Annotated in this window: 51 protein-coding genes and 1 riboswitch (1 of these 52 running past the window's edge); of the genes, 29 read left to right on the top strand and 22 right to left on the bottom strand. The window is 61.0% G+C overall.

All coding sequences use genetic code 11. The features are described 5' to 3' along the window. The 4 genes from HX899_RS09370 to cydX all read left to right on the top strand — a co-directional run. Positions 1-765, top strand: the final stretch of a protein-coding gene (locus HX899_RS09370; RefSeq protein ID WP_181292305.1) for an amino acid ABC transporter ATP-binding/permease protein. 927 nt of this gene lie to the left of the window's left edge; the window shows 765 of its 1,692 coding nt (coding positions 928-1,692); its start codon lies beyond the left edge, outside the window; the stop codon is at positions 763-765. 74 nt (positions 766-839) lie between these two features. Further along, complete coding sequence (locus tag HX899_RS09365) at positions 840-2,420, top strand: cytochrome ubiquinol oxidase subunit I (RefSeq protein ID WP_181292304.1); 1,581 nt, start codon at positions 840-842, stop codon at positions 2,418-2,420. Between the two features lie 6 nt (positions 2,421-2,426). After that, positions 2,427-3,581 (top strand): cytochrome d ubiquinol oxidase subunit II, encoded by a 1,155-nt coding sequence (gene cydB, locus HX899_RS09360; protein WP_138389972.1) that lies wholly within the window; start codon positions 2,427-2,429, stop codon positions 3,579-3,581. A 99-nt stretch (positions 3,582-3,680) separates the two neighbouring features. After that, positions 3,681-3,803 (top strand): cytochrome bd-I oxidase subunit CydX, encoded by a 123-nt coding sequence (gene cydX, locus HX899_RS09355; protein WP_181292303.1) that lies wholly within the window; start codon positions 3,681-3,683, stop codon positions 3,801-3,803. A gap of 43 nt (positions 3,804-3,846) precedes the next feature. Here cydX and HX899_RS09350 read toward each other — a convergent pair whose 3' ends face one another. The 5 genes from HX899_RS09350 to HX899_RS09330 form a co-directional block, all read right to left on the bottom strand. Beyond that, entirely contained in the window at positions 3,847-5,850 is a 2,004-nt protein-coding gene (locus tag HX899_RS09350) for an aldo/keto reductase (protein WP_181292302.1), read from the bottom strand. 39 nt (positions 5,851-5,889) lie between these two features. After that, a complete protein-coding gene (locus HX899_RS09345; RefSeq protein WP_181292301.1) occupies positions 5,890-6,972 on the bottom strand; it encodes an ABC transporter ATP-binding protein in 1,083 nt (360 codons plus the stop codon). Positions 6,973-6,996: 24 nt separating this feature from the next. Beyond that, positions 6,997-7,833: a carbohydrate ABC transporter permease gene (locus HX899_RS09340; protein ID WP_130704935.1), complete on the bottom strand. Its 837-nt coding sequence runs from the start codon at positions 7,831-7,833 to the stop codon at positions 6,997-6,999. Further along, the gene (locus HX899_RS09335) at positions 7,830-8,690 is read right to left on the bottom strand and encodes a carbohydrate ABC transporter permease (protein ID WP_138333982.1); all 861 of its coding nucleotides are present in this window, start codon (positions 8,688-8,690) and stop codon (positions 7,830-7,832) included. Before HX899_RS09335 ends, HX899_RS09340 begins: the two co-directional genes overlap by 4 nt. An 89-nt stretch (positions 8,691-8,779) precedes the next feature. Then, a complete protein-coding gene (locus HX899_RS09330) occupies positions 8,780-10,054 on the bottom strand; it encodes an extracellular solute-binding protein (RefSeq protein WP_138333980.1) in 1,275 nt (424 codons plus the stop codon). Positions 10,055-10,140: 86 nt separating this feature from the next. On the opposite strand from HX899_RS09330, the gene HX899_RS09325 reads away from it, so the two are divergent. The 8 genes from HX899_RS09325 (at position 10,141) to atzF (ending at position 21,069) form a co-directional block, all read left to right on the top strand. After that, positions 10,141-11,058, top strand: a complete 918-nt coding sequence (locus HX899_RS09325) for a helix-turn-helix domain-containing protein (protein WP_138333978.1) — start codon at positions 10,141-10,143, stop codon at positions 11,056-11,058. A 212-nt stretch (positions 11,059-11,270) separates the two neighbouring features. Continuing rightward, positions 11,271-11,379: riboswitch (guanidine-I (ykkC/yxkD leader) on the top strand. A 74-nt stretch (positions 11,380-11,453) separates the two neighbouring features. Beyond that, on the top strand, positions 11,454-12,527 hold the full coding sequence (locus tag HX899_RS09320; RefSeq protein ID WP_181292300.1) for a putative urea ABC transporter substrate-binding protein: 1,074 nt from the start codon (positions 11,454-11,456) through the stop codon (positions 12,525-12,527). Between the two features lie 65 nt (positions 12,528-12,592). Then, complete coding sequence (locus tag HX899_RS09315) at positions 12,593-13,411, top strand: ABC transporter permease (protein WP_181292299.1); 819 nt, start codon at positions 12,593-12,595, stop codon at positions 13,409-13,411. Beyond that, positions 13,408-14,238, top strand: coding sequence for an ABC transporter ATP-binding protein (locus HX899_RS09310; protein ID WP_181292298.1), 831 nt, complete (start codon positions 13,408-13,410; stop codon positions 14,236-14,238). Before HX899_RS09315 ends, HX899_RS09310 begins: the two co-directional genes overlap by 4 nt. After that, positions 14,235-15,056, top strand: coding sequence for an urea amidolyase associated protein UAAP1 (locus HX899_RS09305; protein WP_181292297.1), 822 nt, complete (start codon positions 14,235-14,237; stop codon positions 15,054-15,056). Before HX899_RS09310 ends, HX899_RS09305 begins: the two co-directional genes overlap by 4 nt. A gap of 12 nt (positions 15,057-15,068) precedes the next feature. After that, the gene (locus HX899_RS09300; RefSeq protein ID WP_181292296.1) at positions 15,069-15,719 is read left to right on the top strand and encodes an urea amidolyase associated protein UAAP2; all 651 of its coding nucleotides are present in this window, start codon (positions 15,069-15,071) and stop codon (positions 15,717-15,719) included. Between the two features lie 3 nt (positions 15,720-15,722). After that, positions 15,723-19,262, top strand: coding sequence for an urea carboxylase (gene uca / locus HX899_RS09295; RefSeq protein WP_181292295.1), 3,540 nt, complete (start codon positions 15,723-15,725; stop codon positions 19,260-19,262). A gap of 1 nt (position 19,263) precedes the next feature. Further along, positions 19,264-21,069, top strand: a complete 1,806-nt coding sequence (atzF, locus tag HX899_RS09290; protein WP_181292294.1) for an allophanate hydrolase — start codon at positions 19,264-19,266, stop codon at positions 21,067-21,069. 98 nt (positions 21,070-21,167) lie between these two features. On the opposite strand, the gene HX899_RS09285 is transcribed toward atzF, so the two are convergent. The 3 genes from HX899_RS09285 to HX899_RS09275 are packed head-to-tail and all read right to left on the bottom strand — an operon-like array spanning position 21,168 to position 23,715. Next, positions 21,168-21,578: a VOC family protein gene (locus tag HX899_RS09285; RefSeq protein ID WP_062941837.1), complete on the bottom strand. Its 411-nt coding sequence runs from the start codon at positions 21,576-21,578 to the stop codon at positions 21,168-21,170. Positions 21,579-21,596: 18 nt separating this feature from the next. Beyond that, complete coding sequence (locus HX899_RS09280) at positions 21,597-22,694, bottom strand: Gfo/Idh/MocA family protein (RefSeq protein WP_181292293.1); 1,098 nt, start codon at positions 22,692-22,694, stop codon at positions 21,597-21,599. Between the two features lie 10 nt (positions 22,695-22,704). Next, on the bottom strand, positions 22,705-23,715 hold the full coding sequence (locus tag HX899_RS09275; protein ID WP_180196256.1) for a Gfo/Idh/MocA family protein: 1,011 nt from the start codon (positions 23,713-23,715) through the stop codon (positions 22,705-22,707). A 368-nt stretch (positions 23,716-24,083) separates the two neighbouring features. Between HX899_RS09275 and HX899_RS09270 the strand changes: the two genes are divergently transcribed. Further along, positions 24,084-25,244: a fumarylacetoacetate hydrolase family protein gene (locus tag HX899_RS09270; protein ID WP_138333956.1), complete on the top strand. Its 1,161-nt coding sequence runs from the start codon at positions 24,084-24,086 to the stop codon at positions 25,242-25,244. A 1-nt stretch (position 25,245) separates the two neighbouring features. Here the strand turns inward: HX899_RS09270 and scpA are convergent, their stop codons facing one another. After that, entirely contained in the window at positions 25,246-27,384 is a 2,139-nt protein-coding gene (gene scpA / locus HX899_RS09265; RefSeq protein ID WP_181292292.1) for a methylmalonyl-CoA mutase, read from the bottom strand. Positions 27,385-27,617: 233 nt separating this feature from the next. Between scpA and HX899_RS09260 the strand changes: the two genes are divergently transcribed. Further along, positions 27,618-28,976 (top strand): LLM class flavin-dependent oxidoreductase, encoded by a 1,359-nt coding sequence (locus tag HX899_RS09260; RefSeq protein ID WP_138333952.1) that lies wholly within the window; start codon positions 27,618-27,620, stop codon positions 28,974-28,976. A gap of 1 nt (position 28,977) precedes the next feature. Here the strand turns inward: HX899_RS09260 and HX899_RS09255 are convergent, their stop codons facing one another. From HX899_RS09255 to HX899_RS09235, 5 genes are all read right to left on the bottom strand, one after another. Continuing rightward, positions 28,978-29,631, bottom strand: a complete 654-nt coding sequence (locus tag HX899_RS09255; RefSeq protein ID WP_138333950.1) for a methionine ABC transporter permease — start codon at positions 29,629-29,631, stop codon at positions 28,978-28,980. Then, positions 29,612-30,700, bottom strand: a complete 1,089-nt coding sequence (locus tag HX899_RS09250; RefSeq protein ID WP_138333948.1) for a methionine ABC transporter ATP-binding protein — start codon at positions 30,698-30,700, stop codon at positions 29,612-29,614. Before HX899_RS09250 ends, HX899_RS09255 begins: the two co-directional genes overlap by 20 nt. An 89-nt stretch (positions 30,701-30,789) precedes the next feature. After that, a complete protein-coding gene (locus tag HX899_RS09245; protein ID WP_138333947.1) occupies positions 30,790-31,629 on the bottom strand; it encodes a MetQ/NlpA family lipoprotein in 840 nt (279 codons plus the stop codon). A gap of 244 nt (positions 31,630-31,873) precedes the next feature. Further along, a complete protein-coding gene (gene msuE, locus HX899_RS09240; RefSeq protein WP_138333945.1) occupies positions 31,874-32,434 on the bottom strand; it encodes an FMN reductase in 561 nt (186 codons plus the stop codon). Between the two features lie 220 nt (positions 32,435-32,654). Then, on the bottom strand, positions 32,655-33,857 hold the full coding sequence (locus HX899_RS09235) for an MFS transporter (RefSeq protein WP_138333943.1): 1,203 nt from the start codon (positions 33,855-33,857) through the stop codon (positions 32,655-32,657). Positions 33,858-34,215: 358 nt separating this feature from the next. Between HX899_RS09235 and HX899_RS09230 the strand changes: the two genes are divergently transcribed. The 6 genes from HX899_RS09230 (at position 34,216) to HX899_RS09205 (ending at position 41,992) form a co-directional block, all read left to right on the top strand. Continuing rightward, complete coding sequence (locus tag HX899_RS09230; protein ID WP_062941828.1) at positions 34,216-34,674, top strand: helix-turn-helix domain-containing protein; 459 nt, start codon at positions 34,216-34,218, stop codon at positions 34,672-34,674. A gap of 571 nt (positions 34,675-35,245) precedes the next feature. Further along, positions 35,246-36,460 carry a plasmid partitioning protein RepA gene (gene repA, locus HX899_RS09225; protein ID WP_062941826.1) on the top strand — a complete coding sequence of 405 codons (1,215 nt, stop codon included), beginning with the start codon at positions 35,246-35,248 and terminating at the stop codon, positions 36,458-36,460. 42 nt (positions 36,461-36,502) lie between these two features. Continuing rightward, complete coding sequence (repB, locus tag HX899_RS09220) at positions 36,503-37,555, top strand: plasmid partitioning protein RepB (RefSeq protein WP_181292291.1); 1,053 nt, start codon at positions 36,503-36,505, stop codon at positions 37,553-37,555. 149 nt (positions 37,556-37,704) lie between these two features. Further along, on the top strand, positions 37,705-38,997 hold the full coding sequence (gene repC / locus HX899_RS09215) for a plasmid replication protein RepC (protein ID WP_181292290.1): 1,293 nt from the start codon (positions 37,705-37,707) through the stop codon (positions 38,995-38,997). Between the two features lie 289 nt (positions 38,998-39,286). After that, positions 39,287-39,853, top strand: a complete 567-nt coding sequence (locus tag HX899_RS09210) for a sugar transferase (RefSeq protein ID WP_062941905.1) — start codon at positions 39,287-39,289, stop codon at positions 39,851-39,853. Positions 39,854-39,976: 123 nt separating this feature from the next. After that, the gene (locus HX899_RS09205; protein WP_129416949.1) at positions 39,977-41,992 is read left to right on the top strand and encodes a nucleoside-diphosphate sugar epimerase/dehydratase; all 2,016 of its coding nucleotides are present in this window, start codon (positions 39,977-39,979) and stop codon (positions 41,990-41,992) included. A 28-nt stretch (positions 41,993-42,020) separates the two neighbouring features. Here HX899_RS09205 and HX899_RS09200 read toward each other — a convergent pair whose 3' ends face one another. From HX899_RS09200 to HX899_RS09190, 3 genes are all read right to left on the bottom strand, one after another. Further along, the gene (locus HX899_RS09200) at positions 42,021-43,295 is read right to left on the bottom strand and encodes an O-antigen ligase family protein (protein WP_181292289.1); all 1,275 of its coding nucleotides are present in this window, start codon (positions 43,293-43,295) and stop codon (positions 42,021-42,023) included. Positions 43,296-43,617: 322 nt separating this feature from the next. Further along, positions 43,618-43,869, bottom strand: a complete 252-nt coding sequence (locus HX899_RS09195) for a hypothetical protein (RefSeq protein WP_181292288.1) — start codon at positions 43,867-43,869, stop codon at positions 43,618-43,620. Between the two features lie 56 nt (positions 43,870-43,925). Beyond that, complete coding sequence (locus tag HX899_RS09190; protein ID WP_181292360.1) at positions 43,926-44,330, bottom strand: DUF2934 domain-containing protein; 405 nt, start codon at positions 44,328-44,330, stop codon at positions 43,926-43,928. Positions 44,331-44,632: 302 nt separating this feature from the next. On the opposite strand from HX899_RS09190, the gene HX899_RS09185 reads away from it, so the two are divergent. Together HX899_RS09185 and uxuA are read left to right on the top strand one after the other, a co-directional pair. Continuing rightward, positions 44,633-45,355: a GntR family transcriptional regulator gene (locus tag HX899_RS09185; protein ID WP_181292287.1), complete on the top strand. Its 723-nt coding sequence runs from the start codon at positions 44,633-44,635 to the stop codon at positions 45,353-45,355. Positions 45,356-45,399: 44 nt separating this feature from the next. Continuing rightward, positions 45,400-46,587, top strand: coding sequence for a mannonate dehydratase (uxuA, locus tag HX899_RS09180; protein WP_181292286.1), 1,188 nt, complete (start codon positions 45,400-45,402; stop codon positions 46,585-46,587). An 82-nt stretch (positions 46,588-46,669) separates the two neighbouring features. Here uxuA and HX899_RS09175 read toward each other — a convergent pair whose 3' ends face one another. After that, positions 46,670-47,317: a TetR/AcrR family transcriptional regulator gene (locus tag HX899_RS09175; protein ID WP_181292285.1), complete on the bottom strand. Its 648-nt coding sequence runs from the start codon at positions 47,315-47,317 to the stop codon at positions 46,670-46,672. Between the two features lie 135 nt (positions 47,318-47,452). Between HX899_RS09175 and HX899_RS09170 the strand changes: the two genes are divergently transcribed. Next, positions 47,453-48,637: an HlyD family secretion protein gene (locus HX899_RS09170; RefSeq protein ID WP_181292284.1), complete on the top strand. Its 1,185-nt coding sequence runs from the start codon at positions 47,453-47,455 to the stop codon at positions 48,635-48,637. Positions 48,638-48,663: 26 nt separating this feature from the next. Then, entirely contained in the window at positions 48,664-50,253 is a 1,590-nt protein-coding gene (locus HX899_RS09165) for a DHA2 family efflux MFS transporter permease subunit (protein WP_181292283.1), read from the top strand. A 48-nt stretch (positions 50,254-50,301) separates the two neighbouring features. Here HX899_RS09165 and HX899_RS09160 read toward each other — a convergent pair whose 3' ends face one another. Both HX899_RS09160 and HX899_RS09155 read right to left on the bottom strand, forming a co-directional pair. Then, positions 50,302-51,171 (bottom strand): aldose 1-epimerase family protein, encoded by an 870-nt coding sequence (locus HX899_RS09160; RefSeq protein WP_181292282.1) that lies wholly within the window; start codon positions 51,169-51,171, stop codon positions 50,302-50,304. 104 nt (positions 51,172-51,275) lie between these two features. After that, positions 51,276-51,605, bottom strand: coding sequence for a DUF6665 family protein (locus tag HX899_RS09155; protein WP_138389998.1), 330 nt, complete (start codon positions 51,603-51,605; stop codon positions 51,276-51,278). Between the two features lie 201 nt (positions 51,606-51,806). Here HX899_RS09155 and abc-f point away from each other — a divergent pair, with 201 nt between their 5' ends. The 4 genes from abc-f (at position 51,807) to HX899_RS09135 (ending at position 54,859) form a co-directional block, all read left to right on the top strand. Further along, positions 51,807-53,429 (top strand): ribosomal protection-like ABC-F family protein, encoded by a 1,623-nt coding sequence (gene abc-f / locus HX899_RS09150; protein WP_181292281.1) that lies wholly within the window; start codon positions 51,807-51,809, stop codon positions 53,427-53,429. A 101-nt stretch (positions 53,430-53,530) separates the two neighbouring features. Continuing rightward, entirely contained in the window at positions 53,531-53,923 is a 393-nt protein-coding gene (locus tag HX899_RS09145; RefSeq protein WP_181292280.1) for a VOC family protein, read from the top strand. A gap of 81 nt (positions 53,924-54,004) precedes the next feature. Beyond that, entirely contained in the window at positions 54,005-54,595 is a 591-nt protein-coding gene (locus HX899_RS09140) for a hypothetical protein (RefSeq protein ID WP_138334288.1), read from the top strand. 99 nt (positions 54,596-54,694) lie between these two features. After that, positions 54,695-54,859, top strand: a complete 165-nt coding sequence (locus tag HX899_RS09135; protein WP_003549551.1) for a DUF1328 domain-containing protein — start codon at positions 54,695-54,697, stop codon at positions 54,857-54,859. A gap of 82 nt (positions 54,860-54,941) precedes the next feature. Here the strand turns inward: HX899_RS09135 and HX899_RS09130 are convergent, their stop codons facing one another. Continuing rightward, positions 54,942-55,301, bottom strand: a complete 360-nt coding sequence (locus HX899_RS09130) for an EF-hand domain-containing protein (protein ID WP_181292279.1) — start codon at positions 55,299-55,301, stop codon at positions 54,942-54,944. A gap of 20 nt (positions 55,302-55,321) precedes the next feature. Further along, complete coding sequence (locus HX899_RS09125) at positions 55,322-55,570, bottom strand: membrane protein (protein ID WP_003552191.1); 249 nt, start codon at positions 55,568-55,570, stop codon at positions 55,322-55,324. A 585-nt stretch (positions 55,571-56,155) separates the two neighbouring features. Between HX899_RS09125 and HX899_RS09120 the strand changes: the two genes are divergently transcribed. Continuing rightward, positions 56,156-56,634 (top strand): DUF992 domain-containing protein (locus tag HX899_RS09120; RefSeq protein ID WP_181292359.1); only part of this gene is annotated, 479 nt, incomplete at its 3' end.

Below are 56,634 nucleotides of genomic sequence, written 5' to 3'. Positions count from 1 at the left end.
GAAGTTGGCAGGACATTGCTTGCGGCAAGGCGTATCGCACCGCGGCTTGCCGCAGTCGCAGCACAAGAACCCCTAGCGGCGGCGCTGCCGGGATATGCTTTCTCTCTAGCGAAGGTTTCCGCCTTTCATGAAAATTCCAATGTGCCGGCGCTCCAAGGCATCGAACTCGCGCTTCAGCGGGGTGAACGACTGGCCGTCATCGGCAGCAGCGGCGCCGGCAAATCGAGCCTGCTCGCTCTGCTTTCCGGTGAATTGCCGGCGCGGACGGGAAGCGTTGCCGCGGCAGGAGCAACGCTGCTGACGCAACGGACGGAGCTCTTCGAGGACAGCCTGCGCGGCAACCTCTGTCTCGCGAACCCCGATGCGAGCGAGGGCCGCCTTCGCGAAGCGCTCGCCGCCGCCGGCCTGCTTGCCGATGTCGAGGCCATGCCGCGGGGGATCGATACGCCGCTCGGCGAAGGCGGGCTCGGTCTTTCCGGTGGCCAGTCGCGCCGGCTGGCACTGGCCAGGCTCTTCCTCCGCGACACACCACTCTGGCTGCTCGATGAGCCGACAGAGGGCCTTGACGGCGTCACCGCCCGAGACGTGCTCAGCCGTCTGTCAGCCATGGCGGCGGGCCGCTCGTTGGTGATCGCCACGCATATCCGCCGGGAGGCATCAATCGCCGACCGCATCGCCGTCATTGAAGGCGGCCGCATCACAGAAGTTTCGCGCCGCGGAGAGGCGGCGTTCGAAAAGGCACTCGACCGGCTTCGGCCGGACTGAGCGAGACTGCATGCCCTCACGCGCCGTCGGCGCTGAGGAACGCCTGTACCCCGTGGGACCGTGGGAGAAAGACAATGGAACTAGATATCGTCGCGTTATCGCGCTTCCAATTCGCACTGACGGCGCTTTACCACTTCCTGTTCGTGCCCTTGACGCTCGGCTTGTCCGTGCTCTTGGCGATCATGGAAACCGTCTATGTCATGACCGGCCGGCAGATCTGGCGGCAGATGACCAAATTCTGGGGCACGCTGTTCGGCATCAACTTCGTGCTCGGCGTCGCCACCGGCATCGTCATGGAATTCCAGTTCGGCATGAACTGGAGCTATTACAGCTATTATGTCGGCGACATCTTCGGCGCGCCGCTGGCGATCGAAGGTCTGATGGCCTTCTTCCTGGAGGCGACCTTCGTCGGGCTGTTCTTCTTCGGCTGGGACAAGCTGTCGAAGGTCGGCCATCTCGTCGCCACCTGGGCGGTGGCACTCGGCTCGAATTTTTCCGCGCTCTGGATCCTGATCGCCAATGGCTGGATGCAGAACCCGGTGGGATCGGCGCTCAATCCGCAGACGATGCGCATGGAGATCACAAGCTTCTTCGACGTGGTCTTCAATCCGGTGGCCCAGGCGAAATTCGTCCACACTGTGTCGGCCGGTTACGTCTGCGCCTCGATCTTCGTGCTCGGCGTTTCCGCCTGGTATATCCTCAAGGGCCGGCATATCGAGCTTGCGAAGCGCTCGATGACGGTCGCGGCCTCCTTCGGCCTCGCCTCGGCACTCTCCGTCGTCGTGCTCGGCGACGAAAGCGGTTATCTCGCGACCGAGAACCAGAAGATGAAGCTCGCGGCAATCGAGGGCATGTGGAAGACGGAACCCGCTCCGGCGGCCTTCACCGCCTTCGGTTTCCCCGACCAGGAGGCGCGCGAGACGCATTTTGCCGTACACATTCCCTGGGTCATGGGTCTGATCGGCACGCGGTCGCTGACGACCGAAATCCCCGGCATCGACAAGCTCGAACAGCAGGCCGAAACCCGGATCCGCGACGGTATCAAGGCTTACGACGCGCTGATGCAGATCCGCGCAGTACCGGCACAGGGTCAGGTTGCGCAGGAAGTGCGCACCTCCTTCGAGGATCTCGGCCATGATCTCGGTTACGCTCTTCTTCTGAAGCGCTATGTCGACGATCCGCGCCAGGCGACCGAGGAGCAGATCGTTCAGGCTGCGCGTGATACCATCCCGCACGTGCCGACGCTCTTCTGGTCCTTCCGCATCATGGTCGGCCTCGGTATCTTCTTCATCCTGCTGACCGCCACCTTCTTCTGGCTGTCGGCGCGCCGCCATCTCGACAAGTACCCGCTGCTTTTAAGGATTGCCGTGATTGCCATTCCCCTGCCCTGGGTTGCCATCGAACTCGGCTGGGTCGTCGCCGAGTTCGGCCGCCAGCCCTGGGTGATCGAAGGCGTGCTGCCGACGGCAGCCGCCGTCTCCAGCCTCGGCGCCGGCACTGTGCTTCTGACCATTATCGGTTTTGGCGCACTTTATACCGTTCTGATCGTCATCGAGATGGGCCTGATGATCAAGGCGATCAAGCAAGGACCGGAGCCGGACGACGAGCCGGAAGCGATTCTGATTTCCGAAACCCTCGTCCCGGCCGCGGAGTGACTTGCCATGATCCTTCACCAACTCATCGACTATGAAACCCTGCGTCTCATCTGGTGGCTACTGCTCGGCGTCCTGCTGATCGCCTTTGCGACGACGGGCGGCTTCGATCTCGGCGTCGGCACGCTTTTGCCTTTCGTCGCCCGGACCGATACGGAACGGCGCGTGGCGATCAACACCGTCGGCGCCACCTGGGAGGGTAATCAGGTCTGGCTGATCCTCGGCGGCGGCGCCATCTTCGCCGCCTGGCCGCCGCTTTATGCGGTCTCCTTCTCGGGCTTCTATCTGGCGATGTTCGCGATCCTCTTCGCGCTCATCCTGCGTCCGGTCGGCTTCAAATACCGGTCGAAGCGGGAAAGCGCCAGTTGGCGGAGCGGCTGGGACTGGGCGCTGTTCGTTGGCGGTTTCGTGCCGTCGCTGATCTTCGGCGTTGCCGTCGGCAATGTGCTGCAGGGCGTGCCCTTCCGTTTTGCCGACGATATGCGGATCTTCTACGAGGGCTCGTTCTTCGCCCTGCTCAACCCCTATGCGCTGCTCTGCGGCCTGCTTTCCCTAGCCATGCTGACGATGCATGGTGCGGCATGGCTGGTGTTGAAGTCGAGTGGCCCGGTGGCCGAACGTGCCAGACGCTATGGCAGCATCGCCGCCCTTGCCGTTATTCTGCTTTTCGCACTCGGCGGTCTCTTCCTGTGGATCGGCGTCGGTGGCTATCGCATCACCAGCGATATCAGCCCGATCGGCCCCTCCAATCCGCTGTTGAAGACCGTGGCGCTGGAGAAAGGCGCGTGGCTTACCAATTATGCCGCCCATTCGTGGATGATCATCGCGCCGGTCCTCGGCTTCGTCGGCGCGGCACTGGCCTTCATTGCCATGCGGGCAAGGCGCGAGGTCATGACGCTGCTCTTCAGCAAGGTCGCGATCTTTGGCATCATCTCGACAGTCGGCCTATCGATGTTCCCGTTCATCCTGCCCTCCTCGCTCGATCCGCGATCGAGCCTGACGGTCTGGGATGCATCCTCCAGCCACATGACGCTGTTCATCATGCTGGTCGTGACGGTGATCTTCCTGCCGATCATCTTCGCCTACACAGCCTGGGTCTACAAGGTTCTGTGGGGCAAGGTCGATGAGAAGTCCATCACCGATGAAAATAGCCACGCTTACTAGAGCGACTCAGTAGAACCGCTCTAACCTTTTGTTTTTACGCAATTCCGGACGGGAAACCGCTTCGCACTTTTCCTGGAATTGCTCTGAGGGAGACCAACGATGTGGTATTTTGCATGGATCCTCGGCCTGCCGCTCGCCGCCGCCTTCGCCGTCCTCAACGCCATGTGGTATGAGCTGATGGACGACGTGGCCAGGAAGAAAGCTTCCGAGCCGCGCAAGTAGAAAAGCAAAGGGCGCGGTTCAAACCGCGCCCTTTGCTGTTGCTTCAGCCTTCCAGCCACTTCACCTGATCGGGTGTGAGCTTGATGTCGAGCGCCGAGAGACTGTCTTCCAACTCGGCGACGGTGCGCGGCCCGATCAGTGGAATGACCGGAAAAGGCTGGGCGATCACATAGGCGAGTGCGATGTGGATCGGATTGCGCCCGAGTTTGTTGGCAAGCTCGATAGCGCGGTCGCGGCGTCCGAAATTGCGCTCGGAATACCAAACCCGGACGATCTCCTCGTCGTCCCGCTTGTCGCGGCCGGCGCGGTCGGTAAAGAAGCCGCGGCCCTGGCTCGACCAGGCGAAGTTCGGGATCTGCTTCTCGTTCAGCCATTTCTTCCAGTCGTCATCGGAAGCGGCAACGCAGCCGGCCCAGATCGGATCGAGCATCTCGGCGAGCGAGAAGTTGTTGGAAAGTGCTGCCGGCGCCGTCTTGCCGGTCTTTTCGGCATAGGCGATCGCCTCGTCGAAGCGCGCCCGCGTCCAGTTCGAGCCACCGAATATGCCGCGGATGCGTCCGCGTTTGACCTCGGCATCCATGGCGTCGACGAATTCACCGACGGGCACGTCGGTATTGTCGCGATGCATGAAGTAGATGTCGACATAGTCGGTCTTCAGCCGGGCAAGCGACTGGTCGAGCTGCTTTGCGATCATATCGGGATAGCAGAGCGGCGAATGGGCGCCCTTGCCGATCAGCACGATCTCCTCGCGCGGCACGTTGCGGCTCGTGTGCCAGTCGCCGAAGATCGCCTCCGTCTTGCCGCCGCCATAGACATAGGCCGTGTCGAAGGCGTTGCCGCCGGCTTCGTAAAAGGCGTCGAGCGTCAGCGAGGCGGAGGCAAAATTCGGGAAGAACTCGAAGCCCAGCGTCACCACCGAGGCGGGCTTGGAAATGCCGGGAATCTGACGCTGCGGAACGCTGTTGCCGCGCGCGACCGTGCCGCCGGCAATGTTTACCGTGCGCTTGCTGGCTTTTTCCACGCCGTATTCAAGACCGACCGAGGCGCGCCACTGGTCGAGTACACGCAGGTTTCCGATCGAATCCGCCCAGCTCATGCCGGGAGAGCTGAATTCGGTCTTGCCGGCGTGGATGGCATCGCCCGCCGCATCCGCCTCGAAGGAATAGAGCCAGCGATCCTCCCTGAGTTCGACGGTCTCCTGCTTGCCGCCCTTGAAGATCTCGATCTTGCCGACGCCGCCCTTGTGGCCGGAGGCGAACCAGAAGTCCTGGACCTCGATCCGGCCTTCCGAGCCGATGATGCGCAGCACATTGTCCTGCTGCGCCATGATCGAGCAGGAGACTTCGGCGATGATCTCGTTCGGGAACTTGAGGACGGCAGATGCCCATTCATCGACACCGCTCTCTCCGAGATGGGCGACGCCCGAGACCTTCTCCGGTTCGAGGAAGGCCTTGCCCTCTGCGGCGCCTGATATCAGTCTGGCCATCGAGACCGGATAACCGCCGACATCGAGAATGCCGCCGCCGGCGGTATCGTTGGCGAAAAGCCGGTGTTCCGGCTTGTAGCTGCCCATGTTGAAGCCGAAGCTTGAGCGGATGATGCGAACGGTGCCGATGACGCCGCTTTTGACGAGTTCGACCAGCTTCTCTGTCTGCGGATGCACGCGGTACATGAAGGCTTCCCCGGCAAAGACGCCGGCTTTTTTCGCCTCGTAATAAACCGCTTCGGCATCATAGGCCGAGAGTGCGATCGGCTTTTCGACTAGGATGTGCTTGCCGGCACGTGCCGCCTTGATCGCCCATTCGGCATGGCCGGTGTGGGGGACGGCGATATAGATCGCATCGATCTCCTTGTCGGAGAGCAGCGCCTCGTAACCATCGACGATGCGGGCGCCGGGGAAGTTCTCGGCAAGGCCCGGCTTTGCCGGATTGCGGGTGGCGATCGCCACCAGTCTGCCGGTGCGCGAATGGGCGACGCCGTCTGCAAAGGTGCGGGCGATGGTGCCGGGGCCGATGATGCCCCAGCGAATCGGTTGATCTGAAGTCATGGAAAATCCTCTTTCGTCTTTCTGTCCTGGGATTTTAGTTCAGCGAAGCCGCTTGCCGGCGCCGTCGAAAAGGAATGAGCGGTTGGCGGGAAGGCCGACTGTCAGCGTGTCGCGATTGCCGGCGACGCGCGATTCCGGCCGCTCGATGATCAGTTGCTCGGGGCCAATGGTGGCGTAGATGTAGCTGGTATTGCCGAGATGTTCGGCGACGTCGATGGTGACGGTGAGGTCGGCATCACCCGTGCCGGCATCGACGAAATGTTCGGGACGGATGCCGAGCGTCACCTTTGCGCCGGCTTCGATGGGATCGGCGACGGGCAGCGTCAGGCGGGTATTGGCGTCGCTTTCCAGCGCGATCACCGCCCTGCCCGGCTGCGTGTCAACCACCACGGCGTTCAAGAAATTCATCTTCGGCGAGCCGACGAAGCCGGCGACGAACTGATTGGCGGGATCATCGTAGAGGTCGAGCGGCGCGCCGATCTGCTCGATATTGCCGGCGCGCAGCACGACGATCCTGTCGGCGAGCGTCATCGCTTCCGTCTGGTCGTGGGTGACGTAGATCATCGTCGTGCCGAGCTTCTTGTGCAGTCTTGATATTTCGACGCGCATCTGCACGCGCAGTTCGGCGTCGAGGTTCGACAAAGGTTCATCGAACAGGAAGACCTGGGGTTCGCGGACGATGGCGCGGCCGATCGCGACGCGCTGGCGCTGACCGCCGGAAAGCTGCTTCGGCCGACGCTTCATCAGCTCGGTGATCTGCAGGATCTCGGCTACATGACGCACGCGCCGCTCGGTGTCGGCCTTCGGATTGCCGTTCATGCGCAGGCCGAAGCTCAAATTTTCCTCGACGGTCAGGTGCGGATAGAGCGCGTAGGACTGGAAGACCATGGCGATGCCGCGATCGGCCGGCTCGACGTCGTTGACGACCCTGCCGCCGATCTGAAGCTCGCCTGACGTAATGTCCTCGAGGCCGGCGATCATCCTGAGCAGCGTGGACTTGCCGCAGCCGGACGGGCCGACGAAGACGACGAATTCGCCGTCCTTCACCTCCAGATTGGCGCCGTGGATGATCTCAAAGCCGCCGAAGCGCTTGACGATGTTGCTGAGTGAAAGCTCTGCCATGCAGCCTCCCGATTATTTGCCCGATTATTTAATTGCGCCGGCCGCGATGCCGGCGATGAAATGGCGTTGAAGAGCCACGAAGATGACGAGGATCGGCGCCGTCAGGAGCACCGCGCCGGCCATGATGCCGCCCCAGGAGACCTTGGTGAGGCCGATTAGCGTTCCCAGTGCCACCGGCGCCGTCATCATTCCCGGTTTGGAATTGATCAGCAGCGGCCAGAGGTAATTGTTCCAGGAGGCGAGGAAGAGGATGATCGCCAGTGCGGCCATGGTCGGGCGCGCCAGCGGCAGGGCGATGCGCAGGAAGATCTGCCATTCCTTGACGCCCTCGACGCGGGCGGCATCGAAAAGCTCGCCCGGCATCATCGAGAAGGATTGCCGCATGAACAGAACGCCGAGCGAATTGAACAACGGTGGCACGATCAGCGCCACCCAGGTGTTTGCCAGCTTGAATTCGCGGGCCACCATGATGAATTGCGGGATGACGACCACCGAAAACGGCAGCGTGATCGTGCCGAGGATGATGGCGATGACGATGGAGCGGCCGACGAAACGGTAACGCGCCAGCGCCCAGCCGGCCATCGAGGTCAGCAGTACCGACAGGACCGTATAGATGAGCGCGACGCCGATGGAGATCACCATCGCACCGATGAAATCGGTATCGGCCTGCAGGTTCTTGAAATTCTCGACGAAATTGGTCGATGGCCAGAGCACGATGTCAGGGCTGAAGATGCCATTGTCGGGCATGGTCGAGAAGACGAACATCATCCAGAGCGGAAACAGCCAGATTATCGCAAGCGGCGCCAGTGCGGCATGCAACGCGATCTGGCGCAGCAGAAGGGATTGAGATTTGGATTTCATTTCGGATCCCTCCCGACCCAGAGATTGAGAAGCGAGATCGCTACGGCAAGGGCAGCCATCGTATAGGCGATCGCCGAGGCATAGCCGAAGTTCAGCGAGGTGAAGCCCTGGCGATAAAGCAGCAGGCCGAGCGTCTCCGTGCCGCCGCCGGGACCGCCGCGATTGGTGATGAGGAAGGGCTCGGCGAAGAGCTGCATGGTGCCGATCACCGAGAGCACCACGCAGAAGAGGATGATCGGTTTCAGGAGCGGCAGGGTGATATGAAAGAATTGCTGGATCTTGCTCACCCGGTCGAGTGTCGCTGCCTCGTAGACATCGTCGGGAATCGACTGCAGGCCGGCGAGGATGATGATGGCGTTGTAGCCCGCCCAGCGCCATGTGACGGCAAGGATGATCAGCGCCATGGCGGCATTGGCATTGTCGAACCAGGAGACCGGGCTGAGACCGACGGCCGAGATCAGCTTGTTGATGATCCCGAAATCGAGGCTGAACATCAGCCGAAACACCGCGGCATAGGCGACCTCGCCGACGACCACAGGGGCGAAGAAGGCGAAACGGAAGAGCGGGCGCGCTTTCAGGAGCGGCGAATTGAGCATGACGGCCATAACGGTCGCAAGCGCGATCATGACAGGCACCTGGATCACCAGGATGATCAGCGTGTTGTAGAGGGCATTATAGAAGGCCGGGTCGTAGAAGAGCCGGCCCCAGTTGGCCTGGAAACTATATTTCCACGGGTTGATGCGGGTGTTCTGAAAGGAAATCAGGAACGAATTGATGATCGGCCAGACCCAGAAGGTGGCAAAGACCAGCAGATATGGGGCGAGGAACGCATAGGCGCTCCGGGTTCTGAACGGCATCGAGCCTTCTCCTCACAAAACCAATGAATGGTCGCCCGCCTCGCGCGGCGGGGAAAAAGCCGGGCGCGTCAAGCGCCCGGCTTCGTCATTCACTGCGCGATCGGAAGGCCGGTCGCCGAAGCGATCTGGTTGGCGGCATCGTCGAGAGCCGCCTTCGCATCGGGATAGCCGCCGGAGAAGAACTTCGTCTGCGCCGCCTTGAAGATGGCTTCGGCATCGCTCTGGAAGGCGGTGCCGCGGCTCGGCACGATCTTCGGCAGCGTCGCGAGGATATCAGCCCAGACCTTCTGACCGCCCCAATAGGGCTGTGCTTCGTTGACGAAGGGATCTTGAACGGCCGAGAGCAAAGATGGCACCAGACCGAATTCCTTCAGCATCGTTACCTGACCCTCGTTCGTGCCGAGGGCGTAGTTGACGAATTTCCAGGCCGCGTCCTTGTTTGCGGAGGTCGCGGAAATAGCGAGCGACGAACCGCCGAGATTGGCGGCATGCGGGCCATCGGCCGTCAGGCTCGGCATCTTGTAGACGCCCCACTTGCCCTTGAGATCGGGCGAGGTCGAACGCAGGGTGCCTTCATACCAGCCGCCATACAGCTGGCTTGCGGCCTTGCCGGCGGTATTGGCCTGGATCTTTTCGTCCCAATTGGCCGCCGTCAGCGTGCCGGCATCCTTCATTTCCTTCACCTTTTGCAGTGAGGAAACGCAGGCCGGCTGGTTGATGGTAATGGACTGGCCGTCGGTCGAGTAATAGCCGCAGCCCTGCTCGTTGGCGATCATGCGAAACCATTCGCTGTCGCCATTGAAGTCCGCCTGCGCCATGACGACGCCGGGGTTGGCGGCGGAAATCTTCTTGCCGGCGGCAATAAAATCATCCCAGGTGTTGATCGTGCTCGGATCGACGCCGGCCTTTTCGTAGAGGTCGCGGCGATAGAAGACGGCGACAGGGCCGGAATCCCACGGCATGGCATAGGCGACGTCTCCGACTTCAAGCTCGGTGCGCTTGAATTCGGGGAATTTCGCCTGAATGTCGGGCGTGTAACCGAGCTCCTTCAGATTGGCGAAGCAATCGGGAAAACGGCTCCAGAAGATTTCAGCTTCGAAATTCTCGATGCTGACGATGTCGGGCAAGCCGTCGCCGCCGGCGGCGCAGGCCGCGAGCGTCTTATCGAAGACCTGGGCGTTGCCAAGGTCCTCGACGGTGATCTTGATATCGGGAAACTGTTTGTTGAAGCCTGGAAGCGTGGACTTTAATGCCGACGCGGCGACATTCCAGCTCCAGATGGTGAGATTGGCCGACTGCGCGTATGCGGAGCCGGAAGCAAGCACTGCGACAGCTGCGGTCGCAGCGAGAAGTTTGAAGCGCATTGAAAATCCTCCCTTTTCAATTGCCGATCTTTCACGAACGCGGTTAGACTATCTGTAAGGGAGCGGGTGTCTCCTAAAAAGGGAACATGAATTTGGCGGAAAGTAAGGTCGGCACACGTGCAATCTACCAGCCCGGCGCGAGCAGCATCGAGGGTTTGCCGACAGCGCTGCAGATGTTTCATGCCCATCCGCCCGTCATGGCCATGCCGCACTGGCATGCGCAGGTCGAAGTCAACTACGTGATGCGCGGCACCGTGCACTACCGGATGAGCGATCACGAATTCCGGCTGAACGCGGGCGAAATGTGCCTCTTCTGGGGTGGTCAGCCGCATCAGATGGACGAATCCTCAGACGATTCGCTCTATGCCGGCGCCCATCTGCCGCTCGTCTATTTCTTCCGGCTGCGCCTGCCGATCAGCGTTTCCAGCCGGCTTATGAAGGGTGAGACGCTGCTGACCTCGGCAACGGATGCCGCCGACAACGAAAACTTCACCCGCTGGTTCCGCTATGCCAATTCCGGCGATCCCGCCAAGGCCCAGCACGCCGTCGACGAGCTGCTGCTACGCATCGAGCGCATTGCGCTCGAACCCTATTCGATGACGTCGCAGGCGACCATCAATCTCGAGGGCGATCACCCGCATCCGCATTCCTCGCGCAGCGTCGCGCGCATGTGCGATTTCATCGCCGCCAATTTCCTGCACGACATCGATTCGGTCGATATCGCCCGCGCCGCCGACCTGCATCCGAAATATGCGATGAACCTATTCAAGCGATCGACTGGCATGACGCTCAGCAAATATGTGACGCTGCTACGGCTGTCGCGCGCCCAGGCGATGCTGATGAGCGAGGGCGCCAACGTGCTGCAGGTGGCTATGGACAGCGGCTTCGGCTCGATCAGCGCCTTCAACAAATCCTTCCGCCACATCGCCGGCATGTCGCCGTCGGACTTCCGCCGCGATATCCGGCTGGTTACCACGGTCCCGGCCGGCGCTTTCCGGAACTAGCTCAGGGCCAGCCGCAATTCGGCGTTCTGTGCGTCTGCCTGCGACTTATTTTTCACTGGGCAAAAAAGAGCCAACGCCTAAGGTGGCGGCAGAATACGCCCATTTTCTGTGCAAGTGCATGCACTATTGCATTTGCCAGGAAATTGGTGCCATCGCACTCTTAATAAAATCAATGATTTATAATTTGGCACGCACTTTGCTTCGATAGTTGCAGAGTTGGTGGCTAGGGTTCCGGCGTCGCAAGGCGTGGCTGGTCCGAGAGCTACCACCGGCAGGGGAGACATCCCGCCGGGTGCACGGCGGGACAAAAGCCCGGGAGACCTCGTAAGCCAAGGGATTGGCGGCACGATGGTCATTGCCGATCCCTTTTGAAGAAAAGCAAAAGGGGAATTTCAATGCAGACTTTTTCGAAGATCCTATCGATTACCGCACTGACGGCGTCCCTGGCGCTCGGGCTCGGCTCCATCGCCAAGGCCGAACAGAAGACCGATTTCAAGGTCGCCTGGTCGATCTATGTCGGCTGGATGCCCTGGGGCTACGCCGCCGATCACGGCATCGTCAAGAAATGGGCCGACAAATACGGCATCAAGATCGAGGTGACCCAGTTCAACGACTACGTCGAATCGATGAACCAGTATACCGCCGGCGCCTTCGACGCCGTGACGCTGACCAATATGGACGGCCTGTCGATCCCGGCTGCCGGCGGCGTCGATACCACGGCCGTGATTGTCGGAGACTTCTCGAACGGCAATGATGCCGTCATCCTCAAGGACAAGGCGAGCCTTGCCGACATCAAGGGACAGAACGTCAATCTCGTCGAATTCTCCGTCTCGCATTATCTGCTGGCCCGCGCGCTCGAAAGCATCAAGCTGACCGAGCGCGACGTGAAAGTGGTCAACACCTCCGACGCCGATATGGTCGCCGCCTACAAGACGGCTGACGTGACCGCCGTCGTCACCTGGAACCCGCTGGTCTCGACCATCCTCGAAGATCCCACGGCCAAGAAGGTCTTCGACAGCTCGCAAGTGCCGGGCGAAATCATCGACCTGATGGTCGCCAATTCAGGCGTGCTGAAGGACAATCCGAATTTCGGCAAGGCGCTCGCCGGCATCTGGTATGAAACCACAGCACTGCTGACTGCCGACAGTGCCGACGGCAAGGCCGCGCGCGAGGCGATGGGCCAGGCATCGGGCACCGATCTCAAGGGCTTTGAATCCCAGCTTGCCGCCACCAAGCTGTTTGCCAAGCCGGCCGATGCCGTTGCTTTCACAGCCTCGGGCAGCCTGCCGAAGACAATGGATCTCGTCCGCAACTTCCTGTTCGAAAAAGGCCTGCTCGGCAATGGCGCGCCGTCCGCCGACGTCATCGGCATTGAAATGCCTGATGGCAAGGTCCTCGGCGATAGTGGCAACGTCAAGCTGCGCTTCACCGAGACCTACATGAAGGCCGCCGCCGACGGTTCGCTCTAAGCGATGTCAAAGCAGCGGTGCGGCCCTGACCGCACCGCCCACCCTTCATCAGCGGAGCTTTCCTCATGCGCTGGATCAACACGAGGCCGAGCCGGGGCGCGCAGCTTGCCTTGACGCTGCTGCCCTTCGTGCTGCTGATCGTTGCCTACACTTTCGGCTCGGCGGCACGGCTGGCGGAAAACGCCAACGACAAACTGCTGCCCGGTCTTGCCGGTTTTGCCGATGCGATCGATCGCCTGGCCTTCATCGCCGATCCGCGCACCGGACAATACCTGCTCTGGTCCGATACGGGTGCGAGCCTGATCCGGCTGTTGGCCGGCCTCGGTATCTCCACAGTCACCGCGCTCATCATCGGCATGCTGATCGGCATGCTGCCGTATCTCCGGGCGCTGCTCTCGCCCTTCGTCGCCGTTATCTCGATGGTGCCGCCGCTGGCGCTGCTGCCGATCCTCTTCATCGCCATGGGGCTTGGCGAAGCCTCGAAGATCGCGCTGATCGTCATCGGCGTTGCGCCAACGATGATCCGCGACCTTGCGCTGAAGGCGCTGGAGCTGCCGCGCGAACAGATCGTCAAGGCTGAAACACTTGGCGGCTCCTCCTGGCAGATCGGCCTTCGCGTCGTGTTGCCGCAGATCCTGCCGCGGCTGATCACCTGCCTCAGGCTTCAGCTCGGTCCCGCCTGGCTGTTCCTGATCGCGGCCGAGGCGATCTCGTCGGATTCCGGCCTCGGCTACCGCATCTTCCTAGTCCGCCGTTATCTCTCGATGGACGTCATCTTTCCCTATGTCGTCTGGATCACCCTGCTCGCCGTGATCATGAATTATATCCTCGATCGCATCCGCATTGCCTTCTTCCCCTGGTCTGAACTGGAGAAGCAGGCATGAGCGAACTGGTGATCGAAAAGGTCTGGAAAGAGTATGGCGACCAGATCGTGCTCGAAGACGTGTCGCTGACGGTTGCCTCGCGCGCCTTCGTCGCCCTTGTCGGCCCATCCGGCTGTGGCAAGTCGACGTTCCTGCGCATGCTGCTCGGCCAGGAGCGGCCGACGCGAGGGACAATCCTGCTCGACGGTGAAACCCTGCCGCAGGAGCCGGGGCCGGATCGCGGCGTCGTCTTCCAGCGCTACTCCGTCTTCCCGCATCTGACCGTGCTCGGCAATGTGCTGCTCGGGCGGGAACTCTCGGCGTCCCGCTACAAGGCCAAGCTTTTCGGCGCCGCCCGCCGCCACGCCATCGACGAAGCCCGGCGGCTGATCGGCGAAGTCGGTCTTTCCGGCGCCGAGGACAAATATCCGGCGCAGCTTTCAGGCGGCATGCAGCAGCGCCTGGCGCTGGCGCAGGCGCTGATCATGAAGCCGAAGGTGCTGCTGCTCGATGAGCCCTTCGGCGCGCTCGACCCCGGCATCCGCGCCGAAATCCACACATTGATGAAGCGGCTCTGGCACGAAACGCAGATGACCGTCGTCATGGTGACGCACGACATGCGGGAGGCCTTCACGCTGGCAACGCGCGTCGTCGCCTTCGAGCGCAAGCGCGACCGCCCGGAGGAAAAGGAGCGCTACGGCGCGACGATCACCAAGGACATTTCCATCTGGCCGCCGAGGCTCGCCGGCGCGCCCTCCATCTTCAGCCCCGACCGGGACGGCCCGGTCATTTCTCTGGGCCTTCGCCGGGACGACCCGGCTTCCAGTCCGTCAGGAGAAAAACCATGATGCATGTCAGACGTTCGCCCGAAGAAATTGCCGCCAACCGGCAGCGCTACGAGGAACACCAGAAGAAGGGGCTGGAATTTGCCCCAAAGGCCCTGCCGGCGCCGAGCCCCCTTCCCGCCCCCGCAATCGATGCGGCTGCGATCATCCATCAGGAAACCATCCCCGGCGGCTGGTACTGGTCGACCGCGCTGAAGCGCGGCGAGGCTCTCCGCATTGATCAGGGCGAAGGCGGATCGACCGTGGCGCTCGTCGCCTGGAACGCCGCTGACACTAGTGAACGGCTCAATCTCGTCGATACGGTCAAGGTGCAGTGGACAACCGCCCTCGGCAAGGGCCGCGTTATCTTCTCGGACATGGGCCGAGTGATGTTTTCGCTGATCGAGGATAGCTCCGGCGCTCACGACTGCCTGATGGGCGGCTCGACCGCAGCTTCGAACGCTGCAAAATATCCTGGCGTCAAGAGCCGCAACACCCGCGACAATCTCGTGCTCGTCGCCGGCAAGCTTGGTCTCACCAGGCGCGATATTCCCGCAATTCTCAATCTCTTCGCTCCCGTCCGCGTCGACGATGACGGTGGCTTCCACTGGCGCGGCAAACTCTCCAACAGCGGCGACTATGCCGAACTGCGCGCCGAAATGGACATGATCGTCGGCTTTTCCAATTGTCCGCATCCGCTCGATCCCGACCCGGTCTATGCTCCGAAGCCGGTGATCGTCACGCGCTTTCGCGCCCCCGCCCCCGCAGTCGACGACCTCTCGCGCACGGCGACCGCCGAAGCCCTTCGCGGCTTCGAGAACAACGCCTCGATGCTGGCCTGAGGGAGGATGACGATGACCGATTTCATCAAGACTTCAGCTTCGCGCAGCCTGGAAAATGCCGTGCAGGAACATTTCATCCCGGCCGAAGCGCCGTGGTCCGGCATCGTGCGCAAGGGTCAGACCATCCGCATCGAGGACAGCTACGGCCAACAGGCAATCGATACGCTGTTTTATCGCGCCGATGACTTTGCCGAGCGGTATTCCAACCAGGATACGATGCGGGCGCAAGGTGGCGCCTATATCGGCACCGGCACGAAGATCATCTCGAACGAAGGCAACGTCATGCTGGTCATGACGGCCGACAGCTGCGGCCGCCACGATACATCAGCCGGCGCCTGCTCCTGCGAGAGCAACACCGTGCGCTTTGGCCACGGCACCAAATACCTGCATGCCTGCCGCGACAATTTCGTGATCGAGGTGACAAAACACGGCATGAGCAAGCGCGACATCGTGCCGAACATCAATTTCTTCATGAACGTGCCGATCAAGCCGAACGGCGAGATGACTATCGTCGACGGCATTTCCGCGCCTGACGACTATGTCGAGCTGGTGGCGGAGATGGACGTGCTTTGCGTCATCTCCAATTGCCCGCAGATCAACAATCCCTGCAACGGTTTCGATCCGACGCCGATCCGGGTGCTGATCTTGGACGGCGAGGACTGATCGATGTTCACCAAAGTCCTTATCGCCAATCGCGGCGAGATCGCCGTCCGCGTCATCCGCACATTGAAGAGGATGGGCATTGCCTCGGTCGCCGTCTATTCCGATGCCGATCGGTTCTCCATGCCGGCGCTCACCGCCGACGAGGCCATGCGCCTCGGCCCGGCGCCTGCTGCCGAAAGTTATCTTGACGTCGATGCCGTCATTGCTGCCTGCAAGGCGACGGGCGCTGAGGCCGTGCATCCAGGCTACGGCTTCCTCTCGGAGAATATCGGCTTTGCCGAGCGGCTCGCCGCTGAAGGCATCGCCTTCATCGGCCCGCGCCCAGAGCATCTGTCGGCCTTCGGCCTGAAGCATACGGCGCGCGAATTGGCGAAAGCGAGCGGCGTGCCGCTGCTGCCCGGCACCGATCTCTTGCAGAGCGTCGACGGGGCGCTTTCGGCTGCCGAGACCGTCGGTTATCCCGTCATGTTGAAGAGCACGGCCGGCGGCGGCGGTATCGGCATGCAACTCTGCGCCGATGCGGCCTGCCTCAAGGCTTCCTTCGAAAGCGTGCAGCGGACCGCGCGCGCCAGCTTCGGCGATGCGCGCGTCTATATCGAGCGTTTCGTTGCTGAAGCGCGCCATGTCGAGGTGCAGATCTTCGGCGACGGCAAGGGCGGAGTGATTGCGCTCGGCGAACGTGACTGCTCGCTGCAGCGGCGGAACCAGAAGGTCGTCGAGGAGACGCCTGCGCCCGGCCTTTCCGCCGAAACGAGGGCGCGGCTGCACAAGGCGGCGGTCGATCTGGGAAGCTCGGTCTCCTACGAATCGGCCGGCACCGTCGAATTCATCTACGATCCCCAGCGCGAGGAATTCTATTTCCTCGAGGTCAATACCCGCCTGCAGGTCGAGCATCCTGTCACGGAAGCCGTCTTCGGTATCGATCTCGTCGAATGGATGATCCGGCAGGCGGCCGGCGAAGAGGTGCTCTCGGGCGCTAAGGCCCTGACGCCGAAGGGTGCGGCGATCGAGATGCGTGTTTATGCGGAGATGCCGCATGCCGATTTCCGCCCGAGCGCCGGCCTTTTGACCGAAGTCATTTTTCCGGAGAGTGCCCGCGTCGACGGCTGGATCGAGACGGGGACCGAGGTCACGCCCTTCTATGACCCGATGCTTGCTAAACTGATTGTGGCGGCGGAAGACCGGCCGGCGGCGATCGAGAAACTGAAGGCAGCGCTCGCCGAAACATCGATATCGGGCATCGAGACCAATCTCGATTATTTGAGAACGATCGCCGCTTCCGAATTGCTGGCCAGCGCCAAGGTGGCAACGACGGCTCTACGCGACTTCGCCTTCGTTCCCGATGTCGTCGAGGTTCTCGCGCCCGGCGCGCAGTCAAGCATTCAGGAATTGCCGGGCCGGCTCGGCCTCTGGCATGTCGGCGTGCCGCCAAGCGGGCCGATGGACGAGCGCTCCTTCCGCCATGCCAACCGGCTGGTCGGCAATGACGATGTGACGGCTGCGCTGGAGTTGACCGTTTCCGGTCCGACATTGCGGTTCTATGCCGACCAGACGATCGCGCTAGCCGGCGCCCGGATGCCTATGACATGCGACGGCGCAAGATTGCCGCATGACACCCCGGTATTGATCCGTGCCGGTCAGGTTCTGTCGATCGGTACGATCGAAGGACCGGGGCAGCGCGCCTACCTCGCGGTCGCCGGTGGTTTTGCCGCTCCCGTTGTGCTCGGCTCGCGCGCGACCTTCGGCCTTGGCCAATTCGGCGGCAACGCCACCGGCACCCTGAAGACAGGGCATGTGCTGCACTTTGCCCGCCAAGTACCGGCCGAACCGGTGAGACCAGCGACGGAGGCAGCCGTCTTGACGCGCGAATGGGATGTCGGCGTCGTCTATGGCCCGCACGGCGCGCCCGATTTCTTCGAGGCTAGCGATATCGAGACGCTGTTCTCGACAGCTTACGAGGTGCATTTCAACAGCGCCCGCACCGGTGTGCGCCTGATCGGCCCGGCCCCGCAATGGGCACGTAGCGACGGCGGCGAGGCGGGGCTGCACCCCTCCAACCTGCACGATAATGCCTATGCCATCGGAGCGATCGATTTTACCGGCGACATGCCGATCATTCTCGGCCCTGACGGTCCGAGCCTTGGCGGCTTCGTCTGCCCTGCAGTGATCGCCCGCGACGAACAGTGGAAGATGGGCCAGTTTAAGCCCGGCGACCGTATCCGCTTTCATGCGGTGGCGCGGCCGGAGGACCCGATCGCCGGCCCGGCGGTGCGGCGGGTCGTGGAAGAGACGGGCTCGCCGATCGTCGGCATTAGCGACGACGGCCCGGTTTCCGTCGTCTATCGCCGCCAGGGCGATGATAATCTGCTCGTCGAATATGGGCCGATGACACTGGATATCGCGCTTCGGCTGCGGGTGCATCTGCTGATGCAGGCCGTTGTCGAGGCCCGCCTGCCCGGCGTCGTCGACCTCACCCCCGGTATCCGCTCGCTGCAGATTCATTATGACGGCACGCAGCTGACGCGCCGGCGCCTGCTGGGACTGCTCTCCGAAATCGAGGCGACGCTGCCGGCGGCACAGGAGGTCACGGTGCCGAGCCGCATCGTGCATCTGCCGCTTTCCTGGAACGATCCGGATGCGGAGCTTGCGATGCGCAAATATCAGGAGCTCGTGCGCCCGAATGCGCCCTGGTGCCCGTCGAATATCGAGTTCATCCGCCGCATCAACGGCCTTCCCGACGAACAGGCCGTTCGCGATATCGTCTTCGATGCCAGCTATCTGGTGCTCGGTCTCGGCGATGTCTATCTTGGCGCGCCGGTTGCGACCCCTGTTGATCCACGCCATCGCCTCGTGACGACGAAGTATAATCCCGCCCGCACCTGGACGCCTGAGAACGCCGTCGGCATCGGCGGCGCCTATATGTGCATCTACGGCATGGAAGGACCGGGCGGCTACCAGCTCTTCGGCCGCACCATCCAGGTCTGGAACACATGGCGGGAGACACCGGCCTTCGCCAGGGGCAAGCCCTGGCTGCTGAACTTCTTTGACCAGATCCGTTTCTTCCCTGTTAGTAATCAGGAACTGACGGAGGCGCGCGCCGCCTTCCCGCACGGCGGCTATCCGATCCGGATCGAGGAGACGGAATTCTCCTATGCTGCCTATGAGAGAGAATTGCAGGCGAACGCAGCGTCGATCGGTCGCTTCAAAGCAACGCAGCAGGCCGCCTTCGATACTGAGCGCCAGCGCTGGAAGGAAGCCGGGCTCGACAGCTTCGTCACCGATGAAGGCACGGGCGAAAGTCCGGATGGGGATATTCCCGACGGCTGCTTCGGTGTTGCCAGCGCCGTGCCCGGCAATATCTGGAAATTGCTGGTCGAGCCGGGTGCTTCGGTTGCGGCCGGCGATACACTCGCCATCATCGAATCGATGAAAATGGAAATCAACGTCACCGCCCATGCGGCAGGCCGCGTCCGCGACCTGCGCGCCGGGCCGGGAAGAAACGTCAAAGCCGGCGATATCATCGTCGTTCTGGAGGAATGCTGACATGCTGCCGACCATCCTCGATCTCTCAAGCCTTCGCGCCGCCTATCAATCCGGCCTGACGCCGCTCGACGCCATCGAAGAGGTGATCGCCCGCCGCGCCGCCTCGAAGGATCCGGCAATCTTCATCACCCCGGTGCCGGACGAGGAGCTGCGTGCAGCCGCGAAAACGCTGATGGCGCGCGCGCCTGAGGCAAACAGCCTGCCGCTCTGGGGCGTTCCCTTCGCCGTCAAAGACAATATCGATGCCGCCGGCCTGCCGACGACCGCGGCCTGCCCGGCCTATGCGTATCGGCCGGAAGCCGACTCCACCGTCGTTGCCCGGTTGAAGGCGGCCGGCGCCATCATCATCGGCAAGACCAATCTCGACCAATTCGCGACCGGCCTCAACGGCACGCGCTCGCCCTATGGCGCGCCGCGTTCGGTCTTCGATGCGGCCTATATCTCCGGCGGTTCGAGCTCCGGATCGTCGGTCACGGTGGCTTCAGGCCTGGCGGCCTTCGCGCTCGGCACGGATACGGCGGGTTCCGGCCGCGTGCCCGCCGCCTTCAACAATCTGGTCGGCATCAAGCCGACGCCGGGTCTCTTGCCGAATACTGGCGCTATACCGGCCTGCAAGAGCGTCGACTGCATCACGATTTTTGCCGCGACCGTCGGCGACGGTGTTGCGATCCGCAAGGTCGCCGAAGGCTTCTATGCCGCCGATGCTTTCTCCCGTCGTGCCAAGCCGGCGACCCTGCCTGTGTCGGGGTTGCGCATCGGCGTCCTGACCGATGCCGAACGGGAATTCTTCGGCGACAAGGAGGTGGAGGCGCTCTACGATCAGGCGATCGAGCGGGCCAGAGCGCTCGGCGCGACCATCGTGCCTTTCGACTATGCGCCATTCCGCGAGGCCGCCGCGCTTCTCTATGACGGGCCTTGGGTCGCTGAACGTCTGGCGGCGGTCGAGACCTTCCTCGCCACGAACGCGACCGATTTCGACCCGACGGTCAGGGGGATTATCGAAGGCGCCAAGGGCAAGACCGCGGTTGAGGCTTTCAACGGTCGATACCGGCTGGAAGAATTGCGTCGCAAGACCGAGGCCGAATGGGAAAAGGCCGACGTGCTTCTGCTGCCGACCGCACCGACCACTTACACCGTTGCGGATATGCTGGCCAATCCCGTCGTGCTGAACGGTCGCCTCGGCCGCTACACCAATTTCGTCAACCTGCTCGATTGCGCAGCGATCGCCGTTCCGGCCGGCTTCGGAAAAGGTGGGTTGCCGGGCGGCGTTACCGTCATCGCACCTGCCTTCACCGACGATGCGCTGGCGCCGCTTGCCGACGCGCTGCACCGCGCAGCAAGCTCCGGCATGGGCATCGACCGGCAGGCTGCGATCCCCGAAGCAAGCCGTGTTGTGCCCGGCGATGACGGTTTTATCGAAATTGCGGTCGTAGGTGCGCATCTGACCGGCATGCCGCTCAATCACGAACTGGCAGGCGCAGGCGGGCGTCTGGTCAAGACCTGCCGCACGGCCGGCGATTATCGCCTCTTCGTCTTACCCAATACCACGCCGCCGAAACCCGGGCTGCTGCGCGAGCCCGGCCACAAGGGTCAGGGACTGGAGGTCGAGGTCTGGGCACTGCCGGCCGATGCTTTCGGCAGGTTCGTCCAGAAGATTCCGGCACCCCTCGGCATCGGTAAGCTGACGCTCGAAGACGGTCCCAGCGTCTCTGGCTTCGTCTGCGAGGCGCATGCGGTGAAAGGTGCCGAGGAAATCACCGCACTTGGCGGCTGGCGCAACTATATCAGCGCCAAGCTGGCGAGCTGAGAGGAGGCCTAACATGGCGGCAAAACTCGTCTGGCGCCTGATCGATCTGCTGCGGGACGGTCTGGCCGCCCGCAGCGAAGCGATCGGCAACACCTGTGTCAGCCCTGGCGGTTCTGAGAGCGTTCGGCAAGTTCGACGATAATGCCGTCGGGATCGCGAACGAAGGCGATCTTGTTCAGCATCTCGGAGTGGACGGCAAAGCGCGGCCGCTCCTTGATCTCGACGCCCGCCGTTTCGAGGCGGACGAAGGTCTCGTCGACATTGTCGAAATGAAAGGTGAGGTGGCGGACGCCGGCCGTATCTTCAGGCACGTCGACTGCTCTCGACGCGCCGCCGGGCGGCGCAAAGACCTCCAGCATGCCGCCGCCTGCATCGAGGAACGCGACTTGCATGCCATTCGCCATCGTCTTGCGCAGCACGAGGCTGAGGCCTAGCAGGCCACAGTAGAAATCGACGGTGCGGTCCATGTCGCTGACCGTCATGCCGACATGCTCGAAGGATTTCAGCATCGGAGAGCCCTTCCCGATTCAGACGGTGGCCGCAGCCCGCCATTCCCCTGCCGGAAGCCAGGAGCGATAGAGCGGATGATCGGCGGCGATCGGCATCGGCGTCGGTTGTCCGGTTCGCTGCGAGAAATAAGCGGCCGTTACCAGTTCCAGCGAATTGCGGGCATCCTGCAGCGTCACCGGTGGGTCGGTGTCTTCGACGATCGCCTTATGGAAGAGCTCGAACTGACGGGTGTAGCCATCCTCGCCAGGCACATAGGCGGCGAGCACTTCGTCGATCCGCGCCTGATGTTCCTCTGTCCCGGCGACGAACGTCCACGGATCACGGCCCATCGTATAGGGTTCGATGATGCTTTCGGCGACGAGGTCGTTGAAGCAGAAGCGCAACCGCGAGATCTCCTTGCGCGAACCCAGCGTCATCGACAGCGTCGCCAGCGAGCCATTCTGCATCTTCACCGAAAGGGCTGCCGTATCCTCGACCTCGATCGGATTGACCAGCGTCGCCCCATAGGAAAACACCTCGGCGCAAGGGCCGTGCACATAGTTCAGCATGTCATGGGCGTGGATGGCGTGGCCGAGAAGGCCACCGCCGAGTTCGCTCGCCCATTTGCCGCGCCACGGCACGGCATAATAATCCGGCCCGCGCCACCAATGGGTTTCGATCGTGGTCAGGAACGGCTTGCCGGCCAGGCCGCGTTCGATCAGCAGCTTCAGCTTCTGCAGGCCGGAACCATAGCGATACTGGAAGATCGGCATCAGCTTCTTGCTGGGGAAGCGGGCAAGGATGCGCCCCATCTCGTCGACCTCGGCGATCGAGCCGAAGAGCGGCTTCTCGCAGATCACGTGCTTGCCAGACTCGATACCCTTGCGGCACAGTTCGAAATGCGAACTCGGCGGCGTCGAAATGTCGATGATGTCGAGATCGTCGCGGGCAAACAGCGAATCCGCATCCTGCGTGTATTCGGCAATGCCGAACTCCTCGCACAGCGCTCTGCCGCGCTCCTCATCGAGCGAGCAGAGCACGGGAACTTCGAAAAGCTCCTTGTTCCAACCGAAGCCGGCCAGATGCCGCGCAGCGATGCCTGCGCCGATGACACCGACGCGCAATTTCCTGGTCATGATTTCCTCCTCAGCGAGCGCCGATGCGCGCGGCTTTCGCCTGGGCTTCGAGCGAAAGACGGCAGACTTCAAAAACGTGATCCTGGGTCATCGCCGTCTGTGTGCGGTTGCCGACGTCGGCGGTGAAAGCGTCGAAATAGTCGAGTTTTTCGCCGCTGCAATCGATATGGGTCATTTCCTTGCCGTTGACCAGGAAGAGGTGATCCTTGCCCGGCCGGCCGGCGATATCGATATATTTGCGCAGTTCGATGTAGCCTTCGGTGCCGAGGATGGTGAGGCGCCCGTCACCCCAGGTCGGCAGCGCCTCCGGCGTGAACCAGTCGACACGGACATAGCCCGCCGCCTTGTCGGAGCGCAGAAGCACCTCGCCGAAATCCTCGAAGGCGGGCTTGTCGGGCATGCCGAAATTGCCGATCGAGCTTGCGATGACCTCGCCTGTGGTCGAGCCCGTATAGAACAGGAACTGGTCGACCTGGTGCGAAGCGATATCGACGATGATGCCGCCGAAGGCTTCGGGATCGAAGAACCAGTCCGGCCGGGTCGGCAGTTGCAGCCGGTGTGGACCGACGCCGAGCGTCTGGATCACCTTGCCGATCGCGCCTTCGGCGACGAGCTTGCCGGCCTTGACCGCGGAGCGCACGCAGTGGCGCTCGGAAAAGCAGATCGAGAAAATCTTGCCGGTCTCGGCAACGGTACGCTTGACCTCCTCGAGTTGGGCGAAGGTCGTCACGCCCGGCTTGTCGGTCATCACGTCCTTGCCCGATCTCATTGCGCGGATGGCAAGCCCGGCACGATCACGAGGAATCGCGGAAATGCAGATGACATCGATCGACGGATCGTCGAACAGCTTTTCCCTGTCGATCTGCGGCGCGTTAGGATAGGTCTTCTCGAAGCCCTCGCGCAATGCCGGCACCGAGGTCTGCGGGCAATAGCCGACGAACTCGCCGCCTGCGGCCAGCAACCCCTTTACGTGATCGAACGTGTGCCCATGGTCGATTCCGACGACGGCAAATCTCAACATCGCTGCAATATCCTCCTGGGATTTTCGTGTGGCCGCCTGACGCCAGCCTCCTCCATGTCGCGCAAAACAGATAACGAAAGCCGCCGCCTGTCAAGGCGAGATGGAGGGCAAAATCGTCGCGGCCTGTATTTAAATATTTGAAATTAAACAGTTATTTTGTATCTAAATAGTTATTTTGTGGGCTTTTGCAATTGGATTCCAGAGGAAGCCCGCCGCCCGAGCCGATCAGGCGAAAGTCTTTTTCCCCGACGCATCTTGCCCCGTCTCCGTGAATGTGATCGATTTCGGCTGCCGCCGGGCTGGAGGGCGGCAACACCCCGCAATGTTTTTAAAGAGCGCTCCCCGCTCGCCTGTGACGGAAGATCACCATGTCTCAACCTCTGCTCGATGTCGCCGCTTCGGATGGTCTTTTTGTCGGTCGCATCTGGAATCCCGAAGTGCAGGGACCGAGCATTGTGATGTTACGCGAGGGTATGCTGGTCGACATCACGTCGCGCGAGGCGCCGACGCTGAGCGCTCTCCTGGAGAGGTCGGATGCCGCCGGCTTTGTCCGCGCAGCAAGTGGCAAGGCGGTTGGCTCGCTGGCGGACATCGCCGCCAACAGTACCGGAGCTCCGGATCAAACGCGCCCTTATCTCCTTGCGCCCGTCGACCTGCAGGCAGTCAAGGCCTGCGGCGTTACCTTTGCGCAGTCGATGATCGAGCGCGTCATCGAGGAGAAGGCCGCCGGCAGTCCGGAACGCGCCGCCTCGATCCGCGAGCGTGTCAGCACGCTGATCGGCGGCAGCCTCACCAATCTGAAGGCCGGTTCGCCGGAGGCCGCCAAGGTCAAGCAGGCATTGATCGACGAGGGCATGTGGTCGCAATATCTCGAGGTCGGCATCGGGCCTGATGCCGAAGTCTTCACCAAGGCGCCGGTGCTCTCCTCCGTCGGCTGGGGTGCCGATGTCGGCCTGCATCCGATCTCGACCTGGAACAATCCGGAGCCGGAAATCGTGCTTGCGGTCAACAGCCGCGGCGAGATCAAGGGGGCGACACTCGGCAACGACGTCAACCTGCGCGATGTCGAGGGCCGTTCGGCACTGCTGCTCGGCAAGGCCAAGGACAACAACGCCTCCTGCTCGATCGGTCCTTTCATCCGCCTGTTCGATGCCGGCTACAGCCTGGATGACGTCCGCAAGGCCGAACTCGACCTGAAGGTGTCAGGCGAGGACGGCTTCGTGATGCACGGCAAGAGTTCGATGTCGCAGATCAGCCGCGATCCAACCGATCTCGTCAAACAGACGGTCGGCGCCCATCATCAATATCCCGATGGTTTCATGCTTTTCCTCGGCACGCTGTTTGCGCCGACGCAGGACCGGGACGCGCCGAAGCAAGGCTTCACCCACAAGATCGGCGATGTCGTCGAGATTTCCTCGGCAGGCCTCGGTGCGCTCGTCAACACCGTGCGGCTCTCCACCGAATGCCCGCCCTGGACCTTCGGTATTTCGGCGCTGATGAGCAATCTGGCAAAGCGCGGTCTTCTCTAAATTACTGATTCCGTCGCCTGCCCTGCAGCAGGTCGAGAACGGAGTTTGCCGCCTCGAGAACGTTTGTCCCCGGGCCAAACACGGCTGCGACGCCGTGTTCATGCAGGAATTCATAGTCCTGGCGCGGGATGACACCGCCGCAGACGACGATGATATCACCACCGCCCTGTTCCCTCAGCCTGTCGATCAACTGCGGTAGCAGCGTCCTGTGACCGGCCGCCAATGACGAGACGCCGACGACATTGACCTTTTCGCTGAGCGCGACGCCGGCGGCTTCCTCCGGTGTCTGGAAAAGGGGACCGGCGAGCACATCGAAGCCGATATCGCCGAAGGCCGAGGCGATCACCTTGGCGCCTCGGTCGTGTCCGTCCTGGCCGAGCTTGGCGACCATGATCTTCGGCCGGTGCCCCATGGCTTCCGTCACCTCGGTCATGCGAGTCTTGAGCACGGCGAGTTCCGGCTCATTTTCATACGCTTGGCCATAGACGCCCTTGATCACCACAGGCGTGGCGGCATGATCGCCGAAGGCATCGCGCATCGCATCCGATATCTCGCCGACCGTGGCGCGGGCCCGCGCCGCCTCAATGGCGGCTTCGAGCAGATTGCCCTTGCCGCTCTGTGCGATCTCGGCCAGGGCCGCCAGCGTGTCGCGCGCGGCTCGGCCATCGCGCCGCCTCTTGGTTTCCTCGATACGTCTGATCTGCGCTTTGCGCACCGCGCTATTGTCGATCTCCAGAATGTCGATCGGCTGTTCGTTGTCGAGCCTGTAGCGGTTGACGCCGACGATGACCTCCTCGCTCTTGTCGACGGCTGCCTGGCGGCGCGCGGCCGCTTCCTCGATCAGCCGCTTTGGCAGGCCGTCATTGACGGCCTTCGTCATGCCGCCGAGAGCTTCCACCTCCTCGATCAGCGCCCAGGCTTTGTCGGCAAGCTCCTTCGTCAGGCTCTCGACGTAATAGGAGCCCGCCAGCGGATCGACCACCTTGGTGACGCCGGTTTCGTGGCTCAGGATCAGCTGCGTGTTGCGGGCGATGCGGGCGGAAAATTCCGTCGGCAGCGCGATTGCCTCGTCGAAGGAGTTGGTATGCAGCGACTGCGTGCCGCCGAGCACGGCCGACATCGCCTCGAAAGCGGTGCGGATGATGTTGTTATAGGGGTCCTGCTCCTGCAGCGAGACGCCGGAGGTCTGGCAATGGGTGCGCAGCATCAGCGAAGAGGTCTTCTTCGGCTGGAATTCCTCCATGATGCGGGTCCAGAGCAGCCGGGCGGCGCGAAGCTTTGCCGCCTCCATGAAGAAGTTCATGCCGATCGCGAAGAAGAAGGAGAGCCTGCCGGCGAAATCATCGACATTGAGGCCCTTGGCAATCGCCGCCCTGACATATTCGCGACCGTCGGCCAACGTGAAGGCAAGTTCCTGCACCAGCGTCGCGCCGGCCTCTTGCATGTGATAGCCGGAGATCGAGATCGAATTGAATTTTGGCATCTCCTTGGCCGTATATTCGATGATGTCGGCAACGATCCGCATCGAGGGTTCGGGCGGATAGATATAGGTGTTGCGGACCATGAACTCCTTGAGGATGTCGTTCTGGATGGTCCCCGAAAGGTCGGCTCGTGGAACGCCCTGCTCCTCGCCGGCCACGATGAAGGAGGCAAGGATCGGGATGACGGCGCCGTTCATGGTCATCGACACCGACATTTCGCCGAGTGGAATGCCGTCGAACAGGATCTTCATGTCCTCGACGCTGTCGATTGCCACACCCGCCTTGCCGACATCGCCCTCGACGCGCGGATGATCGCTGTCATAACCGCGGTGGGTGGCAAGATCGAAGGCGACCGACAGGCCCTTCTGGCCGGCGGCGAGATTGCGGCGATAAAAGGCGTTCGATTCTTCTGCCGTGGAGAAGCCGGCATATTGGCGGATCGTCCAAGGCCGGCCGGCATACATCGTCGCGCGGGGCCCGCGGGTGAAAGGCGAAAAGCCGGGAAGCGAACCAAGGTGCCCGGCGCCGTCGAGATCCTCGGCCGTATAGAGCGGCTTGACGGCAATGCCTTCCGGCGTCTGCCAGGTCAGCTTCTCGGGCGAGGTGCGCAGTTCCTTTTGCGCAAGTTCCGCCCAATCCGACAGCGTCTTCTTCGTCATGCGTTTCCTCCGGCTTTTTTCATCCCCACCCTACCATTTCACAGGCTCCTCGTGCGATAGAGCCCGAACAGGATGATTTTAGGCCGAGCTGGCCCAAAATCTGAATCCTGTTCTACATTATATAGTTAGAGCATGATGTCGTCCGAAAACCGCTCACACTTTTCGGCATCATGCTTTTGGATAATTAATGCGGCAAATCCTTGATTTCTATTGCCGACTTTGGGACCCGCCTCATGAAGACAATGCAGATCTATGCCTTCGACATGAACTGCGTCGGGCACATCAACCACGGTCTGTGGACGCATCCGCGCGACCGCTCAGCGCACTATACCGATCTCGACTACTGGACGGAGTTTGCCAAGACCGCGGAACGCGGCAAGCTGGACGGCATTTTCCTGGCCGACATCGTCGGTGTCTACGATGTCTACAGGGATAGCCCTTCGCCGGTGATTGAGACGGGCGCGCAGATCCCGGTCAATGATCCGATGATCCCGATTTCGGCGATGGCCTATGTGACGAAACATCTGGGTTTCGGCGTGACCGTCAACACCACCTATGAGCCACCCTTCCTGCTGGCGCGGCGGATGTCGACCCTCGACCACCTGACCAAGGGACGGATCGGCTGGAACATCGTCACCGGTTATCTCGACAGTGCGGCTCGCAGCATGGGTTTCGACAAGCTGCCGGAACATGATGCGCGTTACGACGCAGCCGAAGAATATCTCGAAATTCTCTACAAGCTCTGGGAAGGGAGCTGGGACGACGATGCGGTGGTGCGCGACAAGGCGGGCGGCGTCTATGCCGATCCCTCCAAAGTGCGCTCTGTCGGTTACGACGGCAAATATTACCGGATGGAAGGCATCCATCTCTCCGAGCCCTCGCCGCAGCGCACGCCCCTGCTCTTCCAGGCCGGCGCCTCGGCACGCGGGCAGGATTTCGCCGCACGCCACGCCGAATGCGTCTTCATTGCCGGGCCGAATCCCAAGGCGGCCAAGCCGACTGTCGATGCGCTGCGGGCGAAGGCGACGGAATTCGGCCGCGGCGCCGACGCATTGAAGATCCTCAGCCTGATCACCGTCGTCGTCGGGCGGACGGAGAAGGAAGCACGGGACAAGCTGGAGGACTATCGCCGCCATGCGAGCGTCGAGGCTTCGCTTGCGCATTACTCCGCTTCGACAGGCATCGACTTTTCGAAGTATGGATTGGACGACGTCATCGACCAGAGCTCGACCAACGCCAATCAATCGGCACTTGCGGCCATCACGAAACAGGCGCCAAAGCCAGTGACGCTGCGTGTCATCATCGACCAGATGGTGCTCGGCAGCCGGATGAGGCCGATAGTGGGTTCGCCGGAACAGATCGCCGATCATCTCGCGACATGGATAGAAGAGGGTGGCATCGACGGCTTCAATCTGGCGCGAACAGTGGCGCCGGAAAGCCTGCGCGATTTCGTCGACCTGGTGGTGCCGGTGCTGCAGGAGCGCGGCGTCTTCAAGGCGGACTATGCTGCAGGACCCTTGCGGCAGAAGCTTTTCGGCGGCGGGAACGGCAGGTTGCCCGCCGCTCACCCCGCCGCCCAGTTCCGGCGCTGACTTATCGGTGGTCCAGCCCGGCAACCAGCCGGTCGCCAAGCCACTGGATGCCGCAGACGAGCACGATGAGGACGGCCACCACCGCGATCATCACACTGGTTTCGAAACGCTGATAGCCGTAGCGGATGGCGAGATCGCCGAGGCCGCCGGCGCCGATCGCGCCCGCCATGGCCGAGGCGCCGATCAGCGTCACCAGCGTGACGGTGAAACCGGCGACGATGCCTGGCAGCGCTTCAGGCACCAGCACCTCGCGGATGATCGTCCAGCGATTGCCGCCCATGGCGCGCACGGCGTCGATCAGCCCGCGGTCGACCTCGCGCAGCGATACTTCGGCGATACGGGCGTAATAGGGCGTTGCGGCGATGGCGAGCGGCACGATGGCCGCCCAGGTGCCGAGCGCGGTGCCGACGATCAGCCGCGTCAGCGGGATCAGCGCTACCAGCAGGATGATGAAAGGCACTGAGCGAAAGCCGTTGATGACTGCGCCGAGCACGCGATTGATCCAGAGGTTTTCGGCGATGCCACCGCGCGCCGTCGCGACCAGTGCAAGGCCGAATGGCAGGCCGGCGACGAGCGAGATCAATCCCGAGGCGAGGGTCATCAGGATCGTCTCCCAAAGGGAGCGAATAAGCAGTTCAAGCATGATCGGTGTCATAACCAAGCACCTCCACCCGGGCGGACCGGGCCGTCAGGAATTTTTCGACCTTTCCGGCAAGCGCGGGGTCGCGTGCGGGAACGGCGATGAAGAACCGCGCCACCGGCTGGTTCTGGATATGGTCGATGCCGCCATGGACGAGGCGGAAGCAATGCGGCAATGCCGCCGAGAGTTCGGCAAACAGCGCGCCCTGCGCCTGCGGCCCGGCGAGATCGACGCTGAGAATGACCTCCCTGCCGGCCGTCGCCGACAGCCGACCGGCGATATGTTCAGGAAGCTGCGGGCGGATGCCGCCGAGCAGGCTCCCGGTGATATCAGCCTGCGGATTGGCGAAGACCGACCAGACCTGCCCTTCCTCGACGATCCGCCCGGCATCGATGACCGCGACGCGATCGGCAATGCCGCGGACCACTTCCATCTCGTGGGTGATGAGCAGAATGGTCAGTCCGAGCTTACGGTTTATGTCTTTCAGCAATGCCAGGATCGACCGGGTCGTTTCCGGATCGAGCGCCGATGTCGCCTCGTCGGACAACAGCAGTGCCGGGCGTGCCGCCAGCGCCCGGGCGATGCCGACGCGTTGTTTCTGGCCGCCGGACAGCGATGCGGGATAAGCCTTCGCCTTGTCTGCAAGGCCGACGAGTTCGAGCAGCTCATGCGCTCGTTTCAGGCGCTCGCCCTTTGCAAGACCCTCGATCTTCAGGGGCAGCGCGACGTTTTCCTCGACGGTTTTGGCAGAAAGCAGATTGAAATGCTGAAAGATCATGCCGATGCGGCGGCGCAGCGGCTGCAGGTCCTGTTCTGAAAGTCCGGTGATGTCTCGGCCTTCGATGAGGATCTCGCCGCTATCGGCGCGCTCCAGGCCGTTCAGGCAGCGGATCAGCGTCGATTTGCCGGCGCCGCTGCGGCCGATGATGCCAAGGATCTCGCCTCTCTTCACCGTCAGCGAAATGCCGTCGAGGGCTGCAGTGGTTCCGAACCGTCGCTTCACGTCGGTCAGTCTCACCACCTCTTCGGAAGCCGCCGCTTGAGACTGTGCCTCGATCGCCGTGGTGGAAACAAGGGAATTCATGTGGTTTTCCTTACAAATACTGAAGGCGGTCCGGGCAGAGAACGCCCGGACCGCCTCTCGGCAGGCCTTAACCCCAGCCCTGCCTCGGATCAATAGGCGCTGAGACCCGTTCCCTTATAGACCTTTTCGAACTCGGCCTTCACGGTGTCGTTCTGATAAGAAGAAACAAGCGTCTTGACCCATTCGGCATCCTTGTTGTCGTCCTTGACGGCGATGAAGTTGCGGTACGGATTGTCGGCGATCGGCTCTTGGGCAATGCGTTCGGCCGGCGAAAGACCGCTTTTCAACGCCCAGTCGGTGTTGACGATACCGGCATCCAGATCGTCGATCGAACGGCCGACGATGCCGGCGTCGAGTTCCTTGATCTCGATCTTCTTCGGATTGTCGGTGACGTCGGCGACGGTCGCGAGAATACCGGTGCCGTCCTTCAGTTTGATCAGGCCTTCATTCTGGAGAACGCGCAGCGCACGGCCTTCGTTCGAGGGATCGTTCGGCACGCCGATGACGGCACCTTCCGGGATCTCTGCGACGGACTTGTGTTTCTTGGTGTAAAGGCCGATCGGCCAGACCCCGGTATAACCGACGCGAACGATGTGATAGCCGTGCTGCTGGATCTGGTTGTCGAGATAGGGCTGGTGCTGGAAAGCGTTGGCATCGATTTCGCCGCGCTCCAGCGCTTCATTCGGCTGGGTGTAATCGTTGAAGATGACGGTCTCGATCTTGAGACCTTTCTTGCCCGCCTCGCTCGTGACGACACGCCACACATCCTCATCCTCGCCGGCCATGATGCCGACCTTGATCGACTTGTCCTCGGCAAAGGAAGGGTGGGGTGCTGCAAAGGCGAAGAGCGCGGCAGCGGAAACGACCACGGCGGCAAGAGCCGCGCGGCGCGAAAGGTGGAAGCCGTGAAGATTTTTGTTCTTGGTCATTGTATATCCCGTCTGACTGAATGAGGCCGAACGCCCCGAGCAGGCTGATCATGGCAAATGGGCGGATCGCGAGCGAAGCACGAATGTCTGATGTGGAGGGAGGGCCGGAAAAACTCTTGCCCTGCCATCGATATCGGCAGGATAAATTTCCATCAATTTTGTGGATTAATTGCGGCTCGTGAGCATGTTGCAAAAATGAAAACGGCGCCTCCGTGGCGCCGTTTCAAGCCTATCCCGACGCTCTTCACTCGGCAGCGATAAGTGCCTGACTCCGGCTGGGAAAGAAGGCCTCGAGCTCGCCGATGACTTCCCCGATCCGCTTGGAAAGTGGATCGGATGAGACGCGGTAATCGGTGAAGTCGCGGTCGGATGCATAAACCGCGGTCGGCAGCGTGTGAGACATGAAAAAACCGAAGAGCGGCCGGAGCTGGTGCTCGACCATCAGCGCATGGCGGTCACCGCCGCCGGTCGCAGTGATGATGATTGGCTTGGCGCGCAGCTCATGCGGGTCGATCAGGTCGATCAGATGCTTGAAGAGACCGGGATAGCTGCCCTTGTAGGTCGGCGCTCCGATGACCAGCACATCGGCATTGACGATGTCGTCGATGACTTCCCTGGCGCGACTGTCGAGATCGTCACGGCGCAGCGCCTGGCCAAGCGAGGGGCCGACATCGGTCAGATCGTAGATGGTGTTGTCGAAGCCGTATTTCTCACCGGCGAGACCGGCAACGTTTTCAACAAGTGCAAATGTCTTCGAGGGGCGGTTGAAGCTACCCGCAAGGCCGACCAATTTGTGAGCAGACATGCCATTTCCTTCCAATATCGTGCCGAGACCGACGTCATTATTGGGACGAATATTATCTATAAAAATAGTGGATTAAAGGAATGGTGATCCCTCTTCCCCATAGGAGGAGAAAAATACGTTCGGGCCTATGGGCGAAGGCGACGTGCGAAACTGCATGATGAACCGGGCCGGAGTGTCGGTGACATTCCGGCTCCATCGATTGTCCATAAGCGATGTCGCGTCAAACTGGTTTCTGCTTGGGAATACGCGGCAGGAAGACCGTGAGGAGACCGAGCAGCGGCAGGTAGGAGCAGATGCGGTAGACGAAATCGATGCCATGGGTGTCGGCGAAACTGCCGAGCAGGGCTGCACCAAGCCCCCCTGCCCCGAATGCGAAGCCGAAGAAGACCCCGGCAATCAGCCCGACGCGCCCGGGCACCAGTTCTTGCGCGAAGACGACGATTGCAGAGAAGGCCGAAGCGAAGATCAGGCCGATGACGACGCTGAGCACACCCGTCCAGAAGAGGTTGGCATAGGGAAGCAGGAGCGCGAAGGGAATGACGCCGAGGATCGAGAACCAGATGACGAAACGCGCGCCGAAGCGGTCACCGATCGGCCCGCCGAGGAAGGTGCCGACGGCGACCGAACCGAGGAACAGGAAGAGCATCAGCTGTGCCTGCTGCACGCTGAGGGCAAACTTGTCGATGACATAGAAGGTGAAGTAGCTCGATACGCTGGCCATGTAGACATTCTTCGTTGCCGTCAGCAGCACGAGGATGAGCAGCGCCCAGACGACCCTGTTCTGCGGCAGCGGCAGGGTCCGGCTTATTGCCGGCTTGCTGGCATTCTGGCGCCTGTGGCTGATGTACCAGTTGCCGACCCAGCTCAGCACGACCATGCCGACCATGGCGATGGCGGCGAACCATGAGACGCTGTGCTGACCGAGCGGCAGCACGATGAAGGCGGCAAGCAGCGGGCCGATCGCCTGGCCGGCATTGCCACCAACCTGGAAGAAGGATTGCGCGAAACCGTGGCGGCCGCCAGAGGCAAGACGGGCAACACGCGAAGATTCCGGGTGGAAGACCGCCGAGCCGAAGCCGATCAGGCTTGCGGCAACCAGCAGCAGGGTGAAACTGCCGGCATTGCCGAGCAGAATGAGGCCGCAAAAGGTACTCGCCATACCGACCGGCAGCGAATAGGGCATCGGCCAGCGGTCGGTGACGATGCCGACGAGCGGCTGCAGCAGCGAAGCCGTGACCTGGAAAGTCATAGTGAGGAGACCGATCTGCACGAAATCGAGATCGTAGTTCGCCTTGAACAGCGGATAAAGCGAGGCGAGCAGCGACTGCATGATGTCGTTCAGCATGTGGCAGAAGCTGACCGCCATGAGGATAGACATCGTCGTCTTTTCGAAACGAGGCGGGCTCTCGGCAACGGTTGCCATCAATACTTCTCCTGCACAGGCACGGCCGGTGCCATGCCACGTCGCTTTTGTTCGATGGATTTTCGGGCGATCGGGGCTGGGAAGACTCTCGTGCGACGGTCGCTGAACTGCATTTAGCGTAAGCCGGGACGCAATTACAGCCCAGTTTTATCCGTATTGGTACGGCTTTTGTTCGATTTGCGCTTCCGCCGAGTGATTTCTGCGTGATTTCACGTCTTTCCGGGCGAGGGCTTTCATATCACAGTCAGCAGCGATGATCACATATCCAGTGGGCTATGTGAAAACAACCATGGAAAAGCCATGCAGGGGATACTACAGCTGCACCGATTGAAAATGCGATCGAGGCTGAAAACACACGATGAATGTCAAGACAGCGAATGCGATAGACAGCTATGTCGGAGCGCGCATTAGATTGCGCCGGCAGTTGCTCGGGATGAGCCAGGAACGGCTTGCCGAGCAGATCGGCGTGACCTTTCAGCAGGTTCAGAAATACGAGAAGGGCATCAACCGCATCGGCGCGAGCCGGCTGCAGCGGATCGCCGAGGTGCTACACACGTCGCCGAGCTTCTTCTTCGAACAGGAGAATTCCGAGCCGTTGACGCTGCAAGGGCTGGATCTATCCGCGAATATGGACCCGGTCGCTGAATTCCTGCGAACGAAAGAGGGATTGGTGCTCAATCGCGCCTTTCTAAAGATCGCCGACAGCAATATCCGCGAAACGGTCATCGCGCTGGTGAAGGCGATGGCGCAGGCGGAAAGTCGAGGTCTGACATTGGGAGCCTCCGTAGCGGATATCACCCTTCCGCTCGGAGAATAGGCGGGTATCGCAGCGTTGCGCCTGGCGAGCCGACCGGCCAATCAATGGCATTTCCCGAAAGGGTCTGCTTGCGATTTGGCATTTGCCGGATCGCTATCTGAGGGACGGCGCCGAGCTGGGCGCTGAATTCTCCGCCTATCGCCTGGATCTTGCGCTGGGCGCTCTGCTGCAGGACCGCGACAGAAGCGCCGTGTCCCCTCCCCCAGGCAGATATCAGGACGGTTCTCTGCCACGGCGGCACTGAACAGCTACTGACTGTCCAGGTGCTTGCCCACTGCGGACCCATTGCGGACGTACTTCAAAGAGCCGTGCACGCTCGATATCTCGCTTCCGAAGTATCCGATCGGCTATGATGCCGGTTGTGCAGCCTTGCTCTTGCGATTCGGTCAGTGAATGCGCGATTGCCACGCTGGACAGCGGCACCGGGCGGCCTGTTCAAGCCTTTGAAAAAGATTGGACAACCTCGCGGTAGGGTCTTGTTAACCCTATTTGCCTTGCCACCCCTCCAGAATCGGCGCTAAATGCGGTTTCACAGCGCCCAGGGCTTTTAAATCGCATTTTCGAGATTTCCATGAATATGGCACCGCAGATAGAAAAAGCAATTTCTGATGTCGACCAGCTGATTATTGGCCAGGCGCAGGAACTGTCCGATAAGCTGAAGCAGCATCGGCTCGAGATGTTTCCGCCGCGTGCATTGAAGGGTTTGAGGGAATTTCAGCTTGCCGAGGCGGCGCGTTTCCTCGGTGTCACCAGCGGCTATCTTCGCAACCTGTCGCTGGAAGGCAAAGGCGCCCTTCCCCAGGTCACGCCGTCGGGCCGTCGATCCTATACGGCGGAGCAAATGGAAGAGATGCGCAGCTTCCTGGAGCACAATGCCCGCGCCGGAACGCATTATATGCGTCATCGCCGCGGCAACGAACACCTGCAGGTCGTTGCCGTCGTCAACTTCAAAGGTGGCAGCGGCAAGACGACGAGTGCCGCACACCTTGCCCAGCATCTTGCCTTGACGGGTCACCGTGTCCTTGCCGTCGACCTCGATCCGCAGGCCTCTCTCTCCGCCATCCACGGTTTTCAGCCGGAGTTCGACGTCGACGAAAATGAGACGCTCTACGCCGCCATTCGTTATGACGATCAGCGGCGTCCGCTGAGAGAGATCATCCGTCCGACGAATTTCCCGAACCTTCATCTGGTGCCGGGCAATCTCGAACTGATGGAATTCGAGCACGATACGCCGCGCGTCCTTGCTCAGGGCAAGGCGGGCGACTATGGACGCGTCTTCTTCGCGCGGCTGGACGAGGCGCTGTCCTCCGTCGCCGACGATTACGACGTCGTCATCATCGACTGCCCTCCCCAGCTCGGCTTTTTGACCATGAGCGCCATTTGCGGGGCAACGGCAGTTCTGATCACCGTACATCCTCAGATGCTCGACGTCATGTCGATGTGCCAATTCCTGCAGATGCTCGGCGAGGTGCTGAACACGCTGAAAGGTGCCGGCGGCAACATGAACCTCGACTGGTTGCGTTATCTCGTCACCCGCTACGATCCGCAGGACGGGCCGCAGACGCAAATGGTCGCCTTCATGCGTTCGATGTTCAAGAACCATGTGCTCACCAATCCGATGTTGCGCAGCGTCGCGATCTCCGATGCGGCGATGACCAATCAGACGCTTTACGAGGTCGAACGGAACCAGTTTACCCGCGCGACCTATGACCGCGCGATGGAGGCGATGGATTCCGTCAACACCGAGATCGCCGATCTCATCCACAAGGCTTGGGGGCGGAAATGACCGAGAAGTTTACTGCGGTAAACTGGGGCGAGGAGCTGGCTGATGGCGCGTAAGAATCTCCTCTCCGGCCTGATGGACGATTCCAAGAAGTTTACTGCGGTAAACAATGAGGACGAACCACTCCACAGGGACGAGAAGCAGCAGCTCACCTATAAGGGGATCGGCGCTCTCGGTGCAGTGACACGCAGTATCGATGCGCTGGCTGCCAAGGCCGATGCGGCCAAAGCGATCGAGGAGAAGCTGGCGACCGGTGAAACGGTGATTGATCTCGACCCTGCCCTGATCGAAGATTCTTTCGTGACCGACCGGCTGGCGCATACCGACGAACAGTTTCGCGAATTGGTCGAGGCGATCCGGTTGCGCGGTCAGGATTCGCCGATCCTCGTCCGGCCGCATCCTGAGAAGGACGGCCGATATCAGATCGCCTTCGGCCACCGTCGCGCCCGGGCCGCCAAGGAACTCGGCCGACCTGTCCGCGCCGTGGTCAAGAAACTCGACGATCGCGACCATGTCATTGCGCAGGGCCAGGAGAATTCGGCGCGCGCCGATCTCTCCTTCATCGAGAGGACGATGTTTGCCGACAAACTCGACACGTTGGGCTTCGACAGGGAAACGATCATGTCCGCGCTCAGCGCCGACAAGACGACAGTTTCCAAGATGCTGTCCGTTACCAGGCGGATTCCAGCCGAAGTCCTGACCGCGATCGGTGCGGCCAAGACCACCGGCCGTGATCGGTGGCACGATCTGTCCGTGAAATTCGAGGCCGAAAACATCGCCGCACGAGCGATAGAGTTCACCAGATCGGCGGAATTCGAGACGGTGGAGCCGGATGCCCGATTCGATATGCTGGTTGCCTTCATCAGCAGGAGGCAACAACAGGCCTCATCCATAGCGGCGCTTCAGCCCGCCGCTCACGCCTGGCAGCGCGAGGACGGCGCGGTCAAGGCGAAGATCAAGGATGACGGGAAACAGTTCACCATCGCGTTGAAGGCGGAGAAGGCGTCTGCCTTTGGAGCCTACATCGCCAGCAATCTGGATCGCCTCTACGAGGCGTTCGAGAGGACACAGGATTTGACCAAGAACGGAGATCAATAAGCAAAAGAAAAGGCCCCCGAACGTTGCCGTCGCGGAAGCCCTCTCTGATCTAGACACCCAGAGAATCACATTTCCGCGAATCATAGTCAAGAGTCTTTGGCACCGAATTTGGTGAGCCGCGATCTTTTGCCTTGAAGAAGGCGAAGAAAATGGAAAGCGGAAGTGTGACGACGCCCTTCGGGCGGCGGCCGATGACGTTTGGCATGTTAGCAAGCCAGGCGGCTGCTCGAGAAATCGAGCCTGGCCAATCTATCGACAAGTGGAAACTCTATCGTGCCCTGTGTGAGGCCAAGCCGCTGCTCGGCATCACCGACCGGGCGCTCGCTATCCTGAACGCCTTGCTGAGCTTTTATCCCAAGGGAGAGCTCTCTGAGGAAAACGGGCTCGTGGTGTTCCCTTCCAATGCACAGCTCTCGCTGCGCGCGCATGGAATGGCGGAGCAGACGATCCGTCGTCACCTGGCGAGCCTGATCGAGGCCGGGCTGCTGATCCGCAAGGACAGCCCGAACGGCAAGCGCTACGCCCGCAAGGAGCAGGGGGGGGAGATCCGCGAGGCATTCGGTTTTTCACTGGCGCCGCTGCTGGTGCGCGCTGAGGAGATCGAGCGGTTGGCGGCGGAGGTGGTTGCGGAACGGTTGCACCTGCAGCGGCTCAGAGAACGCCTGACGCTTTGCCGGCGCGATGTCGCCAAGCTCATCGAGATGGCATTGGAGGAGGGCGCCGCAGGCGATTGGAGCCGGATTCATCTGCATTTTCGCGATGTCGTCGAGCGGCTGCCACGGTCGCCTTCCGCCGAACAGGTCGCCGCAGCACTCGACGAATTGGAGCTGCTGCGTGAAGAAATCACCAATCAGTTGGAAATGCAGGTTAAAACTCAAAATCATAGCGGCAATGCCCAACATTATGAGCGGCACATACAGAATTCAAATCCACAATCCATTACTGAACTTGAACCAGCTTCCGAAATGAAGCAGGGCGCAACGACGGACGATCGATCGGCGGGTCGGGCCGAACCGACAGTCCGAATACAGAAAGATGAAGAGGAGAACGGGCGTGTGCCGGCCACAAGTTCTGCCCCCGCTGCCAACGCCGCGCTCAAATCCTTCCCACTGGGGCTGGTGCTGCAGGCCTGCCCGGAAATCGCAGCCTATGGACCGCAGGGCTCGGTCGGCACATGGCGCGAGCTGATGGCCGCGGCTGTGGTCGTTCGTTCGATGCTGGGCGTCAGCCCATCGGCCTATGAGCAGGCCTGCGACATCATGGGACCTGAAAATGCGGCCACCGTCATGGCCTGCGTCCTCGAAAGGGCAGGGCACATCACCTCCGCCGGCGGTTACCTGCGCGATCTGACACGGCGCGCCGAGAGAGGGGAATTCGCCATCGGACCGATGCTGATGGCCCTTGCCCGCACCAATTCGCCGATAAGTCGGAAGACAGGATGAAATTCGCTTCGTGGTCTTCCTGGCGCAAATTGTTATGGTTAACGAAGCGTGACGGAAACGAAGGCCAAGATAACTTCTGATTGGAAGCTTCTCACTGTCAGATCAGAGGGTTAGGAGTTTGACGAAAACCTGCGAGACGAAGGGGCACTCGCAAGTGGGTGGGCGACCACGTCGGTTGATGGAGAAAACACCACGTCCTGACAGTTGACGCGAAACGTTTTTTGACGATACGGCAAGGCGATAGCACAAATGGCGGATGATTGCCGGTGGAGCGGAAGAACTGCGGAACATGGGTTTGAAACGGGCGGTGGACTTTTTCTTGGCTTTGATTGCGGCGGCGATCCTGCTCGTTCCAATCCTTGTCGTCGCTCTTTGTGTTCGCCTTACCTCGCCGGGACCGATCCTTTATTGGTCAAAACGTGTCGGCCGTTTCAATCAGATCTTCCTGATGCCGAAATTTCGCAGCATGCGCGTCGACACACCGACGGTTGCCACGCATCTGCTCGAAGATCCGGATCGCTTTCTGACACCGATCGGTTCGTTTCTGCGCAAATCCAGCCTCGACGAACTGCCGCAGCTCTGGTGCATTCTCGAGGGGAAGATGAGTTTCGTCGGCCCGCGGCCGGCACTCTACAATCAATATGATCTGATAGAGTTGCGGACGGCCCATGGTGTCGACAAGCTCCTGCCCGGACTGACGGGATGGGCGCAGATCAATGGCCGGGACGAATTGCCGATTCCGGAGAAGGTAAAATTCGATGTCGAATATCTCGAACGCCGCTCGTTCGGCTTCGACATAAGCATCCTGTTTATGACGGCCGAGAAGGTCATCCGCCGCAAGGGAATAAGGCATTAAGCTACCTACTTCTGATAGATAAGCGGGGCGGGGGACCTTACTTTCCGATTATTTCAGTTGCGCTCGTTGCAGAAAATGACAAGAAGGTGGTTGTCTGATTGATCCGCGAGACGCTGGTAAGCAATGCCCGAAAATACCCCCACTGAGACGCCGCGCTCAGGATGGTTCTTAATGCCGATGCAAGCGCTCGTCGCCCCTCTGCTGGCGATGCCGCGGGTTGCCAAACGCGCTCTGGCCTTGCTGCTGGATTCCAGCTTTTGTGTTCTGACGATCTGGCTGGCCTATTGTTTCCGCCTGAACGAATGGACGGTGCTGACAGGTGTGCAGTGGCTGCCGGTCTTCGTTTCACTGTGCATGGCCCTTCCCATCTTCATCGTCATGGGCATGTATCGGGCGATCTTCCGTTATGCCAATATGGCTGCTTTCATTACTGTTCTGAAGGCGATTGCGATCTACGGCGTCGCGTTCATGACGATATTTACAGCACTCAGCGTCCCCGGTGTTCCGAGAACCGTCGGCATCCTCCAGCCCTTCCTGCTGTTGATTGCGATCGGGCTGTCGAGGTTGAGTATCCGCTACTGGCTCGGGGATGCCTACCAGCGCATCCTTCACAAGAATATGCTCGCCAAGGTGCTGATCTATGGGGCAGGGACAGCCGGGCGGCAATTGGCCGGTGCCTTGATCAACAGTGCCGAACTCAATGTCGTCGGCTATCTGGATGATGATCCGCGTCTCAAGGGCGGCGTCATGGGTGGTTTACCGATCTACGACCCCTCGGATCTTCCGGTGCTTGCCGAATCTCTCGGCGTGCACAATGTGCTTCTTGCTCTTCCCTCCGCATCGCGGCAGCGTCGCAACGAAATCCTGGAGCACATCCGTAAAGCCAGGGTCAATGTTCGCACGTTGCCGGATCTCACTGCCCTGGCTCAGGGACGCATCGCCGTCTCCGACATCCGAGAGCTGGAGATCGAAGATCTGCTGGGAAGAGAAGCGGTCGCGCCGCGCCAGGAGCTACTCGACAAGTCGATGCGCAACAAGGTGGTGATGGTCACCGGTGCTGGCGGCTCGATCGGCGGCGAGTTATGTCGTCAGATTTTGCGCACCGGGCCTTCCAGCCTCATCCTCATCGATCAGAACGAGTTTGCGCTTTATAATATCCATGCCGAATTGCAGAAGCTGGCCGAACTGTACAAACACGAAAATATGCAGATCGTCCCGATCCTCTGTTCCGTCCGCGATCAGGATCGCATGGAACATGTCATGCAGAGCTGGCGACCTCAGACGCTCTATCATGCAGCCGCTTACAAGCATGTTCCCCTTGTCGAACACAATGCCGTGGAAGGCATCAAGAACAATGTGATGGGTACGCTGGTCGCGGCACGCGCGGCGAATAAATGCGGCGTCTCGAATTTCGTGCTGATCAGCACAGACAAAGCCGTGCGTCCGACAAATGTGATGGGCGCCAGCAAGAGGCTGGCGGAGATGGTTCTGCAGGCGCTTGCGGCGGAATCGGCGACCGACAGAATGCGAACGAATTTCTCCATGGTCCGTTTCGGAAACGTCCTCGGCTCCTCCGGATCCGTCGTGCCGCTTTTCCGGCAGCAGATCAAGGACGGCGGCCCGGTGACGCTGACACATCCTGATATAACTCGTTATTTCATGACCATTTCGGAGGCTTCTCAACTCGTCATACAGGCCGGCGCGATGGCCGAGGGCGGAGATGTCTTCCTGCTCGACATGGGAGAGCCCGTTCGCATCGCCGATCTCGCCCGCAAGATGGTCGAGCTTTCCGGGCTGGCCGTCCGTGACGAAGACAATCCCGAAGGCGATATCGAGCTGTCCGTTACCGGCCTTCGGCCCGGCGAGAAGCTCTTTGAAGAACTGTTGATCGGGGATAATCCAGAAACAACCGAACATCCTCGGATTATGAAGGCGCGCGAGGATTTCCTGTCCTGGCCCGAGTTGTCGAGAAGGCTCAACGCGCTCAACGCGGTGTTGGACCGGAACGATATGATCGCTGCACGTGCGACATTGGCGGAGCTTGTTTCCGGCTATTCGTCAACGGGTGAGGTCTCGGATCTGGCTTTCACCGGCGCCGAGCCAATACGGCTGCCTCAGACAATTCAAAGCACGCTGTAGCGTCTGCAGGCTCAAGGGGTGCCGGACGTCAGCTCCGAACGACGGCTGCAAAGCCCGTGCTGCCGCGATCCGCACAAATAAGGGCAACCATGTAGGCGAAGATCGGATCCAAAGCTTTCTGATTGAACATGATGCCAAAGCTGCCTGTTATGACGTAGCTGCTGACAAGTAGAAGAGCGAGCGCAATCGCTAAATCCCGGCCCGGTCCCGCTTCTTTTCTCCACGCGCCGATCACGGGCGTCAGCAGCATCAGCGAAAGCGCTGCAATGCCGAAAACGCCGGCGTCGATTCCCGCGGTCAGAAAGCCGTTATGGACATGCGAGTAAGGCAGTTGCGGCCTTATATTATCGGGAAGCTCTGCCAAAACCGAAGCCATCCGGTTTTGCGGGCCATAACCCGTCAACGGGTCCTTACTAATTGCCGATAGTGCGCCTTTGTACAAGGCGAACCGGGCACTCAGCGACGTGATCTCGCCGTCGGTGCGTTCGAGCGATGTCAGATTTTCCTGAAGCGCCTGGATGCGATGGAGGATCTGGCCGCTGCCCAGGGTGATAAGTCCCGCCAACAGCAAGGAGCTGGTAATAGCCAGGCTGCGCAAACTCAGATGGAAGCTGTGTTTGCGAAAATACCAGAGAAAGATGACGATATGGACGGGAATGACCAGCCAGGCCGAGCGCGTTCCGGAAAGCAGAACGCAGCCTAGACCCGCGGCATATCCCAATATCGCAATTCTTTGCTCCACGCTTCTGGGAGATTGAATGTTGAGAAGCGCAATGCCGCCGAACAGAATGCCTATCACGCCGAGGAGTGCAGCGTTCGACGTTCCAGCCTCTGCCCTGTCCATCAGAAACATGATCTGCAGAAGGCTGAACAGAAAGGTGACGATCATGCCGATGCCTGCGCCGAGGATAAAGAGCGGCACGAGACGACCATCGGGAGATTGCCGCATCCGCGGCAATATCAGCCAGATGGAAAAGAAAGGCAGGAGCCGGAATATCCAGTCCGGTACTTCGGAGTAGGGCGGATTGATGAAGATGCTGGCGATCATCACCAGCGGGTAGATCGACATGCCAATGGCAACCAGCCGGTCGGATTTCGAGAGGTTCAAGACGAGGCGGCCCGTCGCCAGACAGTAGATGCCCCACACCATCGACGCGAGGAGGATGAAGGAGTTAAAGTTCGGCGAAAGCCCCGGAAGGATTGCAAAGAGAAAGACGGCAATGCGGTTGTTTCGGTCGAGTGCGCTTCCGGCCTCGTCCCCCGGATAAAGCACTGCCATCTTGAGTTGTCTGAAATAATTCACGTTGCCGGTCCTGACCGTGTCGATGCTGCCTCGCTAAGGATCGTGATCACAGCTGTCAAGCTGTGATCACGGTGCAATCTATGGCTTCATTCGACGTGGTATTCCGGCAACAGGCGTCTGGCCAGACTTGGTTCTGTTCGATGATGGGGGGCAAATAGGTACGACGGTAAGGCCGGCTTCAACAGATAACACGTCTGAGGTGCGGGCGTGATGTGAAGGTTTGATAGCCAGCAGCCGACGAGCGCACCGAAAGAAAGAAGGCGGCATCATCGGGATCGGCGAAGACCGATGCATGCGCCTCGTTGAAATGACGCGGCTGCCGCTATCGCCAATATGGCCGTGTCGAACCTTCCGCCGAGGATCGACCAAGGAGATAGCCAAGCCCGAATGCGACAATGCCGGTGGTGAGCAGCAATGCGCTTGCGGTATGCGGGTGCTCTCTGGCACCGAGGGCGACGGCATAAGCCTCACGTTTTATCTCTTTGGCCGCCGACTTCGCGACCTTGGTCAGTCCCTCCGGCTGCTCGCCGGGTGTGCCGGTGAAGCCGGCGTGCAAGTTCTGTTTGTCGACCATGTCGGGGACCTTTCTGAAATTGGCGCGCGGTCTGAAATTGGCGCGAGGCGGAAAGTTCAATCCTGCTCGCGTGTGCCGGGGGAGGCTTCGCGTTGATCGGCGTCCTCGAGATCGGTCTTGACGAGGAATGCATCCGTATGTTCGCGCGAGGCCTCTCGCAATGCTGCGAGGTTTGGAGGATTGTCGGCTTCGCCCTGCTGCGCATCGAGTTCATGTTCGGCCAGGGTCCAGTGATGCCCGTGCTTGCCTTCCGGCTTCCCTTCCTTCTCCCACAGGGAATAGGCCCTTCTTTGGATCTCCTCCTCGCGGCTGGCTGCCGGCGATCCGCCGCTCAGCCTGTCGATTTCCTTTGCGGCTCGCCGAACCATCTTCCGTCTGCCTGCGTCCGCGGCGGGTGGAGCTTCCGGCCGGCCGCCATCGGTCGTATTTTCGCTAGTCTTGCGTCGTGCTGGTTTTTTCATGAGGATCTCCTTGCGAATCTCAACCAACTCGGCCGACCTAAGTTCCAAACAAAGAGTGCCTCGGCGCAAAGATCGGTCTTCCGATTCCGCGAGGCCTATGCGGTTCATCAACGCTTTTACACCGCAATGCCCGTCCCATGCTTTCGGCCTGTCGAACCTGAGGGTCAGGGTCGGCATGCTTATTCGCGAAGCGCTGAATCTCCAGATGCGATGTCATAACGTCACTCGGCTGCGGCATGTCTTGGCAGGGCGATAAAATTGATATACTAGTATGCCAGAAACCTTTAACGTCCGGGAATGTCATGCACCAGGCATCAGAAGCTGAAGTCTTGGTCGTCCCGACGTCGCGGGAGGCCGGGGGCAGGCTGCGCCGTATCACCACGGCTGGCGCCATCTACGATCGCCTCTATGCCGACATCGTGTCGCTGCGGATGCCGCCCGGCATGCTGCTGCAGGAAAAGCGGATCGCCGATGATTTCGGCGTCAGTCGCACGCCGGTGCGCGAGGCGCTGCTCCGGCTTTCCGAAGGCGGACTGGTCGATATCTACCCGCAGTCGGGCACCGTCGTGTCGCGGGTGCCGGTCTCGGCAATCCCTGAGGCGGTCGTCGTGCGCAAGGCGCTTGAAGGCGCGACCGTCGAGGCTGCGGCTTTGACCGCGACGGCCACCGATATCACCCGTCTCGACGCCATCATTGCCCGCCAACAGGCCCATGCCGCGACCGGCAATGCCTCGAGCTTCCATGAGGAGGATGAGGCGTTCCATGAGGCGATCACGCAGATATCGGGTTATCCCGGCATCTGGGCAATCCTGAAAACGGTCAAGGTGCAGATCGACCGGGCGCGGCGCCTGACTTTGCCGGTGCTTGGGCGCACGGATAATGTCGTGCAGGAACACATGATCATCCGCGATGCGCTCGCCGCCCATGATGCGGCGGCTGCACGCAGCGCCATGACCCATCATCTGAGTGCCGTCATTCCCGATGTCGACGAATTGCGCGCGCGTTACCCCGATTATTTCTGCTGACGGCAGGCCAACACGAAACGAAAAGCGAGAGGGAAGGAAGAAGGATGCGACAGGGTTGGAGATGGTTCGGACCGGAAGCGCCGGTGACGCTGGATGATGTCCGCCAGACGGGCGCGACGAATATCGTCTCTTCGCTGCATCAGGTGCCGATCGGCAGGGCCTGGACGGAGAAGGAAGTGCGCGAACGCCAGGCTCTGATCGAGACGACGCCCGGCGACCGCTCGCCGCTTGTCTGGTCGGTCGTCGAGAGCATCCCGATTCCCGATGCCGTCAAGCGCAAGGGCGGGGAGGCGAAGGCCGAAATCGAGGCGTGGATCGCCAGCCTCGAAGCGGTCGCCGCCTGCGGTATTCCGATCGTCTGCTATAATTTCATGCCGGTGGTGGACTGGACCCGCACCGAACTCGATTTCGTGACGCCGACCGGCGCCACCGCCATGCGCTTCGATCACGAGCGTTTTGCAGCCTTCGATCTCTTCATCCTGGAACGGCCGGATGCGGCGCAGCACTATTCTAGCGAAGACCGCGAACGGGCGCGTATCGTATTCGAAGCGATGACAGACGACGAGATCGCCGATATCACCCGCATCATCACCTCGGCTCTGCCGGGGTCGACCACCGAACCTCTGACCATTCCGGCTTTCCGCGACAAACTCGTCGCCTATAGTGGCATCGATGCCGCAAGACTGCGCCGGCACCTGATTGAATTCCTGGAGGCGGTGACGCCGGCTGCCGAAGCCCGGGGTGTCAAGCTGACGCTGCATCCCGATGATCCGCCGCGTTCGCTGTTCGGCCTGCCGCGAATCGCCTCGACGGCGGACGACTATGCCGTTCTCTTCGATGCGGTGCCATCGGCGGCGAACGGCATGTGTTATTGCACCGGCAGCCTCGGCGTGCGCGCCGAAAACGACCTGCCGGCGATCGCCCGACGCTTTGCCTCGCGCATCCACTTCGCCCATCTGCGTGCCACGACGCGCGAGGGTGACGGCCGGACATTCCATGAAAGCGCGCATCTGGAAGGCGACGTCGATATGGTCGCCGTTCTCAGCGAACTGGTCGCGGAAGACCGCCGCCGCAGTCCCGAAGACACCATCGTGTTCCGATCGGACCATGGCCATCGCATGCTCGACGACCTCGACAAGGTCGTCACACCAGGCTACCCGGCCATCGGCCGCATGCGCGGCCTCGCCGAACTGCGCGGCATCCTGCATGCGCTGGGCGCTCCGCCAAACTGAGGGTGGACGCAAAAAACTGCCGCGCATTTTTGCTGGAATTGCTCCAGCGAAAATCATCGCGCTCTGAAGCCCGAGCGATGCTTCAGAGCGCGCAACCCTTCAAGAACAGATCGGTGCACATCTTCGCCCGCGCCGCAATCGTTTCGATCTTCGGCGGCGGCTCCTGGCGCAGCATCGCGGCACGCTGCGGCTCCATGATCATCATCCCGCGCAGCATGCCGCAGGCCGCATGCGGATCATCAAGGGCAATCAGTCCACGATCGATCTGGTTGTGCAGCCAGTTCTCCATCAGTGTATTGGTCCTGACGACTGCCTTTTCGTAGAAGGCGTTGGCGATCTCGGGGAATCGATCAGACTCGCTGATGACGAGCCGGGTCATGGTGATCGTATCGACCGAAAGCGTCAGCATGCCATAGGCCATCAGCATGCGTTCCAACCCTTGCCTGAGATCGGCCACGGCGAGTGTGCCGGGGTCAAGCGCCAACAAAAAACGCTCCGTGCGCTCCGTGATCATCTCTGAAAAGAGATCTCCTTTCGTCGGAAACAGGCGGTAGAGCGTCTTGGTCGAAATGCCGGCCTCCTGTGCGATCGCAGCGATGCTAGCCGCGGCATAGCCATTCTCGTGGAATTGCCTGTTTGCCGCCTCGATGATCACGCTTCTCGTATCCTCGTCGCAGCGGACTTGCGGGCGTCCTCGCGGCTTCTTCTCGATTTCGTGATTTTGGACCATGGCAATTTTCCAAATTCTTATTGACATCTATTTTCTAATGCATATTTTGGAAAATATCAAGTTTCCTAAAGTGCATTTCATTCGAATTCAGAGGCCGCAGCCCAAGTGACGGCGACCGTCATTAGGAGAAAGACAATGACCATCAAGACGCTGCATGCCTTGAACAACAATACTGCCGTCGAAAACACTGCCGAAGCCGTACCGGCAAGCCTGGACGCCGGCCAGCCGCCGCGCGTCGCGGAAGCTGCCGCCACCGTTGCCGAGAAAAAGCCCACGCGCAGGCGCGACGGCCGCTCCCTGCTTCTCGGCGCCACCGCGCTGGTGCTGATCGCCGCCGGCGCCTATTACGGTCATGATTACTGGACGGTCGGCCGCTTCCATATCTCGACAGACGATGCCTATGTGAAGGCCGACAACAGCACCATCGCCCCCAAGGTTTCCGGCTATCTCGCCGAGGTGCTGGTCATGGACAACGAGACGGTGAAGGTCGGGCAGCCGCTCGCCCGCATCGACGATCGCGACTTCAAGGCGGCCCTCGATCAGGCCAAGGCCGATGTCGCTGCCGCGGAAGCCACCGTCAACGCCAAGCAGGCTTCACTCGATATTCAGCAGTCGACGATTGCTGCGGCCCGCGCGACCGTCGACGTCGACCGCGCCAACGAGACCTTTGCCGAGCAGAATAACAAGCGTTATTCGAACCTTGCCACCAGCGGTTATGCCCCGGTCCAAACCGCGCAGCAGGCCGCCTCGCAGATCGCAGCCGCCCAGGCCTCGATCGTCCGCGACACCGCCTCGCTCGACGCCGCCGTCAAGCAGGTCGATCTGCTGAACGCCGAGCTGGCCCAAGCGAGGGCGGCCCTTGCGCGCAGCCAGGCCGTTCAGCACCAGGCTGAACTCAACCTTTCCTATGCGACGATCACTGCGCCCGTCGACGGCACCGTCGGCAACCGGACGCTGCGCGTCGGCCAATATGTCCAGGCCGGCACCCAGCTGATGTCGGTCGTGCCGACGACGGCTGCCTATGTCATCGCCAACTACAAGGAAACCCAGCTCACCGACGTCAAGGCCGGCCAGCCTGTTGATATCGAGGTCGATATGTTCCCGGGCCGCACCTATCACGGCCATGTCGACAGCCTCGCGCCCGCAAGCGGCCAGGAATTCGCGCTGCTGCCGCCTGACAACGCCACCGGCAACTTCACCAAGGTCGTCCAGCGCATTCCTGTGAAGATCGTGCTCGACGGTGACGCCGCCGCCAACGGCGACCTGCGCCCCGGCATGTCCGTGCAGCCGAGCATCGATACCAAGAACGACCGCAGCTAGGGCCGGGGGGACGAGGAGTTCGTGTCATGTCCACCATCGCAGCAACAGCCATCGCCGTTCCGCAGCCGAAAGCCGGCGCCAGCACCAGAGACTGGATCGCCGTTCTCGCCGGCATGATCGGCGCCTTCATGGCGATCCTCAACATCCAGATCACCAATGCCTCGCTTCTCGACATCGAGGGTGGCATCGGAACAGGCGTCGACAACGGCGCCTGGATCTCCACCTCCTATCTGATTGGCGAGATCGTCGTCATCCCGTTGACGGCCTATTTCAGCAACGTCTTCTCGTTTCGCCGCTATATCCTCGTCAATTCCGTCCTCTTTCCGCTGTTTTCGATCGCCTGCGCCTTCGCGCATGATCTCGGCACGATGATCGTGCTGCGCGGCCTGCAGGGCTTTGCCGGCGGCGTGCTGATCCCCATGGCTTTCACCATGGTGCTGACCAAGCTGCCGAAGTCGCAGCAGCCGCTCGGCCTGGCGATTTTCGCGCTCTCGGTGACCTTCGCACCGGCGATCGGCCCGACCATCGGCGGCTACCTCACCGAAAATTACGGCTGGCAGACGATCTTCTTCATCAATGCCATTCCGAGCGCCATCATGGCGGTCGCCCTTGCCCTGACGCTCGACAAGCAGCCGATGCAGCTCGGCCTGCTGAGGGAAGGCGACTGGGCGGGGATCTTCACCATGGCCATTGGTCTGTCGGCGCTGCAGACGGTGCTCGAGGAAGGCAATAAGGAGGACTGGTTCTCCTCGCCCTTCATCGTCAAGCTCAGTATCCTTGCCTTTGCCTTCCTCGTCGCCTTCATTTGGATCGAGCTCACGGTGAAGAAGCCGCTGGTCAAGCTCAGCCTGCTGAGGCAGCGCAATTTCGGCATCGGCGTTGCCGTCAACGTGCTGGTCGGCGTCGCCCTCTTCGGCACCGTCTACATCCTGCCGCAATATCTCGGCCAGGTGCAGCGCTACAATGCCGAGCAGATCGGCAACGTGCTGGCCTGGACCGGCCTGCCACAGCTGCTTTTGATCCCGCTTGTCCCGATGATGATGAAGCGCTTCGATGCGCGGTATATCGGCTTCCTCGGCATCTCGATCTTTGCGATCAGCTGCTTCATGAACATCACCTTGTCAGCCGATACCGCCGGTGACCAGTTCTGGATTCCGAACATCATCCGCGCCATCGGCCAGGCCCTGGTGCTGACGCCGATCACCGCCATCACCACCGCCGGCATCGCGCCTTCAGATGCGGCCGCTGCCTCGGGCCTGACCAACATGCTGCGCAATCTCGGCGGCGCCGTCGGCACGGCGATGCTCGGCACGGTGCTGACCAAACGCGAGCAGTTCCACTCGAACATCATCGGCCAGTCGGTGACGCTCGGCCGCGACGAAGTCCGCACCCGTCTCGACCAATTGACAGCCTACTTCGTGCAGCATGGTGTCTCCGACCATGCCGTCGCAGCCCAGAAGGCCGTCGTGGCGCTTGGCCAGGTCGTCAAACGCCAGGCCCTGATCCTCGGTTTTGCCGATACCTTCGCCGTCATCGGCGTGGTTCTTGCCGTTGCAGCCGTCGCCCTGCTGCTCACCCAAAAACCGCGGGCCGGCGGTGGCGCCGGCGCTCACTGAAATATCGGCGCTCGCCTGGCTTCCTGGCGAGCGCTTTTCTGTCTGTCCCTATTCCGGAATTTTGACCGTGAAGGCGAAGCTCGCCATCGCGCCCGGCGCCAGGATCGTGGTCGACGGCCTCTTCGACAGCTCGCTCGAACCTCCGGCTTCCGCAGCCATTCCATGCCAGGGCTCGACGCAGAGGAAGGGCGCGCCCGGCTTGGTCCATAGCGCAAGGTTGGGCAGGTTTTCGAAATGGAATTGCATGGTCGGCCCGCCTTCGGCGCCGTAACTCAAACCTTCGCCCGCACCATCAGGGAAAATCATTGCATCTTGTTCGAACATCGAATGATCCAGCACCAGCCGGCCGGCAGCGAATGGCGAGGGCAGGGCCGCTGGATTGATGAGGCCGCCTTCCAGCCGCACAAGCGCCGGCTCGCCTTTATTGTCGAGGATGACGATATGGTCGCGCCCGGCAGCATCGGGCAGCGGCCAGGCGAAGGCCGAATGGAATCCGAGGCCGAACGGCATCGCCTTCTGGTCGCGATTGGTAACCTCGGCGGTGACAGTCAACGCGCGGCCTTCGACCGCATGCACCAAGGCCAGCTGAAAATCGAAAGGATAGACCGCTCGCGTCGCATCCGAGGCGGCCAGTTCGAACCGGCACATCGTCTCAGTGGAGGCCGCAAGCACGAATTCGCTGCGGCGGGCAAAGCCATGCTGGGCCATCGGATAGACCGTGCCGTCGATCGCTATCTTGTCATCCGGCGCCTTGCCGACAATCGGAAACAGGATCGGCGACCGCCCGGTCCAGAAGGCTGCATCGCCGGTCCATAACCAGGAGCGCCCGTCGCTTGACATGAGCGCCTGCATCTCGGCGCCGAGGGAGGAGACATCGACGGTGAGATCCTGATTCCCGATCCGGATGGAGATTGGCATCGCGTTTCCTTTCGCATTGGTTCGGCAGCCAGCCATACCGTTCCGAACCGGGGATTTCCACAGAATAGAGGGCGCGACGGCGGCCACACCAGCCATCGCCCTCGTTATTTCCGCATTGCGCCCAATCTCGCGATCACTTCGTTCGGGATGCCGTAGCGCTGAATGGCGTCGCGGTTGTTCCGCAACCCGCAGATCTCACGCTGGATGAAGAACGCCCAGACGGCATCGGACGCTTCGTTGAGAAGCTTCTCGCGGTCTTCGGCGCTTTGGCGGTCGGGAGTCCATGCCTTCAGAGCGGCAAGTGCCGCCTCCACCTTCAGCCCGTGACGTCCGAGAGAATCGGCTCGTTCCGACATCAGCTCGTATTCGAGGACGTTGAAGCCGTTTTTATCCTGCTCGGATTGTCTGAAGGACTGTGGCGGACGAACGCTCATTGGCACAGGTCTCCGTTGGCGTGAGCCGCGATATTATCCGATCCTGTTCCAAATTAAAGAAGGTGAGCATGATGTCGTTCGAAAACCGCTCGCGCCTTTCGGCATGATACTCTTGATCGAGAGGGTGGGAACAGGGCTATCCTGCGGTTTCCCCGCATGGCATAAGCGCGCCAAAATCTCCTTCTCCAGGCGCCTCGCACCATGATCCGTATCGAAAATATCAGTAAGCAGCTAAGCCACCGCATCCTCTTCATCGAGGCGTCCGCAGCGCTCAACAGAGGTGAGAAGATCGGTCTCGTCGGCCCGAACGGTGCCGGTAAGACGACGATCTTCCGGATGATCAATGGCGAAGAGCAGCCCGATGAAGGCCAGGTCTCCTGTGAGAAGGGCGTCACCATCGGTTACTTCAATCAGGACGTCGGCGAGATGGCCGGCCACAGCGCCGTCGCCGAGGTGATGAACGGCGCCGGGCCGGTCAGCATTGTTGCCGGCGAATTGCGCGATCTGGAGGCGGCCATGGCTGATCCCGAACAGGCCGACAACATGGAAGAGATCATCGAGCGCTACGGCGAGGTACAGGCGCGCTACGAGGAGCTGGACGGTTATGCGCTCGAGGGGCGCGCCCGCGAAGTGCTCGCGGGCCTCAGCTTCAGCCAGGAGATGATGGATGGCGATGTCGGCGCGCTGTCGGGCGGCTGGAAGATGCGCGTGGCACTTGCCCGCATCCTGCTCATGCGCCCCGATGTCATGCTGCTCGATGAGCCGAGCAACCATCTGGATCTGGAAAGCCTGATCTGGTTGGAGGAATTCCTGAAGGGTTATGAAGGCGCGCTGCTGATGACCTCGCACGACCGCGAGTTCATGAACCGCATCGTCACCAAGATCATCGAGATCGACGGCGGCACCTTGACGACCTATTCCGGCGACTATGAATTCTACGAGCAGCAGCGAGCGCAGAACGAGAAACAGCAGCAGGCCCAGTTCGAGCGCCAGCAGGCGATGCTCGCCAAGGAAATCAAGTTCATCGAGCGGTTCAAGGCGCGCGCCTCGCATGCCTCGCAGGTGCAGAGCCGCGTCAAGAAGCTGGAGAAGATCGACCGGGTGGAGCCGCCCAAGCGCCGCCAGTCGGTCGCCTTCGATTTCCAGCCCGCACCGCGCTCCGGCGAGGACGTGGTCAGCCTGAAGGGCGTCCACAAGAAATACGGCAGCCGCAGCATTTATGAGGGGCTGGATTTCATGGTGCGGCGCCGCGAACGCTGGTGCATCATGGGCATCAACGGCGCCGGCAAGTCGACGCTGCTGAAACTGGTGACGGGCACCGCCGAGCCTGACGAAGGCAGCGTCGCTCTCGGCGCCAGCGTCAAGATGGGCTATTTCGCCCAGCACGCCATGGATATTCTCGACGGCGAGCACACCGTCTTCCAATCGTTGGAACACCGTTTTCCCCAGGCAGGGCAGGGGCCTTTGCGTGCGCTGGCCGGATGTTTCGGCTTCTCCGGCGACGATATCGAGAAGCGGTGCCGGGTGCTGTCAGGCGGTGAGAAGGCGCGGCTGGTCATGGCAATGATGCTGTTCGACCCGCCGAACCTGCTCGTGCTCGACGAGCCGACGAACCATCTCGACCTCGACACCAAGGAAATGCTGATTAAGGCGCTCTCGCAATATGAGGGCACCATGCTGTTCGTTTCGCACGATCGGCATTTCCTGGCTGCACTCTCCAACCGGGTGCTGGAGCTGACGCCCGAGGGCATCCATCAATATGGCGGCGGCTATACCGAATATGTGGCGCGCACCGGCCAGGAGGCGCCCGGCCTGCGAAGCTGACGATTATCTTTGCGCGGCATGTCGAAACCGTCAGCGTCGAAGCGACCAGTGGAGAGCCGGCCAGCGATATCGGTTGGCCGGTCGAAGCAACGGAGGAGAAAATGCCCATGCTGTTGGATCGGATCGAGGTCGTCACCCTGTTCGTCGATGATATCGACGCGGCCAAAGCGTTCTACCAAAAGGTCTTTGCGCAAGAGGTCGTCTATCAGGACGCGGTATCGGCGGTCCTGAAATTTTCGGGAACGATGATCAACCTGCTCGATGCAGCGCAGGCGCCTCAGTTGGTCCAGCCTGTCGCAGTGTCAGCGACCGGTTCGGGCGCACGCGTGCTGCTGACGCTCAAGGTCGATGACGTCGATGCGGTTTGTGCAGAACTGCGCAAACTCGGGGTCATGCTGCTCAACGGTCCGATCGATCGTCCATGGGGCCGCCGCACCGCGGCCTTTGCCGATCCGTCGGGCCATGTCTGGGAGGTCGCGCAGGAATTGCGCTAGGCGGCTGTTGCTTGCCGTCATTGGCCGTAGGGACATGCCGCTTCTTCCACGCGAGGAACGGATTCGGCGGCTATTGCCACGATGATGACCAAATTCCGTGGTGTTCGGAGGCCTCTTCATGCAATCGGGGACGGGCGCATCGGCATGGACTGGATCAATCGTTATATCGATCAGCCGCTACTGCACGGCGCGGCGGGTTTGCTGCGGAGTTGGCATCTCCGCACGCGGCAACCGCCGGAGCTGCTGGAGCCGACGTGGAATCTCGTTGTGCTCTCCTTTCTCCTGATCACGAGCGGGCAGGTCATGGCCGGTCAGACTTTCACGCTCAGTGTTGCCGCACTGGTCATGCTGGCGCTGCCGTCCGCGCGAAAGCTGCTTTTGGCTGTGAAGGCAGGGCAAGGCGGTTACGGCGCTCGGGAATACAAGTCGCTGAGGGCGCGCGCCATCGCCAAACGTGAGGCTGAGTGGTCGGTGCGGATCATCGTCCTCTTCGCATCGGTTTGCCTTCCGTTCATCGCCCGCATCGACGATCCGGTGGGAGCCTGTTTCATGCTGGGAGCCAGCATCTGGTTCGTCCTGACCGGGCCGCTCAAGGCCTATCTCGACGCAGCCGAACCTCCCGAGCCGAATGAAGGCGACCGGATGTACAGCGGCGTTTTTCACGTCGGTTGAATGAAGCCGATGCGACGTTGCATGTCCCGGACGTGAGACGGACGGGAACCAAATAGGGCGGTCTCCGTTATCTCCGCAGCAACGTAAAAGGAGATTGCGATGCTTTACTACGCTCTGGTGTTTCTCGTCGTGGCCTTGATTGCCGGCGTCCTCGGATTTGGCGGCATCGCAGGGGCTTCAGCTTCCATTGCCCAGGTTCTGTTCTTCATTTTCCTGGTGCTGTTCGTCGTATCGCTCGTCATGCGACTGATGCGAAAAGTATAGTGCGGGCAGATTAAAGTATAAAAACCCGGCGAAACACATTGCCGGGTTTTTCTTTATTTCTACAGTCGGTTTGACGTCTCCATCACTGAAGGTTTCCGTCCCTGTCGTGGTCGGCTGTCGCGAAATCCGCCATCACACGCTGCATGAATTCGCTTCGGCTGATGCGGCCATTGTGGTTCGCGTCGGTCAAAGTGAATTGCTCGACCGTCAGGATCTGCACCGTCTCGTCGGACTGCAGGCTGCCGTCCTTGTTCTTGTCGAGACTTCCGAAAGCCGTGCCCATGAAGGTCTCGTATTCCGAACGGTCGACGGTCTTGCTGGTATTTGCGTCAAGCCGATCCATCTGGCCCTGATACATCGATCCGGGCTGTTGCGGTTGTTGCGCCACTGCTCCAGCGCATTGGCACAGTATGAATGTGGTCACCAAAGCCAAGGTCTTCATCGCTTGATATCCCTCCCCAATTAGCGGCAAGCCAGACGGTTGCCGACGTAACCGCCGCCGCCGATGCCGGCGCCGACAGCGAGCACCTGCCCGGTTCCGGCGCCGATCGTGCTGCCGATCAAGCCACCGACAATCGCGCCGCCGACGGTTCCCGCGATGCAGCCGAATTCGGAATTACGATCCGAGACGGCCTGCGACGTCGGGCCGGACTGGCAGGCGGAGACGGCAAGGCATCCCGCCAGTATGATGTTTGTCCTGCGTATACGCATCTTTCCCTCCCGATAAATTACCCGTTATCTCCAATAGAGATCGGCGGGCGTACGATTGTCCGGCCCCCGCGAAAATATCGCCTGATTATATTTCTCAAATTCAGACTTAGTTTCTGTTCGAACAGAAGCAGAATTCCGAAAAACAAGCGGAAATTCTGCGGCAATGCCAAGCAATCATGCCGTTTCCTCTCCAGTTGCAGTGCTGCATGAAGAGTATCTTCGAATAGTACAGCTATCTATACGGCATGGCAACCTGCGCGATCATCGATCGCCTATCCAAATAGGCGCCTGCGATGTGCATGATGCTCGTTGAGAGTTGACGGCGATCAGGATCGTGCCTTTCCAGCAACCATCCCTGACAACATCGTGAAATAACCGGATGACGCGAAAATGTGCCTTCGAAATGTCCCAATGGGAGCTGAACCGTAAGCGTGTTTGTCGCTTGCGCCCTCCCAGGCGCTTTAACATGCGATGCGTAAATGATGCCGGTTCGGGATCGTTTTGCGGTTCCGTCCGTTGTCTGTTGCCGAATCTGGTGGCGAGTAGCCGGGTATGCTCCCGTCACGATTTGAGAAGGAGAGACTTATGAACAAAATTCTTGCGACGGCGTTTGCCGCGGTATCGTTGACGTTTGTCGGCGCTGGGGCGGTCAGTGCCGCCGATCTCGGCACCAGGACATATGAAGAGCCGGACCTGCGCAATGGCGTGAAGATCGGTTACCTCACCTGCGATATCGGCGGCGGCACGGGTTACGTGCTCGGTTCCTCCAAAGAGGCCGACTGCATCTTCCAGTCGACCGTCGGCAACGAACTTTCGGATCGTTATACGGGTGAAATGAGAAAGCTCGGCATCGACCTTGGCTTCACCACGCGCAGCCGGCTGATCTGGGCCGTGTTCGCGCCGACGGCCGGCTATCACCGCGGATCGCTCGCCGGCCTCTATGTCGGCGCCACCGCCGAAGCGACGCTCGGCGCCGGTGTCGGCGCCAATCTCCTGGTTGGCGGCACCTCCGGTTCCATCCATCTGCAGACGGTCAGCCTGACCGGTCAGCTCGGCCTCAATGT

The sequence above is a fragment of the Rhizobium sp. WYCCWR 11146 genome, assembly GCF_013591995.1.
Classification (GTDB): domain Bacteria; phylum Pseudomonadota; class Alphaproteobacteria; order Rhizobiales; family Rhizobiaceae; genus Rhizobium; species Rhizobium indicum.
The sequence above is the reverse complement of the archived record's forward strand: the minus strand, read 5'-3'. Positions and strand labels throughout refer to the sequence as shown.

What these genes read in the sequence shown, in the direction of transcription:
- HX899_RS09365 (WP_181292304.1), top strand. Translation starts at nt 840, where the DNA reads ATGGAACTAGATATCGTCGCGTTATCGCGCTTCCAATTCGCACTGACG.
- cydB (WP_138389972.1), top strand. Translation starts at nt 2,427, where the DNA reads ATGATCCTTCACCAACTCATCGACTATGAAACCCTGCGTCTCATCTGG.
- cydX (WP_181292303.1), top strand. Translation starts at nt 3,681, where the DNA reads ATGTGGTATTTTGCATGGATCCTCGGCCTGCCGCTCGCCGCCGCCTTC.
- HX899_RS09350 (WP_181292302.1), bottom strand. Translation starts at nt 5,850, where the DNA reads ATGACTTCAGATCAACCGATTCGCTGGGGCATCATCGGCCCCGGCACC.
- HX899_RS09345 (WP_181292301.1), bottom strand. Translation starts at nt 6,972, where the DNA reads ATGGCAGAGCTTTCACTCAGCAACATCGTCAAGCGCTTCGGCGGCTTT.
- HX899_RS09340 (WP_130704935.1), bottom strand. Translation starts at nt 7,833, where the DNA reads ATGAAATCCAAATCTCAATCCCTTCTGCTGCGCCAGATCGCGTTGCAT.
- HX899_RS09335 (WP_138333982.1), bottom strand. Translation starts at nt 8,690, where the DNA reads ATGCCGTTCAGAACCCGGAGCGCCTATGCGTTCCTCGCCCCATATCTG.
- HX899_RS09330 (WP_138333980.1), bottom strand. Translation starts at nt 10,054, where the DNA reads ATGCGCTTCAAACTTCTCGCTGCGACCGCAGCTGTCGCAGTGCTTGCT.
- HX899_RS09325 (WP_138333978.1), top strand. Translation starts at nt 10,141, where the DNA reads ATGAATTTGGCGGAAAGTAAGGTCGGCACACGTGCAATCTACCAGCCC.
- HX899_RS09320 (WP_181292300.1), top strand. Translation starts at nt 11,454, where the DNA reads ATGCAGACTTTTTCGAAGATCCTATCGATTACCGCACTGACGGCGTCC.
- HX899_RS09315 (WP_181292299.1), top strand. Translation starts at nt 12,593, where the DNA reads ATGCGCTGGATCAACACGAGGCCGAGCCGGGGCGCGCAGCTTGCCTTG.
- HX899_RS09310 (WP_181292298.1), top strand. Translation starts at nt 13,408, where the DNA reads ATGAGCGAACTGGTGATCGAAAAGGTCTGGAAAGAGTATGGCGACCAG.
- HX899_RS09305 (WP_181292297.1), top strand. Translation starts at nt 14,235, where the DNA reads ATGATGCATGTCAGACGTTCGCCCGAAGAAATTGCCGCCAACCGGCAG.
- HX899_RS09300 (WP_181292296.1), top strand. Translation starts at nt 15,069, where the DNA reads ATGACCGATTTCATCAAGACTTCAGCTTCGCGCAGCCTGGAAAATGCC.
- uca (WP_181292295.1), top strand. Translation starts at nt 15,723, where the DNA reads ATGTTCACCAAAGTCCTTATCGCCAATCGCGGCGAGATCGCCGTCCGC.
- atzF (WP_181292294.1), top strand. Translation starts at nt 19,264, where the DNA reads ATGCTGCCGACCATCCTCGATCTCTCAAGCCTTCGCGCCGCCTATCAA.
- HX899_RS09285 (WP_062941837.1), bottom strand. Translation starts at nt 21,578, where the DNA reads ATGCTGAAATCCTTCGAGCATGTCGGCATGACGGTCAGCGACATGGAC.
- HX899_RS09280 (WP_181292293.1), bottom strand. Translation starts at nt 22,694, where the DNA reads ATGACCAGGAAATTGCGCGTCGGTGTCATCGGCGCAGGCATCGCTGCG.
- HX899_RS09275 (WP_180196256.1), bottom strand. Translation starts at nt 23,715, where the DNA reads ATGTTGAGATTTGCCGTCGTCGGAATCGACCATGGGCACACGTTCGAT.
- HX899_RS09270 (WP_138333956.1), top strand. Translation starts at nt 24,084, where the DNA reads ATGTCTCAACCTCTGCTCGATGTCGCCGCTTCGGATGGTCTTTTTGTC.
- scpA (WP_181292292.1), bottom strand. Translation starts at nt 27,384, where the DNA reads ATGACGAAGAAGACGCTGTCGGATTGGGCGGAACTTGCGCAAAAGGAA.
- HX899_RS09260 (WP_138333952.1), top strand. Translation starts at nt 27,618, where the DNA reads ATGAAGACAATGCAGATCTATGCCTTCGACATGAACTGCGTCGGGCAC.
- HX899_RS09255 (WP_138333950.1), bottom strand. Translation starts at nt 29,631, where the DNA reads ATGACACCGATCATGCTTGAACTGCTTATTCGCTCCCTTTGGGAGACG.
- HX899_RS09250 (WP_138333948.1), bottom strand. Translation starts at nt 30,700, where the DNA reads ATGAATTCCCTTGTTTCCACCACGGCGATCGAGGCACAGTCTCAAGCG.
- HX899_RS09245 (WP_138333947.1), bottom strand. Translation starts at nt 31,629, where the DNA reads ATGACCAAGAACAAAAATCTTCACGGCTTCCACCTTTCGCGCCGCGCG.
- msuE (WP_138333945.1), bottom strand. Translation starts at nt 32,434, where the DNA reads ATGTCTGCTCACAAATTGGTCGGCCTTGCGGGTAGCTTCAACCGCCCC.
- HX899_RS09235 (WP_138333943.1), bottom strand. Translation starts at nt 33,857, where the DNA reads ATGGCAACCGTTGCCGAGAGCCCGCCTCGTTTCGAAAAGACGACGATG.
- HX899_RS09230 (WP_062941828.1), top strand. Translation starts at nt 34,216, where the DNA reads ATGAATGTCAAGACAGCGAATGCGATAGACAGCTATGTCGGAGCGCGC.
- repA (WP_062941826.1), top strand. Translation starts at nt 35,246, where the DNA reads ATGAATATGGCACCGCAGATAGAAAAAGCAATTTCTGATGTCGACCAG.
- repB (WP_181292291.1), top strand. Translation starts at nt 36,503, where the DNA reads ATGGCGCGTAAGAATCTCCTCTCCGGCCTGATGGACGATTCCAAGAAG.
- repC (WP_181292290.1), top strand. Translation starts at nt 37,705, where the DNA reads ATGGAAAGCGGAAGTGTGACGACGCCCTTCGGGCGGCGGCCGATGACG.
- HX899_RS09210 (WP_062941905.1), top strand. Translation starts at nt 39,287, where the DNA reads ATGGGTTTGAAACGGGCGGTGGACTTTTTCTTGGCTTTGATTGCGGCG.
- HX899_RS09205 (WP_129416949.1), top strand. Translation starts at nt 39,977, where the DNA reads ATGCCCGAAAATACCCCCACTGAGACGCCGCGCTCAGGATGGTTCTTA.
- HX899_RS09195 (WP_181292288.1), bottom strand. Translation starts at nt 43,869, where the DNA reads ATGGTCGACAAACAGAACTTGCACGCCGGCTTCACCGGCACACCCGGC.
- HX899_RS09190 (WP_181292360.1), bottom strand. Translation starts at nt 44,330, where the DNA reads ATGAAAAAACCAGCACGACGCAAGACTAGCGAAAATACGACCGATGGC.
- HX899_RS09185 (WP_181292287.1), top strand. Translation starts at nt 44,633, where the DNA reads ATGCACCAGGCATCAGAAGCTGAAGTCTTGGTCGTCCCGACGTCGCGG.
- uxuA (WP_181292286.1), top strand. Translation starts at nt 45,400, where the DNA reads ATGCGACAGGGTTGGAGATGGTTCGGACCGGAAGCGCCGGTGACGCTG.
- HX899_RS09175 (WP_181292285.1), bottom strand. Translation starts at nt 47,317, where the DNA reads ATGGTCCAAAATCACGAAATCGAGAAGAAGCCGCGAGGACGCCCGCAA.
- HX899_RS09170 (WP_181292284.1), top strand. Translation starts at nt 47,453, where the DNA reads ATGACCATCAAGACGCTGCATGCCTTGAACAACAATACTGCCGTCGAA.
- HX899_RS09165 (WP_181292283.1), top strand. Translation starts at nt 48,664, where the DNA reads ATGTCCACCATCGCAGCAACAGCCATCGCCGTTCCGCAGCCGAAAGCC.
- HX899_RS09160 (WP_181292282.1), bottom strand. Translation starts at nt 51,171, where the DNA reads ATGCCAATCTCCATCCGGATCGGGAATCAGGATCTCACCGTCGATGTC.
- HX899_RS09155 (WP_138389998.1), bottom strand. Translation starts at nt 51,605, where the DNA reads ATGAGCGTTCGTCCGCCACAGTCCTTCAGACAATCCGAGCAGGATAAA.
- abc-f (WP_181292281.1), top strand. Translation starts at nt 51,807, where the DNA reads ATGATCCGTATCGAAAATATCAGTAAGCAGCTAAGCCACCGCATCCTC.
- HX899_RS09145 (WP_181292280.1), top strand. Translation starts at nt 53,531, where the DNA reads ATGCCCATGCTGTTGGATCGGATCGAGGTCGTCACCCTGTTCGTCGAT.
- HX899_RS09140 (WP_138334288.1), top strand. Translation starts at nt 54,005, where the DNA reads ATGATGACCAAATTCCGTGGTGTTCGGAGGCCTCTTCATGCAATCGGG.
- HX899_RS09135 (WP_003549551.1), top strand. Translation starts at nt 54,695, where the DNA reads ATGCTTTACTACGCTCTGGTGTTTCTCGTCGTGGCCTTGATTGCCGGC.
- HX899_RS09130 (WP_181292279.1), bottom strand. Translation starts at nt 55,301, where the DNA reads ATGAAGACCTTGGCTTTGGTGACCACATTCATACTGTGCCAATGCGCT.
- HX899_RS09125 (WP_003552191.1), bottom strand. Translation starts at nt 55,570, where the DNA reads ATGCGTATACGCAGGACAAACATCATACTGGCGGGATGCCTTGCCGTC.